Source organism: Niabella aurantiaca DSM 17617, assembly GCF_000374125.1.
Taxonomy (GTDB): domain Bacteria; phylum Bacteroidota; class Bacteroidia; order Chitinophagales; family Chitinophagaceae; genus Niabella; species Niabella aurantiaca.
In genome coordinates, this window is the sequence record NZ_KB893637.1 from 1 (window position 1) to 57,671 (window position 57,671).

51 protein-coding genes (1 of these 51 running past the window's edge) are annotated in these 57,671 nt (G+C 49.1%); 20 read left to right on the top strand and 31 right to left on the bottom strand.

Annotated features, from left to right (window positions below; all coding sequences use genetic code 11):
- Positions 1–224: ISAon1 family transposase N-terminal region protein (locus B160_RS29120; protein ID WP_018626772.1), on the bottom strand; the 224-nt coding region annotated here is incomplete at its 3' end.
- Between the two features lie 573 nt (positions 225–797).
- Between B160_RS29120 and B160_RS0113635 the strand changes: the two genes are divergently transcribed.
- Complete coding sequence (locus tag B160_RS0113635) at positions 798–1,172, top strand: hypothetical protein (RefSeq protein WP_157558057.1); 375 nt, start codon at positions 798–800, stop codon at positions 1,170–1,172.
- Positions 1,173–1,540: 368 nt separating this feature from the next.
- Here the strand turns inward: B160_RS0113635 and B160_RS0113645 are convergent, their stop codons facing one another.
- Entirely contained in the window at positions 1,541–3,265 is a 1,725-nt protein-coding gene (locus tag B160_RS0113645) for a hypothetical protein (protein WP_018628481.1), read from the bottom strand.
- Between the two features lie 48 nt (positions 3,266–3,313).
- Positions 3,314–4,666 (bottom strand): glycosyltransferase, encoded by a 1,353-nt coding sequence (locus B160_RS0113650; protein WP_018628482.1) that lies wholly within the window; start codon positions 4,664–4,666, stop codon positions 3,314–3,316.
- A gap of 87 nt (positions 4,667–4,753) precedes the next feature.
- Here B160_RS0113650 and B160_RS0113655 point away from each other — a divergent pair, with 87 nt between their 5' ends.
- Entirely contained in the window at positions 4,754–5,764 is a 1,011-nt protein-coding gene (locus B160_RS0113655) for an AraC family transcriptional regulator (protein WP_018628483.1), read from the top strand.
- 23 nt (positions 5,765–5,787) lie between these two features.
- Here B160_RS0113655 and dnaG read toward each other — a convergent pair whose 3' ends face one another.
- The 9 genes from dnaG to B160_RS0113700 all read right to left on the bottom strand — a co-directional run bounded on the left by dnaG (position 5,788) and on the right by B160_RS0113700 (position 13,823).
- Positions 5,788–7,812 (bottom strand): DNA primase, encoded by a 2,025-nt coding sequence (dnaG, locus tag B160_RS0113660; protein WP_018628484.1) that lies wholly within the window; start codon positions 7,810–7,812, stop codon positions 5,788–5,790.
- A 132-nt stretch (positions 7,813–7,944) separates the two neighbouring features.
- Positions 7,945–8,097: a hypothetical protein gene (locus tag B160_RS31975; RefSeq protein ID WP_018628485.1), complete on the bottom strand. Its 153-nt coding sequence runs from the start codon at positions 8,095–8,097 to the stop codon at positions 7,945–7,947.
- A 220-nt stretch (positions 8,098–8,317) separates the two neighbouring features.
- Complete coding sequence (locus B160_RS0113670; protein WP_018628486.1) at positions 8,318–9,106, bottom strand: PhzF family phenazine biosynthesis protein; 789 nt, start codon at positions 9,104–9,106, stop codon at positions 8,318–8,320.
- 344 nt (positions 9,107–9,450) lie between these two features.
- Positions 9,451–9,906, bottom strand: a complete 456-nt coding sequence (locus B160_RS0113675; protein WP_018628487.1) for a methyltransferase family protein — start codon at positions 9,904–9,906, stop codon at positions 9,451–9,453.
- Positions 9,907–9,944: 38 nt separating this feature from the next.
- The gene (locus tag B160_RS0113680) at positions 9,945–10,538 is read right to left on the bottom strand and encodes a DUF3885 domain-containing protein (protein ID WP_018628488.1); all 594 of its coding nucleotides are present in this window, start codon (positions 10,536–10,538) and stop codon (positions 9,945–9,947) included.
- 44 nt (positions 10,539–10,582) lie between these two features.
- Positions 10,583–10,882 (bottom strand): type II toxin-antitoxin system RelE/ParE family toxin, encoded by a 300-nt coding sequence (locus B160_RS0113685; protein WP_018628489.1) that lies wholly within the window; start codon positions 10,880–10,882, stop codon positions 10,583–10,585.
- The gene (locus B160_RS0113690) at positions 10,875–11,123 is read right to left on the bottom strand and encodes a type II toxin-antitoxin system ParD family antitoxin (protein WP_018628490.1); all 249 of its coding nucleotides are present in this window, start codon (positions 11,121–11,123) and stop codon (positions 10,875–10,877) included. Before B160_RS0113690 ends, B160_RS0113685 begins: the two co-directional genes overlap by 8 nt.
- 221 nt (positions 11,124–11,344) lie before the next feature.
- Positions 11,345–12,016 carry a gluconate 2-dehydrogenase subunit 3 family protein gene (locus B160_RS0113695; protein WP_018628491.1) on the bottom strand — a complete coding sequence of 224 codons (672 nt, stop codon included), beginning with the start codon at positions 12,014–12,016 and terminating at the stop codon, positions 11,345–11,347.
- A gap of 67 nt (positions 12,017–12,083) precedes the next feature.
- Positions 12,084–13,823: a GMC oxidoreductase gene (locus B160_RS0113700; RefSeq protein ID WP_018628492.1), complete on the bottom strand. Its 1,740-nt coding sequence runs from the start codon at positions 13,821–13,823 to the stop codon at positions 12,084–12,086.
- Between the two features lie 158 nt (positions 13,824–13,981).
- On the opposite strand from B160_RS0113700, the gene B160_RS0113705 reads away from it, so the two are divergent.
- The 3 genes from B160_RS0113705 (at position 13,982) to B160_RS0113715 (ending at position 17,666) form a co-directional block, all read left to right on the top strand.
- Complete coding sequence (locus B160_RS0113705) at positions 13,982–14,611, top strand: DUF4230 domain-containing protein (protein WP_018628493.1); 630 nt, start codon at positions 13,982–13,984, stop codon at positions 14,609–14,611.
- A gap of 105 nt (positions 14,612–14,716) precedes the next feature.
- Positions 14,717–16,165: a Gfo/Idh/MocA family protein gene (locus B160_RS0113710; protein ID WP_018628494.1), complete on the top strand. Its 1,449-nt coding sequence runs from the start codon at positions 14,717–14,719 to the stop codon at positions 16,163–16,165.
- 55 nt (positions 16,166–16,220) lie between these two features.
- Positions 16,221–17,666 (top strand): Gfo/Idh/MocA family protein, encoded by a 1,446-nt coding sequence (locus B160_RS0113715; protein WP_018628495.1) that lies wholly within the window; start codon positions 16,221–16,223, stop codon positions 17,664–17,666.
- A gap of 152 nt (positions 17,667–17,818) precedes the next feature.
- On the opposite strand, the gene B160_RS0113725 is transcribed toward B160_RS0113715, so the two are convergent.
- The 6 genes from B160_RS0113725 to B160_RS0113760 all read right to left on the bottom strand — a co-directional run bounded on the left by B160_RS0113725 (position 17,819) and on the right by B160_RS0113760 (position 23,369).
- The gene (locus tag B160_RS0113725; protein ID WP_018628497.1) at positions 17,819–18,670 is read right to left on the bottom strand and encodes a type 1 glutamine amidotransferase; all 852 of its coding nucleotides are present in this window, start codon (positions 18,668–18,670) and stop codon (positions 17,819–17,821) included.
- 79 nt (positions 18,671–18,749) lie between these two features.
- A complete protein-coding gene (locus B160_RS0113730) occupies positions 18,750–19,355 on the bottom strand; it encodes a hypothetical protein (protein ID WP_018628498.1) in 606 nt (201 codons plus the stop codon).
- Positions 19,352–20,275 carry a hypothetical protein gene (locus tag B160_RS0113735; RefSeq protein WP_018628499.1) on the bottom strand — a complete coding sequence of 308 codons (924 nt, stop codon included), beginning with the start codon at positions 20,273–20,275 and terminating at the stop codon, positions 19,352–19,354. The genes B160_RS0113730 and B160_RS0113735 overlap by 4 nt, the downstream gene beginning before the upstream one ends.
- Positions 20,276–20,626: 351 nt before the next feature.
- Entirely contained in the window at positions 20,627–21,148 is a 522-nt protein-coding gene (locus B160_RS0113745) for a DUF4251 domain-containing protein (protein ID WP_018628501.1), read from the bottom strand.
- A 332-nt stretch (positions 21,149–21,480) separates the two neighbouring features.
- A complete protein-coding gene (locus B160_RS0113755; RefSeq protein ID WP_018628503.1) occupies positions 21,481–22,314 on the bottom strand; it encodes a TerC family protein in 834 nt (277 codons plus the stop codon).
- 14 nt (positions 22,315–22,328) lie between these two features.
- Positions 22,329–23,369, bottom strand: coding sequence for a quinone-dependent dihydroorotate dehydrogenase (locus B160_RS0113760; protein WP_018628504.1), 1,041 nt, complete (start codon positions 23,367–23,369; stop codon positions 22,329–22,331).
- 260 nt (positions 23,370–23,629) lie between these two features.
- On the opposite strand from B160_RS0113760, the gene B160_RS31680 reads away from it, so the two are divergent.
- Positions 23,630–23,806, top strand: a complete 177-nt coding sequence (locus B160_RS31680; protein WP_018628505.1) for a hypothetical protein — start codon at positions 23,630–23,632, stop codon at positions 23,804–23,806.
- Positions 23,807–23,986: 180 nt separating this feature from the next.
- Here the strand turns inward: B160_RS31680 and ung are convergent, their stop codons facing one another.
- A complete protein-coding gene (ung, locus tag B160_RS0113770) occupies positions 23,987–24,661 on the bottom strand; it encodes a uracil-DNA glycosylase (protein ID WP_018628507.1) in 675 nt (224 codons plus the stop codon).
- A 194-nt stretch (positions 24,662–24,855) separates the two neighbouring features.
- Between ung and B160_RS0113775 the strand changes: the two genes are divergently transcribed.
- The 5 genes from B160_RS0113775 (at position 24,856) to B160_RS0113795 (ending at position 28,786) form a co-directional block, all read left to right on the top strand.
- Complete coding sequence (locus B160_RS0113775; RefSeq protein ID WP_018628508.1) at positions 24,856–25,044, top strand: hypothetical protein; 189 nt, start codon at positions 24,856–24,858, stop codon at positions 25,042–25,044.
- Positions 25,045–25,116: 72 nt separating this feature from the next.
- The gene (locus tag B160_RS0113780; RefSeq protein ID WP_018628509.1) at positions 25,117–26,031 is read left to right on the top strand and encodes a DnaJ C-terminal domain-containing protein; all 915 of its coding nucleotides are present in this window, start codon (positions 25,117–25,119) and stop codon (positions 26,029–26,031) included.
- Complete coding sequence (locus B160_RS0113785) at positions 26,028–26,315, top strand: chaperone modulator CbpM (protein ID WP_018628510.1); 288 nt, start codon at positions 26,028–26,030, stop codon at positions 26,313–26,315. The genes B160_RS0113780 and B160_RS0113785 overlap by 4 nt, the downstream gene beginning before the upstream one ends.
- Before the next feature lie 51 nt (positions 26,316–26,366).
- Positions 26,367–26,858 (top strand): hypothetical protein, encoded by a 492-nt coding sequence (locus B160_RS0113790; protein WP_018628511.1) that lies wholly within the window; start codon positions 26,367–26,369, stop codon positions 26,856–26,858.
- Between the two features lie 74 nt (positions 26,859–26,932).
- Entirely contained in the window at positions 26,933–28,786 is a 1,854-nt protein-coding gene (locus B160_RS0113795; protein ID WP_018628512.1) for a M1 family metallopeptidase, read from the top strand.
- Positions 28,787–28,864: 78 nt separating this feature from the next.
- Here B160_RS0113795 and B160_RS0113800 read toward each other — a convergent pair whose 3' ends face one another.
- Positions 28,865–30,448, bottom strand: a complete 1,584-nt coding sequence (locus tag B160_RS0113800; RefSeq protein ID WP_018628513.1) for a M20/M25/M40 family metallo-hydrolase — start codon at positions 30,446–30,448, stop codon at positions 28,865–28,867.
- Positions 30,449–30,924: 476 nt separating this feature from the next.
- On the opposite strand from B160_RS0113800, the gene B160_RS29125 reads away from it, so the two are divergent.
- Positions 30,925–31,695 (top strand): FkbM family methyltransferase, encoded by a 771-nt coding sequence (locus B160_RS29125; protein WP_018628515.1) that lies wholly within the window; start codon positions 30,925–30,927, stop codon positions 31,693–31,695.
- A 262-nt stretch (positions 31,696–31,957) separates the two neighbouring features.
- Here B160_RS29125 and rsmG read toward each other — a convergent pair whose 3' ends face one another.
- Positions 31,958–32,608, bottom strand: coding sequence for a 16S rRNA (guanine(527)-N(7))-methyltransferase RsmG (rsmG, locus tag B160_RS0113815; protein WP_018628516.1), 651 nt, complete (start codon positions 32,606–32,608; stop codon positions 31,958–31,960).
- A 469-nt stretch (positions 32,609–33,077) separates the two neighbouring features.
- On the opposite strand from rsmG, the gene dnaB reads away from it, so the two are divergent.
- From dnaB to B160_RS0113835, 4 genes are all read left to right on the top strand, one after another.
- Positions 33,078–34,658 carry a replicative DNA helicase gene (gene dnaB / locus B160_RS0113820; RefSeq protein WP_018628517.1) on the top strand — a complete coding sequence of 527 codons (1,581 nt, stop codon included), beginning with the start codon at positions 33,078–33,080 and terminating at the stop codon, positions 34,656–34,658.
- Between the two features lie 65 nt (positions 34,659–34,723).
- Entirely contained in the window at positions 34,724–35,434 is a 711-nt protein-coding gene (locus tag B160_RS0113825; RefSeq protein ID WP_018628518.1) for an RsmE family RNA methyltransferase, read from the top strand.
- A gap of 52 nt (positions 35,435–35,486) precedes the next feature.
- On the top strand, positions 35,487–36,395 hold the full coding sequence (locus B160_RS0113830) for a phosphotransferase (RefSeq protein ID WP_018628519.1): 909 nt from the start codon (positions 35,487–35,489) through the stop codon (positions 36,393–36,395).
- Positions 36,396–36,480: 85 nt separating this feature from the next.
- Positions 36,481–36,963, top strand: coding sequence for an anthrone oxygenase family protein (locus B160_RS0113835; RefSeq protein ID WP_018628520.1), 483 nt, complete (start codon positions 36,481–36,483; stop codon positions 36,961–36,963).
- 40 nt (positions 36,964–37,003) lie between these two features.
- Here B160_RS0113835 and B160_RS0113840 read toward each other — a convergent pair whose 3' ends face one another.
- Positions 37,004–37,501: a deoxycytidylate deaminase gene (locus B160_RS0113840; RefSeq protein WP_018628521.1), complete on the bottom strand. Its 498-nt coding sequence runs from the start codon at positions 37,499–37,501 to the stop codon at positions 37,004–37,006.
- 284 nt (positions 37,502–37,785) lie between these two features.
- Here B160_RS0113840 and nagA point away from each other — a divergent pair, with 284 nt between their 5' ends.
- Positions 37,786–38,898 (top strand): N-acetylglucosamine-6-phosphate deacetylase, encoded by a 1,113-nt coding sequence (gene nagA, locus B160_RS0113845; protein WP_018628522.1) that lies wholly within the window; start codon positions 37,786–37,788, stop codon positions 38,896–38,898.
- Between the two features lie 195 nt (positions 38,899–39,093).
- Positions 39,094–41,034 (top strand): 1-deoxy-D-xylulose-5-phosphate synthase, encoded by a 1,941-nt coding sequence (gene dxs, locus B160_RS0113850; RefSeq protein WP_026309756.1) that lies wholly within the window; start codon positions 39,094–39,096, stop codon positions 41,032–41,034.
- A 229-nt stretch (positions 41,035–41,263) separates the two neighbouring features.
- Here dxs and B160_RS0113855 read toward each other — a convergent pair whose 3' ends face one another.
- Positions 41,264–46,195, bottom strand: a complete 4,932-nt coding sequence (locus B160_RS0113855) for a translocation/assembly module TamB domain-containing protein (protein WP_018628524.1) — start codon at positions 46,193–46,195, stop codon at positions 41,264–41,266.
- Positions 46,196–46,378: 183 nt separating this feature from the next.
- On the opposite strand from B160_RS0113855, the gene B160_RS0113860 reads away from it, so the two are divergent.
- Entirely contained in the window at positions 46,379–49,189 is a 2,811-nt protein-coding gene (locus B160_RS0113860; protein ID WP_018628525.1) for a TolB family protein, read from the top strand.
- Positions 49,190–49,372: 183 nt separating this feature from the next.
- Here the strand turns inward: B160_RS0113860 and B160_RS29130 are convergent, their stop codons facing one another.
- Positions 49,373–49,531, bottom strand: coding sequence for a hypothetical protein (locus B160_RS29130; protein WP_018628526.1), 159 nt, complete (start codon positions 49,529–49,531; stop codon positions 49,373–49,375).
- 31 nt (positions 49,532–49,562) lie between these two features.
- Complete coding sequence (locus B160_RS0113870; protein ID WP_018628527.1) at positions 49,563–50,690, bottom strand: 5-(carboxyamino)imidazole ribonucleotide synthase; 1,128 nt, start codon at positions 50,688–50,690, stop codon at positions 49,563–49,565.
- A 151-nt stretch (positions 50,691–50,841) separates the two neighbouring features.
- Between B160_RS0113870 and B160_RS0113875 the strand changes: the two genes are divergently transcribed.
- A complete protein-coding gene (locus B160_RS0113875) occupies positions 50,842–51,276 on the top strand; it encodes a carboxymuconolactone decarboxylase family protein (RefSeq protein WP_026309757.1) in 435 nt (144 codons plus the stop codon).
- 97 nt (positions 51,277–51,373) lie between these two features.
- Here B160_RS0113875 and B160_RS0113885 read toward each other — a convergent pair whose 3' ends face one another.
- The 6 genes from B160_RS0113885 to leuD form a co-directional block, all read right to left on the bottom strand.
- A complete protein-coding gene (locus tag B160_RS0113885; RefSeq protein ID WP_018628529.1) occupies positions 51,374–52,033 on the bottom strand; it encodes a hypothetical protein in 660 nt (219 codons plus the stop codon).
- 298 nt (positions 52,034–52,331) lie between these two features.
- Complete coding sequence (leuB, locus tag B160_RS0113890) at positions 52,332–53,402, bottom strand: 3-isopropylmalate dehydrogenase (RefSeq protein WP_018628530.1); 1,071 nt, start codon at positions 53,400–53,402, stop codon at positions 52,332–52,334.
- Between the two features lie 262 nt (positions 53,403–53,664).
- On the bottom strand, positions 53,665–54,900 hold the full coding sequence (locus tag B160_RS0113895; RefSeq protein WP_018628531.1) for a hypothetical protein: 1,236 nt from the start codon (positions 54,898–54,900) through the stop codon (positions 53,665–53,667).
- A gap of 244 nt (positions 54,901–55,144) precedes the next feature.
- On the bottom strand, positions 55,145–56,659 hold the full coding sequence (locus tag B160_RS0113900; protein ID WP_211218078.1) for an alpha-isopropylmalate synthase regulatory domain-containing protein: 1,515 nt from the start codon (positions 56,657–56,659) through the stop codon (positions 55,145–55,147).
- A 13-nt stretch (positions 56,660–56,672) separates the two neighbouring features.
- Positions 56,673–57,371 (bottom strand): SDR family NAD(P)-dependent oxidoreductase, encoded by a 699-nt coding sequence (locus B160_RS0113905; RefSeq protein WP_018628533.1) that lies wholly within the window; start codon positions 57,369–57,371, stop codon positions 56,673–56,675.
- Between the two features lie 21 nt (positions 57,372–57,392).
- Positions 57,393–57,671: the final stretch of a 3-isopropylmalate dehydratase small subunit gene (gene leuD / locus B160_RS0113910; protein WP_018628534.1), read on the bottom strand. It continues 318 nt past the right edge of the window; the window shows 279 of its 597 coding nt (coding positions 319–597); its start codon lies beyond the right edge, outside the window; the stop codon is at positions 57,393–57,395.

Sequence of the window (57,671 nt, forward strand, 5' to 3'; positions counted from 1 at the left end):
TGATCCCGTATCGGGAAATCCTGTACACGTACCTCCGGTAAAAATCCTTTGGAATGATAGCGTTGTCCTTTGAACTCTTCTGGAAGCTCGTTGCGCTCTTCTAAAAACAACACCAACCCTTCCTTGTCTTTTAATACCCGAACTAAATCGAAATATTCCAGCGTACCTGCCGGCAAAAAATACCCCGCTAATGCCTTAAATGTCTCTGATTGATCTTCACTCATACCCCAGCAAAAAAATCACTTTTTTACTATTCCCCCAACTTTTTCACTTGATCCCAAAAAAGGAGCAAGCATGATCCTTCGTTCAAAAAAATAAATTAAATATAAAACTAATTTATTGTATATTTGGAATATCAAGATGTAACTGTGTAAAAGTGAGAGCAATGGCCGGTCAAAGGGTCTCTTTCATATTGTTCCCAGCGTAGATGTGTTTGCCGTTCACCGTGCTCTGATAAGAGCATAAAATAACTATTTCAGCCCGGCAGCTGATTTTGGATTTGCGTGCCGGTAAAGATTTTTTTGTTAATATAGAAAATAAAGACCGGGTTATTCTTAGCCGGGTCTCTCTTAAGCCTAAGATACTGATTTTAGTCCAAAAGCGACTACATGCCTTGTCATTATTTTTAGTGACAGGTTCATGGGGCATATTCGCAGATCAGAAATTAAAAAGTCCCGAATGGCGATGGTTTCCGGATCGTAGCGCTCTGTTACATCCGATAGCGTATATAACATACAAAATACTGCAAAAACAGGGCAGCGCGCTTTTAGGCCTACCAGCAGGCCCGGCTAAACGGCATGAGCGTGGGAGCCGCGTGGAAAAGTTTTGGAAATCCCAGTTTTGACTCCTCCCGGTTTGAGGCTTTATATCAGGTGGAAAATGACTGCCGGAATTTTTCCGGGGCGATGGCCGGCGGGCTGGCAATAGCGCCTTTGCTTATTGCTGCAACCCCCGCTATTGTTTCGGGTGCTGGTTTTATAGGCAACATCACCTTAAATGCGGTAAGAACCTATGGGCCACAAATACTAAATCATTTTGCCAGAACTTGGAAGTTGAGGGCACCGGTGGCAGGAATAGACTTAGCAAATCAATTAGTGTATGCAATTCCTCAAAGTCAAGCGAATGGTGATGGTGTTGGCAGGGACTATGTTGAAAAAGTGGCTGGGGCATAAATTCTTCGCTGAGAGCGGATCTACCGATGGTTCTATAAGGGATGCCTCCGAACAATATTGCCACTATAACACAGCTGATTTGAGATCATTATGGATTCAACAAAGTATCGATATTGAAAAAATTGTTTCGGGATTTCCGTTTCCACTACCAATCGGGAAGTAGCGATTGTGGCCCTGCCTGCGCGCCCTTGCCCGGGCCGGCTTTTTCTCAACGTACAGGCAGCAGGCCGCAGCAATTCGGCCCGGCCTGCTCCGCCGGTTTTGCAAAGCGATGGTATCAAAAGCCATTTTTATAGTGCTAGCAATGCCGGCTTTTGATACCACCTCTTTTTTGTTACCTGTATCTTAAGTCTGCATTTTATATAGGCTCAATCAGATTTCGGATGGGCTTCATCCCAACGCAGGTTTATGGTGAACAGCGATGGATTGTAGTCCGGAGCGTCCCAATAAAGACCTGCTGCCGGGCCGCCCGTACGCACCGGCATTTGTCCGGCTTTGATCGGTGCCTTGCTGCCGGATCCGGAGAAACGAAGCGGGATGGTGACTTCATGGAACCCTTCAATCTGCACATACTCCGGTACCTGATCCAGGGTGCTGCCGCTGACACAGCTTGCAAACCGGCGGTGGCTCATCAGCACGTCTTCCGCTAAAAGCCGGATCTTTATGTCGAAGCCACCCGGCTGGTTGATGACTTCTCCTCTTAGTCCGTCGCTGCCGGGATCCGTGTCTTTTTTGCGGTCAATAATTAAATTATGAATGGCGTCCCAGGCAACGGTATAGTCGCCGCAGGCATCCATGGTTACATGACTGGTAAAGCTTCCCGAGGGCATCTCGATAATGCCTTTACAATAGGTGTGCAGATCGGTTTTGTGGACCATTGGTACCTGTCCCAGTCTGAAAAAACCATCCGCATCCCCTCTTAAATGCAATACGAGGTTCACTTTTTTGGTGAGCGCACCATCGGGGCTTTGCTTTTGATCATAGAACAGATCAACCACCCACTCGTTGAGCAGTTTACCCGCGCTCTTGTTTTCGGATGTTACCACTACCATGCCGGAAGATGACGGCCCTACGGTAGGGATGTCGCAGGCGATCATGCCGGGTGTCCAAAGGGCAACGGCAACTTCACCGTTGTTGATCGTTACATGGCGCTTGCCTTTTCCCGGGTCTTCACCAAAGCTGCCATAGATCCAGAGGCGGCTTTCGTAGTCAAGTCCGCCTGTGTGCTTTTCCGTTTCATCCACCTGCATATAATCAATATGAAATTCGGTGCGGATGGTAATATTGGATACCAGCAGGAACTGTCCTTTTCGTTTCATCTTCACTGCTACGCTCACCGCTTCGGGGTTTATGCGGGGCACCGAGTTGGGCGCCTGGTAGTGAGCCTTATTACCCTGACCTTCGAGCGAACCCTCACCGGCATAGTTCCAGTCGCCGAGAAATTCACCGCCGGGCTGGTAGGGCTGCATTACGGGGCTGGGGTTGGGCTGGGGAAGATCCGGAAGCTCATCAGGGGTCGTAGCCAATACACGGAGCCCGAGCTGGGCCCCGGGATCCACAAGGGCTTCTTCGGGATCGATATAGAAATAAGGAAAAAAACCCCAGTCGCTGAAGTGAGTTGTAGTGGTTGTAAGGGTGTGGTTCGCTTTATCCGGCACGGGTTCCGCAGCACGGAACCATTTGCCGCCCTCATCCTGGTAGGCGATGCCGAGCAGTTCGGGCACCGTATTCCGGATGCTGCTTTCATCGTACCGGAAGCGGATGGTCACCGGCTTCTGGAACAGGATCTCGTGCGGAGTCAACCGGTAAGCCTTGCCGTAACCGGCGGGCAGCTGGTTGACCACCGGCTGTACCGTGATCTGCTGGTTACCCGCGAGGGCGCCGGCAGGTATGGTGATTGCAATGTTCCCGTCGGCACTGGTAACCGTGCCTCCGGATGTGCCGATGGTTTTGCTGACAGCGGGCCCGTCAGGAGCACCGGGTGCGGTAACCAGCTGGGTTGGCGCAGGTGCGGGGGAAATGGATTCGGGTTTGGAGCAGGCGGCAGCAAGGATGACCAGGAAGATGGTGATCCAGCGATTCATCTTTTTCATATAATCTTTGTTTGAAAATCTTGGAGTTTTTTGAATGAATGCTTTTCGCTATGGTTTCTGAAGGACGGGTAAAGCGTTGACGAATTTTTCACAAAGGGCCAACGGGTCGTACTCCGAAAATTCCTTCGAAAGCCGTTCCACGCTTTTCCGGTAAAGGGGGTTGCTCAGGATCTCGTTCACAGCTGTTTTTATTTTTTCCGGTTTGGGATGTTCCGTGCGCATATTGATGCCTGTTTTAAAATATCCCACCCGGGCACATATTTCGTTTTTCCCTTCGTGTATGCCGGCCACTACCATTGGCAGCTTATTGCTTATGCTTTGCATCACACCGCCGTAACCACCGTTTGAAATGAATACATCGGCAAAAGGCATGATCTGGCTGAACGGAATAAAGTCTTCAATAACAACATTGGCAAATGCTTTATACCGCTGGCGCAGTTTATGGGTATGCCATCCGGCCGTTGTTACCACCACCAGGTGGCGGCTGTTTTTAAAGGCTTCAATTGCGGGCACGATCAGCTTGCGCACATCTCCTTCAAAGGTTCCCTGCGTTACCAGCAGCACTTTTGCATACTGATGCAGTTTGTCTTCAAAATGGAATGGGGCAGGGGCATCACTATGGGAGGGCAGTAAAGGGCCTATAAAATGGATATGCCGGCTCATATGCGCGCGTTGGTATTCAAACCCCGGGGTACAGCTTTGTAAAAACAGTGTTGCCTTATCGATCTGCAGATCAAACAGGTTTTTGCCATTGGTCAGCATGCCTGCACGGCGGTATTGTTCGTTGATCAGCGCGTGGGGCTTTTTAAACAATACTTTATTGGTAAGAAAACGCAAAAACGAATGCACGGCTTTTCCTGCCAGGGTTTTGGCCGGTGTAAGTCCCATGATGGGCGGGGGTAGCTGTTTCGAAGAGGCACATAAAGGGAGGATGCCGATGGCTACTGCATGCTTGTTTAGTTTTTCTTTTACGAACGACATACCGGTAAAAGCGCTGTCGCAGATCAGCACGTCGAAATCGAAACTTTTATTGATGTCCTTTATGTCTTCATAAAATTCTGTTCCGCGTTCGATAAAATACGTGCAGATATCAAAGATGACTTTCTTTACATGATTCCGGATCGTTTTCCTTTCGGGAAATACTTCGTCAATGTTGTGAACGGTTACCTCTTTTGCCTTGTTAAAAAGATAGAAGGGAATGCCCAGCTGTTCGATACGGGGTGCATAGCTGGCGCCGGTGTACCAGCGGACATCATGCCCTGCTTTTTTGAGCCGAACGGCTAATCCCGTTAGAGGGTTGAAATGCCCGTCGGCAGGGATGTTGGCAAATAAGATTTTCTTTTTTTCACCGCCGTGTAAGGGAGCAGCGGCATTGGTTGTGTTTGCTGTTTTTGTGTACATGTTGTTTGATTATTTTAATTGCAAAACAACTGTGATAAGTATGGTGCAAAAAGTGTAATTTGTGCCTTAAAAGGGTCATTTTACGCCATGGGACTACAAGCAACTGCGATCCGGGACATGCTTTATGCCGCTGCTACATATGGCGAAGCTTATGATACATTGAGGGAAATGGCTGGCTTTACACAGGAAGAGATCAGCGACTCCGGCCAGACGGTTGAATGGCAAAAGGCGGCAAAGCTATACGATTTACTTGCAGACATTACAAATAATGAGCAGATCGGTTTATTCATGGGGGGCGATGTGCCGGTATCGATGACGGGCATGGTGGGTTTTATGATGCAGGCCAGTAAGAACCTGGATGAAGCCATACGGGTCTATTGCAAATACGGGCATATGGTGTGCCCGATGATCGCCTATGAGTATAAAATAAAAGGGAAGCTTGCGATCATTGAACTGCATCAGAATGCGCTCTGGAAAACGACCTATCCCCGCAATGCAAGGATCGCGATCGATTTTGTGCTGGCATCGACCATCAACTTCATAAAAGTGCTTTCCGGCAAAAATATCTACCCACAGGCCGTAGAAGTGGAATATGCCAAAAACGCTGTTACTACTTATTATGATGTGTTGCAATGCCAGGTGCTGTTCAATGCCCCCTTGCATCGCATGATCTTTCTGGCCGGGGATGTACAAACCCCCGTGCTTACCAGCGATGCTTCCCTATTTGAAATGTTCAACACCATCCTGGGCCAGAAAAAATCACTTGCCATACAATCCAGCTGCCGGGATGCCGTAAAGCATTTGCTGCTGATGCAGCACAAGGGGCAGATCCCCACGATCGATGATGCAGCGGCGGGTCTTGATATGACGGTGCGTACCCTGCAACGCAAACTGACCGAAGAGCAGACCAGCTTCAGGGAAATAGCCGGCGAGGTAAAAAAAGAGCTGGCGCTGCACTTAATGAAGAACGGTACCGGTACGATCACCGAAGTGGCGGGGGTATTGGGCTATAACGACCTGCCTGCGTTCCGGCGTGCCTTTAAAACCTGGACCAAAACAACTCCCAAAGAAATAAAAAAACAGCTGATCAATGAATAGGCACCTGACCGCTAAGGGCGCTGCTATTGCAGGATCACCGTTCCTAAAATATTGGTGATCTCCCGCTCCATATCCTTTAATGACTTGTGGATGAAATGGAGTTCCTTGAATTTATGGTCATTTAATGCGCCGGACATATCGTTCTGGTTCTGAAGCAGCATCCGGCGGATCTTTTTGAGCTTAAGGTACTGGATGGCCGATTCCACCTTTTGATTGGTGCGGTCCTCGGAGATCAGTTTGTATTTATTCAGATCGTTCTCATTCCCTTTGCTGATCACGCGCGAAAAGGCTTCAAAGTTTTGTTTGAACAGGTCTTTCTGATAGCCGGTATTGGAACTGAAATCGGCGGCCCACCGTTCGCTTTCCTCATAGGGGTGGTTCAAAAGCGATACCGCAAAGGCGCTGAGCTTTTTGTCTTCGTTGTAAATAAAATATTTATCGCTCAGTTGCTCCGGGTTGTTACGCAGCAGTTGCTTTATTGAGGCTATGAGCAGGATTACTTCCGGATCTTCGATCTCCAGCTCGTCGATCTCATCAAACACATGCTGTGCGATCAGGGACTGCTCATCCCATTGCCGGTTCCCGAATTCCAGTAAGATGCGGGCCAGTTCTTTTTCCTGCAGCTGGTCTTTGAACAGCAGGTCAAAAGTGGCGTCGTCATAGCTGGTGATCTCGGCATCCTGCGCCTGCTGCTCCTTCTGCGCATTGCTGGCGGCCTTCCGCTCCATGGCGGTCACTTTATCGCGAATGTATTTGTTTACCAGTGCATGCAGACCGGCTTCATCGATCTGTAAAATGGCGGCAGATTCTTTGATATAGTCCTGCTGTTTGGTAAAATCCTCGGCCTTGTTGATGCGGCTGATCGACTCGGCGATCTTGTTGACCAGCTCGGACTTTTTTACCGGGTCGTCGCCAATGGTGCTCAGGGAAGATTCGAGCTGGAACAGGATAAAGTCTTTCTTGTTCTTTTTAATAAAGTCCGTAAAGGCGCCGGCACCTACTTTGTTTACATAGCTGTCCGGGTCTTCTTTGTCCGGGATCAGGACCAGCTTTACGTTCAGGCTTTCCTCCAGGGCCAGGTCCAGGCCGCGCAATGCTGCTTTTACACCGGCAGCATCCCCATCATAAATGATGGTTAGGTTATTGGTATATTTTTTGATCAGCCGGAGCTGGTCTACTGTCAGGGAGGTACCCCCGGAGGCCACCACGTTTTCGATCCCTGCCTGGTGCAGGGAAACGACGTCCGTATATCCTTCTACCAGGAGGCATTCATCTGCTTTCTCAATAGCGGTCCTGGCAAAATAAGAGCCGTAGAGGATCTTGCTTTTTACGTAAAGCTCATTTTCCGGTGTATTGATGTATTTGGGCGCTTTGTCGGTTGTTTTTAAGATGCGGGCGCCAAACCCGAGCACTTTACCGCTGTGGTTATGAATTGGAAAGATCACCCGCCCGCGGTAATTATCCAGCAGAGCGCCGTTGCGCTCCACTACAAGCCCTGTTTTTAGCAGGAGCTCTTTATTGTATTGTTTGGCCAGGGCTTCCTTTGCAAAGGCGTCCCGTTCCGCCGGGGCATAGCCGAGCCTGAATTTTTCAACGATCCCTTCCCGGAATCCCCGTTCCTTAAAATAGCTGAGCCCGATGGCCCGGCCTTCTTCAGATTGCATGAGCGCCTCGGAAAAATACTGTTCTGCAAAACTATTGATGATGAAAAGACTGTCGGCCGTCTGGTATTGCTCCCGCTGTTCGGCGCTGGCAAAGGTCTCTTCCACCTCGATGCCATACTTGTTGGCCAGCCATTTGAGGGATTCCACATAGCTGTATTTTTCATGCTCCATAATGAAGCTGATGGTGTTGCCGCTTTTGCCGCATCCGAAACATTTGTAGATCTCTTTGGAGGGCGATACGGTAAAGGAGGGGGTCTTCTCGTTGTGGAAGGGGCAGAGGCCCAGGTAGTTGGCGCCTCTTTTTTTTAGCTTTACGAACTCGCCCACCACATCCAGGATGTCGATCCGGGATAAAATCTCCTGTATGGTATTCTGGGAAATCACGGGCCGAAATTACGATATTTGAACTCGTAAATAGAATTCGTTAACCGGAGTGAGGTCTTTATTGCCCGGAGAGGCTATTGGGCTGCATAATAGATGGATGCGTGTCTTTGGTCGGATAGTTGGAAAGCTTTATTATTCTGGTTTTATTTTCACTATTTTATTATCACGTAAAACAACGAGCTTACTGTTTTTGGCTTTCTTGAATTCAATTAGTTTCTTATAGACTTTTTCAAGCCCTTTTAGGATCCTGCTTTTTTCTTCAATTTGAATCTCAATTGTTGTCATAATAATCTTTTAAAAGGTCGAATTTCTTTTGGTTTGCAATGTTCACGGGCCGAAATTACAAGGAATGGCCGCAAAAAAAGCTAAATCACACGCGCCCGGTAAGTTTGTTTTGCAGACCGGTCTGATATCGTACCTGTTTTCTTCCGGGTCTCCCGCTGATTAAGAGGGCTTTCTGTTTTATTTGCAGACCATTTTTCTGCAGATCTGTACGCCGGCCGGGTTACGCTAAACAGATCTCCCCGGTAAGGTACAATTTTCCCTCTCCGCTGATCTCCACGCGGTCGCCTAAATAGCGGCAGTATAAAACGCCCCGGCGCTGAGACATCTGCAGGGCAGAAAGCGCTGTTTTTCCGAGCTGTTTTGACCAGTAAGGGGTAAGGCTGGTATGGGCAGAGCCGGTGACCGGGTCTTCGGGAACTCCGGACTGCGGCGCAAAAAAGCGGGATACGAAATCCACCGCGTTGCCCGGGGCAGTAACAATGATGCCCCGCGCTTCGATTGCCGCGATGGAAGGGAACACCGGTACCAGGTCCTTTATTTCATCTTCCTGGTCAAACACCAGCATATAGTCTGTTTTGCCCCTAAAAGCCAAACGGGGCTGTATGTTGAAACAAGCGGTCAGCTCATCAGACAGCGCTACCGGCGTCAGGTGGTCGGCAGGGAAATTGAGCGTCAGCAGCGCTCCATTCTGCGTTACGGTCAGTGCCCCGCTCCGGGGAGCATGGAACCGGATGCTACCGGCTGTATGCCCTTCGTGATGGAGCAGTACAAATGCTGCCGCCAGGGTAGCATGACCGCAAAGATCTACCTCAACGGTGGGGGTAAACCAGCGGATCTCGTAATGATCTGCCTGCGGCACATAAAAAGCGGTTTCGGCCAGGTTGTTCTCCATGGCTATTTTTTGCAAAAGATCATCCGGCAGCCAGCGTTCAAGCGGGCAAACGGCGGCGGGGTTCCCTGAAAATACTTCGCTGGTAAAAGCGTCTACCTGGTATATGCGTTGTCTCATTTGTTGAATTGATAAAAACAGCATTTTGATGCTCCTTATAAGCGCCATCCGGCGCGTTGTTATCGGGGCTGACTAAAAAGGTAAATGAAGGCTCTGAGAATCGCATAAAAGACTATCAGTTTCCATCGCCTACCCGAATAAATTCATCATTCGATGACCTTTTTGGTCAGCCCCGAGGCCGTAATTTCATAAGTGCCATGGGCACGGCTCATGATGCCCCGGGCCTACGGCTCTCTGTTGTTCTTTTGGACTTATAAGCGGGTTGAAACCCGTTCTTGCCGGATCTTTCGAGGCCATGCCTCTTTTATTAAAATGATCATTGAACCCCGCTCCACCGGATGTGATCACAGCCACCTGCGTACTTTTTTCTTATAATCCAGGTAGGATGCGCCAAACCAGGACTCCATCCACTTTTCTTCGCGCAGGATGAATTGAACCTGCAGGATCCAGATCAATACCGGGATCATGATCAGCGGTGAAAGCGTACCTAACCATATACCGGTCCCGGTGAGCATGGTAACGAGCCCAAGGTACATCGGATTTCTTGTAAAACGAAAAGCCCCTTTTGTAACCAGCACCGTTGCCTTTGCCCCCGGGCGGAGCGCTGTGCCCAGTTTACGGAAAAGCAAACCGTTGCGGGCGGCGAGCAACAGCCCGGGGAGGATCAATAAAATCCCTGCATACCGCCAGGGGAATTCCAGCCAGCGCATCACCGGGAGGTATTGATGGAGCAGGAGCATCAGGATAACCGCAAACAGGAGGTAAACCGGGGGTGGAATGCGGGGAATGGAATGGTTCATCGTTGATTGTTGAATTGCTTGTTAAAAACGGCCCTAACTTAAAAACCATCACTTCTTGGAGATAGCCACAATTTGTATTTTTCCTTATAATGATCTCTCGTTTTAGTGTCGTTTAATATGATGTCCATACCGCCGTCATAAGGTGCGATGATGTATTTATTTTCGAGTGAAACAAAAAAGGCTCTAAGGTAGTACTGAGCGATGTCTTTGAGAAGTTTGTCAAATCGTTTAGGGATCCATACTTGTTGACAAAATTTCGCAATAAATAATTGTCCTTTGTCGTGCTCGTCAGGCCAAAGTTTATGTAGGTCTATCGGGTTTAAAGAGACAAGTGAACAGTCTTCTAATGAATATTCTGATTCTAATATATCATAAGGCTCCTGTCCCTCAAAAAAATATTCGCCTATGACTACTAAGATTGTTGTTTTATAACCTAAAAGGTCATTGATGATTTTGTTTTGTCTTGAGAGCAAAATTTCCCATTCTTCCTGTGTCTCCGGATATCTTTTTGATTCTGGCAAGCTATGAATTCTTAACCATCTTTCCGGAAAGTCGTATTTAAAACAATGAGATATAGGAATGGTGCCCGGGTAATTAGTTTTCCAGAATATGTCAAATTGTTCCTTCGTCATTAGGGGCTCTTTAAAATTATTGCCAACGTCCGGGGGACAGTTTTTTATTCATCAAGTCTGTTTTTCAAATCCATCCGTTCGTGCAAAATTCTGATGATTTCAATTTCTTGTCTGGTTATGACTTGATAAAATATTATGTGTTTGCCAGCCCTCAGCCCGAGTAAGTTGCCGTCGATTCCCCCGTATTTTTTCCCAAGTTCCGGGTTTTCTGCAATTTGCATACAAGCAAATTCTAAAGTTGAATAATAAGTGTCTGCCTGCTTTTCTGACCATTTTTCAAAAGTATAGTTCCAAATATCATTCAGGTCATCAATGGCGTCCTGTCTTAAAATAACTTTAGCCATTTTTTCTTTTTTCCGCTTTCAGATGTTTTAGGTTTTCCTTGAAGTCAAAATTTTCAACTCGTGGACTCTCCAATCCTTTCTGAATTGCAGTTCTCAAAGCGATTACTTTGGTTTCTTCATCTTCTAAGAGACGAAGTCCTGCACGAATAACCTCGCTTACATTTTTATATCGTCCTGCCGATACCTGGCTACTTACGAACTGGTCAAAATAATTCCCAAGTGATATTGATGTATTTTTCATTTTTCAAACTTTTATCAAAGTTACCAAAAATTGGTAAGTATGTAAATTGTTCAGTCAGAATTTTAAAGTTTGATTTCCGGATTTAGTTTTTTGAGTTTAATTCCTTGTTTTTTAATAGGATATTGATAGCTAATTCTTTCTCAAAAAAAAGCGCATTTTGTATTTTCAACGCTAAATCAGCAGATGAAACAATACAAAATGCGCCGCTTATGTTACAAACGTCAGCTGAAGCTGACGCATTCTTTTAATTCCTTTTCGGTATAGGCCAGGCCATACTGCTTCAATACATCATCCGGCACACCGTTCCATTGGTTGGGCTTATTGCCCGCATAACCAATATCTTTTACTCCGATCTCGGAGGTATAGAAGCCGGTGGCGGTAAGGTTGCGCATCAGTGTAAAGAAAGAAACGCCCTGTGCCAGCTCCGGTTTACCCTTTGCCCTTTCCGGGTAGGCAATAAGGTCTACGATCCCGATCTGCTGCTGTGGGGTACAGTCTTTAAATGCCTTTTCATATTTCTTCAGGCATTGCAGGTCCAGCCAGCGCAAACCGCCTCTTAGCGGTGTTTGCAGCCTGGGCTGATCCTTTACAGTGAACGCAATAAAATCCGGAACCTTTGCATCGCTGGCGCTGCCGCTTACTTCGTCTTTGGGGATGATGATGTCTGCAAGCACCGTAATGGTGGCCATTTCATGCGCGTTGAAGAAGTCCGGCATTTTTTCTACTTCGTCCTCGTATATTTTTTCGTCCTCATAACGGTGGAGGCCCGTCTTTTTATCGGGTGGCGGGGTAGTGGTCTCGCTTTTTTTGTCGGCCGGGTTACAGCCGATGACCAGGGTTCCGGTAGCCAGTGCCCCGGCAGCTATATATTTTAAGGAATCTCTTCTTTTCATGTCTGATGTTTAATGTTTGTCAGATGATAGATATCAGGCAATGGGCCACGAGTCTAACGTCGACCATCTATAAATTTTGCTTTTTCATTTCATCAATAATGTACTCGCTGGCGCGCATGCTCAGCGCAAGGATCGTCCAGGTAATATTCTTATTGGCCTGTGAGGTAAACTGGCTTCCATCCACGCAGAACAGGTTTTTACAATCATGCGCCTGGCTCCATTTGTTCAGCGCCGATGTTTTGGCATCATCCCCCATACGCGCAGTTCCGGCTTCATGAATGATGTACCCGGGCTTATCGATACCGTAATTGTTTTCCGGTCCGTCATCGCCCCAGGTGATCACAGCACCCATATTGTGCATGATCTCCTTAAAGGTTTCTTTCATGTGTTTGGCCTGTTTGACCTCATAATCGCTCAGCTTTACATTGAATTTTAAAACAGGGATCCCGTATTTATCCACCACATTGGGGTCGATTTCACAGCGGTTGTGCTCAAAGGCAACGGCTTCTCCGCGCCCGGCCATACCTACGGTAGCGCCATAAAAGAAGCGCTGGTCTTCTTTGAACGATTTTCCGTAACCGCCGGCTTCTTTTTGTTTGCCGTTTACGGGGTATTTGCCGTTGAACGATTCAATGCCCATTCCAAATCCATAGGCCGGCTGACCAAAGCCGCCCCAGTATTCGATATGATACCCGCGCGGGAAGCCGAGTTTTTTATCATCGCCCCACCAGGGTGAGTACACGTGCATGCCGCCTACGCCGTCCTCATTGTATCGTTTTCTGCCAAAGAGTTCGGGGATATAACCGCCCATGGCGGCGCCGGTACTGTCCTGCAGGTATTTGCCCACTACATTGCTGCTGTTAGCCAGGCCATTGGGATGGCGCTGCGATTTTGAGTTCAGTAAAAGCCTTGCCGTTTCGCAGGCACTGGCGGCCAGGATCACCACACGCCCCTCTACCTGGTATTCCAGCAGGTCTTCTTTATTGATATAGGATATGCCCGTTGCAACGCCTTCGGAATTGGTCAATACCTCGCGTGCCATAGCATTGGCAATGACTTCCAGTTTGCCGGTTTTCAATGCCGGGTAGATCAGCACATTTGATGAGGAAAAGTCTGCCTTGGCCATGCTGCAGTTCCGGCCGCACTGTGCGCAAAAGAAACAGGCTCCCCGGTCGTCGTTTAATTTTTTTGTAAGAATGGATAACCGCGAGGGGATGACCGGAACACCCGATTTCTGTGCGCCCTTTTTTATAAAGAGCTCGTGAAGACGGGGCTTGGGCGGTGGCAGGAAAATGCCGTCCGGCTCATTGGGAATGTTTTCCACGCTCCCGAAGATGCCGATCAGCTGATCTACCTTATCATAATAGGGTTTGATATCATCGTAGCTGATGGGCCAGTCTGCACCAACACCATCATGGCTGTAGCCTTTAAAATCCCTCGGGCCAAAACGCAGGGAGATACGCCCCCAGTGATTGGTCCGGCCTCCCAGCATGCGCGCCCGGAACCATTCCCATTCAGTACCTCCTTCCCTTGTGTAGGGCTCTCCTTCGATCTCCCATCCGCCATAGCAGGCATCAAAATCTCCAAAAGGGCGGTACTTGGTTGACCGGCCTCTACGTTTGGACTCCCAGGGGTTTTTTAGCTGGAAGATTTCCTTTTGAGGATCATACATCGGACCCGCTTCCAGCATACATACGCTGAGCCCGGCTTTTGAAAGCGTATATGCGGCCATGCCACCGCCGGCGCCCGAACCAACGATCACTACATCGTATTTTTTGCCCTGTTTCTTTATTTGCAATTCTTTCATTTGAGATGGCCTGTTTTGAATTTTAAAATGGTGACCCAAGATAAATGAAATATTTTATAATTTTTCGCCCTATTTTTTAAGTCTTGCAGGAGTAACCGGTTTTCGCTGATTTTCTGTTAATTTTAACGGGAATTTGAATACGAATCAATAATATACTTATGCAAAAAAGCTGTTTGCCGCTTGTGGTGGCGCTTTGCGTAGTGGCGATCGGAGTGCTGGCCTATTTCCTTGGAAAAAAGAATGGTACAAAAACGGTGGACCACATGGCGCTGAATGTGGCATTTGTGCAGGAGATAGCAGAGCTGTCGTCGCTGGAAGTACAGGGTACGGCCAGCATCAAGACCACCAATATTACCAATGACGGCAGTATTACCGACGCATTAAAGAAAATGTTCATGGAGCACACCATGAATGTCTCCATCCCTTATATTGCCAAGTATGGCGTGGATCTGAGCACCCAGCAGCTGACCATTGAGGAAAAGAACAAACAGGTGTATGTGGTCATTCCCCCGCCGCAGCTGCTCAGCTATGAATTGCGGCTGGACCGGGCGGATGCGCTCACAAAACGGGGATTGCTGGTGAATACGGATGAAGCTGCCTATCGCGTTGTGGAGAAGAAGCTGTACACCGAAACACGCAAACAGATGGAAACCTATCCCGCTTATATGGAGCAGGCAAAAGAAAAGATCCGGAAGGTGCTGGAGCGTTATTATGCCCCCATGAAGTACCGGGTAACGGTGGTTTTTAAGGATGAAATAAAAAGTAAAGTAAACCGCCCCTTATATTAAATAATTTCAAAAAAAGAAGAAAAACTACCAACTGTTTATATCCCGTTTAAATGAAATTTATTACTTTGATCGTCTTTTAAAACCAAATTTAAATTTTTCGCCATTATGAAACCAAAAAATCCATATTCCAGAAGGAAGTTTATCCGGAATTCGGCGCTTGCCGGCAGCGCTTTTTTTATTGTGCCCCGGCATGTGTTGGGCAAGGGTTATGTAGCGCCCAGCGATAAACTGAATATTGCAGGAATTGGTGCCGGTGGAAAAGGTGAAAGTGACCTGGCAAACTTTGCAAAGAGCCCGAATGTGAACATAGTGGCGCTTTGTGATGTGGATGACCGCCAGGCAGTGAACTCAAGAAAAAATTTTCCCAAGGCCAATTATTATAAAGATTTCCGGGAGATGCTGCAAAAGGAAGCAAAAAATATTGACGCCTGCAGCATCAGCACGCCCGATCATACACACGCGGTGGCCACCCTGGCCGCGATGCAGCTGGGGAAGCATGTTTACACACAAAAACCCCTTACACACGATATCTATGAGGCCCGCATCCTGGCACAGGCTGCAAAAAAATATAAAGTTGTGACCCAAATGGGGAACCAGGGCGGGTCCGGCGATGGCGTGCGGCGGATGAAAGAATTGTACAATGCCGGTCTGATCGGGGACATCGTGGAGGCGCAGGCCTGGACCAACCGGCCCATCTGGCCGCAGGGCGTGCCCAAGCCTTCGGGGAACCATCCCGTTCCCGGTGAGCTGAATTGGGACCTGTGGCTGGGTACCGCGCCCAAAGAGGATTACAATCCCGCGTATGTGCCTTTTAACTGGAGGGGCTTCTGGGCTTATGGTACCGGGGCGCTGGGAGATATGGCCTGTCATATCATGGACCCCATTTACCGGATCCTGCCCATCGATTATCCCACATCGGCGGAGTGCAGCATTGCCAACCAGTGGACCGGCATGAACCAGGAAGCCAATAATGTGGACAGCTGCCCGGTTGCGTCGATCATTCACCTGGAATACCCGCGAAAAGATAAAAAAGGAACCCTTAAGGTATCCTGGTACGATGGGGGATTGCTTCCCAAACGCCCGGATGAATTGAAGCCCGAGGAATCATTTGGTAACTGGGATGGGGGTGTACTGTTTATCGGAACCAAAGGAAAGCTGCTGGCCGACTGCTACGGAGCCAACCCGAGATTGCTGCCGCTGTCAAAGAACGAAAGCGCCAGGGCGGTGAAGCAGACCATTGCGCGGGTGCCGGGTGGAACAGACGGGCACTACCTGCAATGGGTAAATGCCTGTATTGCCGGCTATGGCAAGGGAGTGACCAGCTCTCCGTTTGAATATGCGGGACCATTTACCGAAAGCATCCTGATGGGGAACCTTGCCATCAGAAGCGCGCTGTATATGGATCCGAGCATATCCGGCTGGGGTAAAAGCAAATTTACAGGGCGTAAAAAACTCCTGTGGGATGCAGAGAATATGAAGATCACCAACTTTGATGAGGCCAACCGGTTCGTAAAAAGGACCTATAGGGAAGGCTGGGGAAGCCTGAACCTGTAACGGGATCTTATCGTTATTTTATTTTTATCATGTTCAAATAATTCTTGAAGCAATTATGGACCAAAAGAATCGAAACTCGAGAAGGAAGTTTATCCGGAATTCTGCGCTGGCCGGCAGTGCTTTTTTTATTGTGCCGAGACATGTACTGGGCAGGGGCTTTGTGGCTCCCAGCGATAAGCTGGTGGTAGCGGGCGTGGGTGTTGGCGGAAAAGGTGCGGGCGATATCAGCATGTTTCACAAAAGCGGCAATGCCGAGATCGCATTTCTTTGCGACGTTGATGATCGCCAGGCGGCGGGCAGCCGGAAACGGTTTCCGAATGCAAAGTATTACCATGACTGGAGAGAACTGCTGGATAAAGAGAGCAAGCACTTTGATGCGGTGAGCGTGAGCACGCCGGATCATACCCATGCTATTGTTGCTTTTCATGCCATGCAACTCAACAAGCACGTATATGTGCAGAAGCCATTGTCGCATGATATATGGGAATCCCGTATGCTGGGCGATGCTGCAAAACGGTATAAAGTGGTTACCCAAATGGGGGACCAGGGTTCGTCCAACGACGGGGTCCGGGACCTGCGGGAGTGGTATGAAGCCGGCCTGATCGGCGAAATTGAATCGGTTCATTGCTGGACCAACCGGCCGGTATGGCCACAGGGAATTGTATGGCCTTCAGAAAAACCGCCCGTGCCCGAAGGGCTTAACTGGGACCTGTGGCTGGGTACGGCTCCTTACCGTGAATATGAAGGCAATGTGGTTCCTTTTAACTGGCGGGGCTGGTGGGACTATGGTACCGGCGCCTTAGGCGATATGGCCTGTCATATCGTTGGGCCTGTATTTAAAGTACTGGGCCTGGGCTTTCCCACAGAAGTGACCTGCAGTTTGTCTACTCCGTATGTTAAAAACTGGACGCAGGTATATGCACCGGACAGTCCTCCGGTTTCTTCTTCCATTCATTTTAAATACAAAGGAAAAAACGGTAAGGACATTAAGCTGCATTGGATGGACGGTGGTATTCAGCCGGAGCGGCCGGACGAACTGGGACCGAATGATATTATGGGAGGCAAAGGTGATGTAGGCAATGGGGCGCTCTTTGTTGGAACCAAGGGAAAGATGATGTGTGGCGTGTATGGCCAGGATCCAACCTTGCTGCCCGTTTCAAAAATGAGTGGAGTGAATGTGGCCCGGAAATATGCACGTATTCCCGGCGGTGCAGAGGGGCATTATAAACAATGGGTGGATGCCTGTATTGCCGGCTACGAAAAAGGAAGCAAAATGGTGGACTCTCCGTTTAACGGGTATGCAGTTCCGCTTACTGAAAGCATCCTGATGGGGAACCTGGCCATCCGTAGTTTTAATTATAAAGACGATAAGGGCAAATTCCCCGGTCGCGGTATTACTCTGCAATGGGATGGCGGCAAGATGAAGGTGACCAACTTTGAACCGGCAAATCAGTATGTGAAGCGTACCTATCGCGAAGGCTGGCCGGACCTCAAATTCTGACGGGGCATTTAAAAGAATCAGATCAAACAAACAAGAGGGTATCTCAAAAGCCAGGGATGCCCTCTTTTTTTGCGGTTGCCTGCGGTTCTCGTTTTTTCCGGGTCCCTTCCAGGAGACCCGGAAAAGAAAAAGGGATCAAATATCAGCAGGGGCTATGAAGAAATCAGGTTTACCGAAACGATATGGCTGTAGGCTTCGTTTAAGAAATTGGGGATTAAATGCTTATTGGTCCATAGGATCTTATCCGGGTCCTTGAGCTGATCGATCATGCTGGTGAGTTTTTCCTGCCCGTGGTTGTCAATGACGGTCTTCCGTTTGTCTTCCGATTGAAAATGCCTGAGCATTCCTTCTGCATCAGCCTCAGGATGGAACTGCGTACCGAACATATAAGGGTTGAATGAAATGCCCATCACAGCCCTCTCATAGGGCACATGCGGGCGCTCCTTTTCGATACAGGTGATGTATGCTCCCATATCGTTCAAAATATCCAGGTTGGGCTGTATGAGCTGAAAATCCCTGCTGTCGACCGCATAGAAAGGATCGCTTAAATTTTCAAATACCGGGTTCGATCCGGCTTCCGGCAGCATATGTACCGGGAAAACGCCAAAAGAAGTGGATTTCCGTTTACAGATCAGGCCGGCATTGAAATACCTGCTGGCCAGCTGAAAAGAGTGACAGATAAAAAAGACGAACTTTTTCTGTTCATTGTCCGGATTCTCATTCCACCGGAGCAATTCGTTCAGCCATTTGTTCCAGTGAATGTCCCAGTCGTCAAAACGGGTGCTCAACGGATCTCCCGGGCCGCCACTGGAAATATAAATATCGTACGACATATCCGGCAGTTCGTTTTTAACGCGAACATCAAATACGTCATAGGTCAGGTCAACCTGTTTTTCGTCTGCCCACCGGTGCACGATCTCTCTAATGCAGCGCATGCCCTGGTTGGGCTGCCCTTCATTCAGGTCCAGTATGGCAAAACGAACACATTCTTTTTCCATCAACATCCTGCAAAAATAGCGATTGGAGCCTTAATGGTCGTTAATCCCCGTCAAGAATTACTAACAGGGGTGTATATTTTAACGTTTAACGGTATTGCTTGGTGATCGCATAACCGATCTTGCCATTCACTCTTTTCAACACATTTCCATTGATTTGCCGGCGTCTTTTCCGGTCGGAACGGTCAAGAAAAATGCCCTTGCTGTTAAAGGGCTGCGGTGTTTCAAAAAATACCAGCGTACAATAACTTTCTCCTTTTAGTGTATTGTTGAGGGCTTTATTCCGCACCGACATCTGTACCAGTTTCCGCGCCCGCAGCCCTTCGTAGTAGTCTACGTTGGCGATCCAGGTACATTGGATCGCCTGCATCTCTTCCACCAGGGCTTTAACGCCCCGGACATCATAGTGATGTGCCTGCAGACTGTCTGCAAAGGCCGGCTCGTTGAGGTTGAAATGATAGATGTATTTGATGCTGTCCTCGTTGAATTCAAAGGAAATATTGGTAAAGGTCTTTTCCTCAAAGAGAACGGAAAAGGGGTGCTGCGCATATAACCGGCTGAAATCAGCCTTGATCGCCAGCAGCTTTTGTTCATTCCGGGCATAAAAATTCCGCGTAAAGTTCCGGGGATAAGAGCAGCTGCAAAGAATACTGGCCAGCGCTATTACGGACGATATAAAAGTTCTGTTTTTCATTTTGAAATCCTCGGGGTCCAGACACTGACCCCGTAAATAATGTTTTTTAAAAATTCGGGCGACAGTTGCTGCACGGTCCTCGCTCCATAGTCCCAGTATTCAAACTCAATATTGCCATCGGTACGTTTCCGGATATTGGTCAGTAATACATAGTGGGTGGGCGTGCTGATCATCGATTGTTTGTGCGACTTCCGGTAAAGCTTTTTGTTGTTCAGGTAAAGGAATACCAATCCCTTTTGCATATGGGCCGCCAGGTATCCGGGCAGGTCTTTTATCGAGGGGCGGAAAAGATCGGCTCCCCTGGCTTTTACGTTCCCGTTAAACAGACGCCGGAGCATCCGGTTAAACTTTGCAAAGTTCGTGGAAGCCCAAAAAGTATTTTCATCGCCTTTCTGAAAGCGCCGGTTGAAAACATTAAGATACCCTTTAAAATGGTCTGCCAGGGTCAGGAACCACATCTGGCCCGCGGGGTTGATGTCCAGGGAACCTTTATAACGCAGAAGACCGGCTTCCATCCTGACGGGTTTGCTGGGCTTAAGCTGGTTCTTTCCGATGTTGGCCTGCCCGTTCCTGTACAGCTCCACCATGAACCGCGCAAAGCCCAGCGGATCATAAGTGAGCGGTATATAGGTAAGCGCCGAATATGCGCAGAAATTGGTGGTTTTCCCTTCATAAAATGCAAAGGGCTCTATGGTAAAGGTTTTCAGGTTGTGCAGTAACAGGGCAGGAGGTACATTGGGCCACCACTTGCTCTGCTGCAGGTCTTTTATGCTGTTTAAATACCGCAATGCCTGCTCAGGGGTACTCTTCCTGGCAGTATCTGCAGGCAGCACCGCCCGGCCGGTAAATGGCTGGAAAACCAGGAATGCAATAAAAAGAATGATTTTTACAGTCTTTATTTTCGAGGTTGCGATCATCATGGTCCCGAAAATAATGATTTTTGCATTGCCACAGAGATTCTGTGCTGAGGCACAGAATCTTCGCGCTTCCGGCAGTGGGCTAACCGCAGCGTGTACCAACTGCTACAAGGCGTTGTGGCAGGATTTTTTTGATAAATCTTAACATTTTTTTCCGCATCCCTTTTGGTTGATCCAACTGCGAAGCGGGAAACCATGGCCCGCGCCCCGGTCAGTGAGGGCACTGACCAGGCAATAAATTTATAAAGATCATTTTGATGCCGGTTCATTATGAGCGGTTCCCTGCAAGTTAGTTAATCACGAGGCAGACCCCGTTGACGGATCGCAGGAGGAAAGGCTTCGCAAAACCGCTGATTATTTGTTGGCTTCTATATCACCGTTGAATGAAATAGGGGTCTTATTTAAACTGAGCACACGCAGGGATGCAAAACCAGAGGGGGAGATGGTAAGAAAAAGCGACTGTACCTCATTGTTATCTTTTGGAGTGATCTCTATTTCATAGTTGTTCTTCCGGTCTCTTTTTTTATAGTCAAATTTGGTAGACGTGAATTTGATCCCTCCTTTGGTAGGGTCTACGGGAGCCGTATAGGACCGGCCAAAAAAGGGCAGATAAGCGATCACGGAATCGGGTGTAACCCTCAGGTCATAGTGTGAAGTGAGTTGGTAGAGATTGCTGGCATTGGGAAACAGGAACCGGGGATTAAAACGGCTGTCCTCAGTTGGAAAAACGCTGTTGGCAATAAATGTATAATTCTGGTCGGTGACCGCCGCCAAGATGGCTTCAGACTGGCCGGTGGTTTGTTTTTGTGAAGCGCATGCGGTAAAAATAGCGACTGCTGATAATAAGATCAGCAATGAATGATGTATCGGTTTCATAAAAAACTGTTTTATTCATGATGCGATCTGAGGGTAATTTACACAATTTTTGGGGAATGAAAATGCGTATGGGGCCTTTTTGTTCCGCTGTCGGGATGCCGGGGCATCTTGTTTCCTGGGAAAACGCAGGATCATAAGGGTTTGTTTTTCAGCGCTGCAGGATGCATTCAATTGATGACTGACAGTCTTCAGCGTTCAGCGAAAGATGCCGGATACGCCGCCGCGTTCATTGCTTACCGCAAGGTCCTGCGGTTTATTGCCCGGCGTTCTTCGCATGTTCTTTGCCGTTGCGGGAACGCAGGACCACCGCAAGCTATAGACCGGGGGCTGTATCAGGATTGTTTGCCTGTACCGTCCTTCTGCTCCCCGTCCCTGGGTAGTACCGGGCTGTTTAGCTGCACCACATGCTGCTGCTGCTTTTTACGCATAAACAGGTTCAGCAGCTCTACAATGAACGAAAAAGCCATTGCAAAATAAATGTAGTTCTTTAAATGCAGCTCATGTGCCATATCGGCATTCCAGCCTTCTACGATCAGGCTTACGCCGATCATTACCAGGAAAGACAAGGCCAGCATTTTTATGGTAGGGTGATTTTGTATAAAATCGGAGATCTTTGCGCTGAATGTAAACATAACGATCATGGCCACGATGACCGCCGCGATCATGATCTCAATATGTTTGGCCGTACCGCCTGCGGTAATGACACTGTCGAAGGAAAAGACCGCATCAATAACCAGTATCTGGCCGATGGCCTGCCCAAAGCTGAGCTGTTTTTTATTTTGTGCCGCGGCCGAAGGATCTTCTCCTTCGAGTTTGTGGTGGATCTCTTTTACGGATTTGTATATAAGAAAAAGCCCCCCGGCCAGCATTACCAGGCTGGCCAGGTCAAATCCTTTGCCAAACCAGGATTCGGGAATAATATGCTTACCCTTTTGTGCCAGCAGCCAGCTCAGTGCCATCAGCAGCAAACAGCGGGATAAAATGCCGGTGACCATCCACACACGCCGGGCTTTTTTCCGGGAGTCCTTGTGCAGGCGGTTGAGGATGATGCTGACAAAAATAACATTGTCGATACCCAGGACGATCTCCAGGATGGAAAGGATCAGGAAACTGATCAGGGAATCGACGGTGAATAGTTCAGCAGTTGAAATAAATAAAAGCGCCATAATGATTTTTTGGTTTATAGATGATTGCAGATATGCTTCACAATGGTAGGACCTTCATAGATAAAGCCGGTCCAGATCTGTATGAGGGAAGCGCCTGCTTCCAGTTTTTCTTTTGCGTCCGCGGCGGTAAAGATCCCTCCGGATGCGATAATGGGGATGGCCCCGTCGGTTTGCTCTGTAATGTATTTTACAATGGCCGTGCTTTTTTGCTGTACAGGTCTGCCGCTCAGCCCCCCGGCGCCGATCGCCTCGATCTCGCTGAGGGGGGTGCTCAGGTTACTGCGGTCAATGGTGGTATTGGTAGCTACCAGGCCATCGAGCTGGATCTCCAATGCCAGCGAGATCACATCATCGACCTGCTCGCGGGTGAGGTCCGGCGCTATTTTCAGCAGGATGGGCTTTGCAAATGCCTTGCCATTGTTGATCATTGCCAGGTTCAGCAAGATTTTCCGGAGCGCATCCTTGTCCTGTAATGCACGCAGCCCCGGGGTATTCGGACTGCTCACATTGACTACAAAATAGTCCACGAACGGATGCAGTCTTGTAAAGCAGGCCGCATAGTCCTGCCAGGCATTTTCATTCGGTGTGATCTTGTTTTTCCCGATATTGCCCCCGATGATCAACGGGTATTTTTCCTGGCTGCCGGCTTTTTTTGTACGCCATTCTTCCAGCCGCCGGGCAACGATATCAACGCCGTCGTTGTTGAATCCCATCCGGTTGATCAACGCTTTATCTGCAGGCAGGCGGAACAGCCGGGGCTGCTCATTACCCTCCTGTGGCAGCGGCGTAACCGTACCGATCTCCACAAATCCGAAGCCCAGTGCCTCCAGTTCATTGAGGAAGAGGGCATTTTTGTCAAAACCGGCACCCAGGCCCACCGGGTTTTTAAGTGTCAGGTTCAAAAAGCGGGTCTCTTTTACCGGGGCATCAGTAAAAGACCGGACGATCGATTTGCCCAGTTTGTTCTTTGTCAACAACTGCAAATGGTGCATGGCCATATAATGGACACGTTCCGGCGGAAATGTGAAATAAAATTTTCGTAAAAGGCGGTACATAAAGTGCAAATATAGCCCAGAATTGAAGATTTGAAATTTGGGAATTTGAAAATTTGAAAATGAGAAGCCGGTATCAGGCGTGGGGCCGGATCGGACCGGGACAGTTCCTGTGGTTCGCGCTTAACGTTCAACGTGCTGTTCTTCGCTCAGCCGGCTGTTTAAAAACGATTCGACATAATCGGTATAGCCATTAAAATGTACCGGTCTTTTATTGCATCTCTTATGGCTTCACTGTATCCGCCATTTGTAAAAAATCGGGGTTGAACGGTCATTTGGCAAAAGAGGTATCGCCCCGGAAGATCCGGCAAGAACGGGTTTTAACCGCTTATAAAATTACAAAAAGCAGAAGAGAACGATCGGTCCGGTGCATGATGGACCGTGCCCATGGCAGTCATGGAATGACCGCCTCGGGGCTGACCAAAAAGGTCATCGAATGATGAATTTATTCGGGTAGGTGATGGAGACTGATAGTCTTTTATGCGATTCTCAGAGCCTTCATTTACCTTTTTAGTCAGCCCCGATAACGACGCGCCAATGGCCCTTATAAGGGTAATCAGCATTTTATTAATGTGAAAGATGCCTGGGGTTTAAAAGCGGATCTGATCTGGAATCCAAACCTATTCAACCTTCCAGTCAACAGGATCGATGCCATTTGCTGCCAGGTATTCATTGGTCTTTGAAAAAGGCCGGCTTCCAAAAAAGCCATTGTGAGCGGAAAGCGGGGAGGGGTGGGCCGACCGGAGGATCAGGTGTTTTGAAGCATCGATGAGCGAAGCTTTTTCCTGTGCGAATTTGCCCCATAAAATAAATACGACATGCTCTTTATCCTGCGATACCTTCCGGATCACGGCATCCGTAAATGTGGCCCAGCCTATTTTTGAATGGCTCATGGGCTCGCCTGCTCTTACGGTTAACGATGCATTGAGCATAAAAACACCCTGTTGCGCCCACCGGGTCAGATCTCCGCTTTTGGCGGGAGGAACACCAAGATCTGCCTGCAGCTCTTTGTAAATATTTACCAGCGAAGGAGGAAGCGGCACTCCTTTCTGAACAGAGAAGCACAGACCATGCGCCTGACCGGCCCCATGATACGGGTCCTGACCAAGGAGCAGGACCTTTACCTGATCGAACGGCGTTGTGTTGAAGGCATTAAAGATATTCTTTCCGGCAGGATAGATGATCTTTCCCGCCTGCTTTTCGGTTTTAAGATGTTGTGCCAGCGATTCAAAATAGGGTTTTTGAAATTCATCCTGCAATTCTTTTTTCCAGGAGTCCTCAATTGCTACTTCCATTATCGTAATTTGAGTAAAAATAATAACTATGCAGAGAAACGCAAATATTTATTGAAAATCAGTATCATACTGGTTTGTAGCTTCCTAGATATATAGAATATATCCCCATTATTAACAAATAAATAATTTAACATTTCCCGGGGGAAGGGTTATGCGATTTTGGCTACTTTTATTGCCTCGCTAAACCACTTCAAATGAACCCTTACGTTTTATTTCCTGTAGTTTGGATTGTTGCTAACAGCATTTATTCCATTATCATGTATGCCTTTTTAAAGGACCGCCTGTTTAAGGAAAAATACCTTACGATCCTGAAAGTTTCACTTGTAAGTCTCTGGATCATTTCCTTGCTGGCCATTGCCGTGGCCTATGTACTGTTCTTATAAAGTTTCTCCGCAGACAAGATGTTTATTGGATTTTTTCCATTTATGTTTTAACTTGAAACATATTTTGAGTAAATGGATTATATCGACTATTATAAAATCCTGGGAGTTACAAAGGACGCGTCGGCGGATGATATCAGGAAAGCCTATCGTAAGCTGGCGCGCAAACACCACCCCGATCTGAATCCTGATGATAAAGAAGCCGTAAAATTATTTCAGCAGATCAATGAGGCGCACGAAGTGCTGAGCGACCCGGAAAAAAGAAAAAAATATGATCAATACGGGGCCGACTGGAAGCATGCCGACAAGTTTGAGCAGACCCGGCGGCAGCAGGCTTCCGGCGGAAGGGCAAACCCGTTTGAGGAAGCCGGCCAGTACACGTACAGCTCCGGCGATGCGGAAGATTTCTCCGATTTCTTTTCTTCTCTTTTCGGTAACCGCGGCGAAGGTGGGCGGTCTGGTGTACGGTTTAAAGGGCAGGACTACCGGGCTTCAGTACAGCTGAACCTGACGGATGCCTACAAGACGCATCAGCAGACCTTTACCGTGAACGGCAGGAACATACGCATTACGGTGCCTGCAGGAATTGAGAACGGGCAGGAAATAAAGATTGCCGGTTATGGTGCACCCGGGGCAAACGGAGGCCCCAGCGGAGACCTGTATATTACCTTTGCCATTCAGAATGATACTGCCTTTACCCGTAAAGGGAATGACCTGTACACCCAGGTACCCCTCGATTTATACAAAGCGGTTTTGGGCGGAGAGCAAACCATTGACACCATGGAAGGAAAGGTAAAGCTGACCATTAAGCCGGAAACACAAAATGAAACAAAAGTGCGTCTGAAAGGGAAGGGGTTCCCGGTATATAAAAAAGAAGGGACTTTTGGGGATCTGTATATTACCTATCAGGTGCAGCTGCCAAAGAACTTATCTCCGAAAGCAAAAGAACTGTTTAACGAACTGGCAAAGGAGGCAGAAAAACAATCATGACAGAGAACAGCAATAACATATCCGTAGAACAATGCTGTGCTTATTACAGCATTGAGGTTGCCTTTATTCAATCGCTGAACGATCATGGGCTGATTGAGCTGGTCCGGCAGGATGAACATTATTTTATCGGGTTTGAGCAATTGACCAACCTCGAAAAATACATGCATATGCACTACGATCTTGATATCAATATGGAGGGACTGGAAACCATAGCCCACTTGCTGAACAGGGTACATGCGCTGCAAACGGAGATCCGCTTGCTTCGGAATGAACTGGGGCACTAAGGAATCCTGCAGCTGACGATAAAGTTACTTTGCAGATGAATAAATATATCATTGAATAATTCCGTTTACAGGAAACGGCGGACCGCCGCACGGAGAGGGGCAGTGCTGAAGTGTTGCCTGCTGTTTTGTTTTATTGCAGGAATGCGATACGCCAATGCGCAGGATACCGCCGTTCCCAGTGGCATTGCAGAGCAGTTTTACATGCAATATCCATATGCCACAGACCTGAAATATGCCGCGGAAGGAAACCAGATCATCGTGGATTTCCTGATGAAAAATGAAAAATACGAAGCCTTTTATAAAAAAAATGAATGGACCTACACCGTCATGGATTTTAGTTATGACCGGCTCCCGGATAAGATCAAGGAAGGTTTCAAAAGGTCGCGTCTGGGGGAAGCTGTTGTTGCAGATGTGGCTGTGGTCTATATCCCCAGCGGGTTTGAAACCTACCGCTTTCAGCTGAAAGACACCGGTACAACCAAAAAATACCACTATTTCAGCGAGTCCGGAAAGATGCTTCATGCGCCTCCTTACCAGGACTGACCGGTCATTTATCGTTTTCAGCGCCCTTTCTTTCTGTTTTTTTGTTATTTTTCGCGGAATTTAAAATTTGAATCATGCGCATCTTAAAAGGGATTTTGTTTTTATTGTTCATCGGTTCCGTAGTTTCAGCGGATGCACAAAAAGGCTATTGGCAGCAGCGGGTAAAATATCGTATGGATATTGATATGAATGTGCAAACCAACCGGTTTACAGGAAAACAGCAGCTGGAATACTGGAATCGCTCGCCGGATACGCTGGACCGGGTGTACTATCATTTGTTCTGGAATGCATTTCAGCCGGGAAGCATGATGGATGAGCGGAGCAAAAGGCAGGGAACGATCCTTGTAGGAGACAAGCCTGATTGGGATCGCCGCGTTAAGGACCGGATCAGCGGGCTGAAACCGGACGAGATCGGCTATCAGAAAATACATGCGCTTAAAATGAACGGGGTGCCTCAGAAATATGTGGTGCAGGGTACCATCCTGATCGTGCACCTTACCCAGCCGGTACTCCCGGGGCAGAAAGTGGTTTTTGACATGGATTTTGAAGCCCAGGTGCCTTTACAGATCAGGAGAAGCGGACGCGACAATCCGGATACCAAAGTGCGCTACTCCATGAGCCAGTGGTATCCGAAGATCAGTGTTTACGACAAAGAAGGCTGGCATCCCACTCCTTACGTGGGCCGCGAGTTTTACGGGAATTTTGGCGATTTTGAAGTGAATATCACCATTGATAAAAACTATATACTGGGCGGTACCGGATACATTACCAATGCCAATCAGATCGGCTATGGCTATGAGGCAGAAGGAGTAAAGGTTGCCCGGCCTGCCGGCGACCGGCTTACCTGGAAGTTTGTGGCGCCCGAGGTGCATGACTTTGTATGGGCAGCGGACCCGGAGTTCATTCATAAAACAAAAAAAGTGCGGAGCGATCTTACGCTGCACCTGCTTTATAAAGTGGCAAAATCCAAACCGGAGAGATGGGAAAAGATCCTGTCTGATGCTGAACGGGCGCTGCCCTATATAGAGCGGACCTTTGGCCGGTATCCGTATAAACAATATTCCTTTATTACCGGCGGCGATGGCGGGATGGAGTATCCCATGGCCACCCTGCTGGCTTCGCCCGGGGCCTGGCTGCATGAATGGATGCATGAGTGGTTTTACGGCCGGCTGGCCACGAACGAAACCCTGTACCCGTGGATGGACGAGGGCGGAGCCGATTATGCAGATACCCGCGTTTCCGGCTGGCTGCACCAGCAGGGCGTGCCGGGTTATGAACGGCCGGACTCTACCTATATTTATTACCTCAATACCGTAAAGAGTGGTAAAGAAGAAGCGCTGAGCACGCCCGCCGATCATTTCAATACCAATTATGCCTATGGACAGGGCAGTTATATCAAAGGCGCATTGTTCCTGGTGCAGCTGGGCTATATACTGGGGGATTCGGTGCGGGACAAGGTATTGTTGAACTACTACGATCAATGGAAGTTCAAACACCCGGACCCGGATGATTTTATCCGCGTGGCCGAGCGGACAAGTGGTGCCGAGCTGGACTGGTATAAGAACTATTGGATCTACAGTACAAAAACCATTGATTATGCTATCGACAGCCTTTGGGAGGAGGGGGGCAGGACAAAGATCCGCTTACGCAATGATGGACTGATGCCAATGCCCATAGACTTTTTGATTACTTTTAAGGATGGCTCAAAGGAAATGCACAATGTTCCCCTGGACCTGATGTATCATGCGAAGCCGGCAGAGCGCACAGCGATGCAATGGAAGGTATATGAACCCTGGCCCTGGACCAATAAGTACTATACCGTCGAAACAACACACCGTTTAACGGAAATTGCTACGGGGGAAATTGATCCCGGAAAACGGATGGCTGACATTAACCGCAGGAATAACCGGATCGAATTAAAATACTAAGCGGCAAGGCCGTACGGAAGCCGCGTTAAAGAACTACAGGCAATATTCTTTAACGCGGTCTTTTAATGCCTGCACGTTTTATTTTTTATGTTCAACACCGCCCCGGCGCTCGGGCTCTTTCATCTCCGGCCAGGCAGCTTGTTTTCCGTTGGTCACCGGTAGCACCCGTTTTTCGCGATTGGCAAACAGGGGGTCTTCAGAAGCCATGTATGCCAATACGGCGGTGAGGATGACATTGTTTTTGACTTCGTCAAAGACGATCTTGTCATAAGTATCCCGGTTGGTATGCCAGGTATATCCGCCGTATCCCCAGCTGAGCGAACTCAATACAAAAGCAGGAACACCCGCCGCTACAAAAGAAGCATGGTCCGACCCGCCGCCGCCCGGCATACCGGGAAAGCTGGTTTCGATGCCCGCGGTTATTTTCCGCGGAGCAGCGGCCAGCCACCGGCCCAGGTAATCATACGCATTTACAAAGCCCTGGCCACTGATGGTTGCGATGCGCCCGGTACCATTGTCCTGGTTAAATACTGCCTGGGTATGCTGCACGATCCCGGGGTTATCTTTTACAAAAGCCCGGGAGCCGTTTAACCCCTGTTCTTCGCTTCCCCAAAGGCAGATGAGTATGGTGCGTTTATTATGGGGATATAATTTTTTCAATACCCGAATGGTCTCCATCATGGTAAGGGTGCCGGTACCATTGTCTGTGGCGCCCTGGGCTCCGTCCCATGAATCAAAATGCGCGGAAAGGATGACATATTCATCCGGCTTTTCTTTTCCTTCGATCCGGCCGACGACATTGAATGTTTTTGCCATGCCCAGCTCTTTTGATTGTACATCGATCCGGATGCGGGGCGATTGCCCGTTTACCGCCATGCGGTACAGCATGCCATAGTCTTCTACCGAGATATCAATAGTGGGTATCTGTTGGGTGCGCGCGCCAAAAATGCGGTTGGCCCCCATGATGCCCGTCCAGTTGGAAATAGCAATTGCTGCCGCCCCGGCTTTTTCCAACGCCCCCGGCAGCGTACCGACGGTATATCCGGTATGATCAATAAGCTTGCGGAATGCTTCAGCGTCTGCTGCTCGTTCCTGCATCATCTTTTCATAAAGTTCGGGTGTTGCAAATTCTTTGATCTGGTAATCCGGTCTTCCGGAGCGCTGGTATTGCGACATGAGGACCACTTTCCCTTTTATCGTTTTTAGCCAGGCGGCAAAGGCCGCGGGATCTTTTACAAAGGGCAGCACCATCACATTGCCCTGCACCGGTTTTTTGGTTGCCGGGCTCCAGGCCAGTTGTGTGGCGTCAAGGCTCTTGATGCGGGGCGCAATCATTTCGACCCGGGATAGACCCCGTTGCCATCCGCGCCATTCGCCGAATGGTTCTTCGCTGGCTGGCACGCCCCAGCTTTTCAGTTTGGTAATGGCCCAGTTCCCTGCCTGTTGCATCTCCGGGGTACCTACCAACCGGGGTCCGATGCCGTCCAGCAACTCGCTTGCCAGCTTTTCCAGTTGCGAGTGATGACTGACCTCTGCAACAATTTCTTCTACTATGGGCAATAGTTTTTCGCTGTTGGCGGAACCTGCAGACTGGGCAAAGGACGACAGGTACGGACCGCAAAGGATCCCAATAACAAAAATTAATCTTAAAGAATTCCTCATGACGTTAAACGGATGGTTGATTGATGCCAATATAGGCACTTTCGTGCGGAATGCAAAAGGAAGTGCGTGTACACTGTACAGAATGTGGGATGCATTTGCCGCCTGAAACCTTTCCGCCGCCGGGTCAGGCAAGGGAGAGGGGTAAGCCGCAGAGGCGCAGATTTAGGACGGGGGTGATTTATTTACGCTGCGATCCGGCAAATGAATGCTTGAATACAGCGGGATGATATTATCCGGATGGCCGCAGATGCGCAGATGAGGTGGATGGCGTGGTAAATCCGGTCAGCAGCAATCGGATGCCCGGATGCAACGGGTCATACCGGCCGGCAACGGGCTGCAGGTCTGCCCTGAAGGGGCCTGTTTGTTATGATACTGAATTTCAGGGTTTCCATCTGCGGATCTGTAGCTATAAAATTTTATGCATCCGCCCCGGGTCCACCCATGGGTAAACCATAAATGCGCTATTTTTACACCCCATGAAGCGCAAGTATATCCCGCAGGTTGTGACGACGGCCGCCAAGAATTTGGCCTACCGGTTTTATCATTTTACAGAGAAGGTATTGCAACCTCCGTTTGATAAATACGATTTTGAAACCATGGACGTGATCAAAAGAGTGCTGCGGGAAAACAGCAACTGCATTGATATCGGCGCGCATAAAGGGGAGATCCTGAAAGCCATTCTGAAAGGGGCACCGGAGGGAAGCCATATGGCGTTTGAACCCATTCCCTATTTGTTTCAGCAGTTGCAGCGGAAATACGGCGGACGCGTACGCCTTTTTAATACCGCCCTTTCCAGCGAAGCCGGCGAAGCAGATTTTACCGTTTTTAAAGACCGGCCGGCTGTAAGCGGGTTAAAGGAACGGAGCTTTGAGGATGCCCGTTACGATACGGAAAAGATCCGCGTGCGGCTGGAACGCCTGGAAGACCTGGTACCCGGCAACCTGCCCATTCACCTGATCAAAATTGATGTGGAGGGTGCCGAGCTGGAGGTATTAAAAGGAGCCCGGCGCATTCTTGAGCAATATAAGCCGGTGGTCTTGTTTGAGTTTGGAAAGGGGGGCAGCGACCTGTATGGGGCCACTCCGGAGCTGATGTTTGATTTTTTTGATGCGTTGGGTTATACGCTTACCCTGCAGCGATATTTTCTGAAAGGCTACCAGGGACTGAACCGGCATGAATTCATCGGTCAGTTTGAAAAAGGGTATAATTATTTTTTTATGGCCTATGATGCAGGAAGGGAGATGTGAAATGAGATGTGTACAGCGGGGAAGGAACCATATATTAATTTGGAAATTTGAGCATATGGAAATGTGAAAATGAGCTGCAGGATTGTGTTCCAGGCAAAATTTGAGAGGTCGTTCTGCCACGGTGAAGCTCCTCGTCATTGATTCCTCGTTCTCCACTTAATAACGGGCAAAAGATATGGGCAGTAGGTTTTACGGCAATGAAAAGAACTCCCGTATCCGGAAAAGAAAAGCTCTGCATCTCCGGGACAATAGAACGCGCCAGTTATTTCGGTACATATACCAGGTACTTTTCTTCAAAGAATGGTTCGGGAAAAAGATCGTTGATGGCCATTATATGCGGCCGGGTACCGCTTTCAAAGATCTCCTCTGTAAGATCGCCGCCCTTCAGGCAGATCAGCCCCGGGGCATGGTCGCCTTTTTCGATGAGCCTTGTGGTATGTTTGGCCGGGTCTTTCCGGATCAGCGGTTTGCTCCATTGCCAGAGGTCCTTTAACGGGGCCACTGCTCTGGATACGACGAAATCGAATTTTTTATCCTTTACATCCTCGATCCGGCAATGCCGGGTCTGCAGGTTTTTTAAACCGATGGCCTCGCTTACCGCATCCACGACCTTTAATTTTTTGCCGATGCTATCCACCAGCAGGAAGGTGACCCCGGGGAAGAAGATCGCCAGGGGAACTCCCGGGAAGCCGCCGCCTGCGCCCAGATCCACTACCTGTGTGCCGGGTTGAAAGTTAAAGACCGCCGCTATGCTGAGCGAGTGCAGCACATGCTTTTCATAAAGGCCGTCGATATCCTTCCGGCTGATCACATTTATTTTTTCGTTCCAGTCTTTGTACAGCCCCTCCAAAGCTTTGAATTGCTCCAGTTGTACGGGTGTAAAATCGTCAAAGTAGCGCTGCAGGACGTCCATGCTGCAAAGAAAGCGATTTTTGAAAACCCGGGAATATGGAAATTTGAGAATTTGAAAATGAGGGCTCCGTTGCAATTACATATTTTTCCCTCCGGGCCGGGCTCTGTTTCTATTTCGTAAAACGGGAATGTGGTTGGTCCACGGATCATAACAACGGGTCTGACGTCAGACTTTAAACGTGAAACAAAACAGGGTTCAGGAAGAATGAAACCGGATTTAACGTGAAACTTTAAGCGTGAAACCAAAAAAGGTTTGTGTATAACCTTGTTAATAATTGGTCCAGAAATAAAGATTTTTTTCTACCCGTTTTAGGGTCTAAATTCGCTTCCTGATTTCAAAGGGACCGTAGCCTGGTCTCCCCTAAAATTGATAAATTTAAGGTTCGAAAATGATCCAAGGAATCATTGGCTGGTGCTGATGATATCGGGATTTTTGTCTTAAAGGGCAGAAAAACAGTTGTTTTAATATAATGGATTTAAAGGATATAAATAAAGACAGGAAGCAGAAGCGCAGAACGGCGGTAGATCTGGGAACGATGGTATATGGCAAAGTACCTCCCCAGGCCCGGGAGTTGGAAGAGGCCATCCTGGGGGCCATCATGCTGGAGAAGAATGCTTTTGATGCTGTTATCGAAGTATTAAAACCCGATTGTTTTTATGTGGATGCTAACCAGCGTATTTTCCGGGCCATGCAGTCGCTGGCCAATAAAAGCCAGCCCATCGATATCCTTACGGTGGTGGAAGAGCTAAAGGTAAGAGAAGAGCTGGAAATGGTAGGCGGTGCTTACTACGTTACCCGGCTGACCAATACCGTGGTGTCTGCCGCCAACATCGAATCGCATGCGCGGATCGTATTGCAAAAATTCATCCAGCGGGAGCTGATCCGGATCAGCGGTGAGATCATCAACGATGCATTTGAGGACAGTACGGATGTTTTTGAGCTGCTGGACGATGCCGAATCCAAATTATTTGAAATTACCAATTCCCACCTCCGCAGCACCATACAGCCGATCGATTCAGTATTGGTGCAGACCATCCAGCGGATCGAGGACCTGCGGCACCGCAATGAGGACATTACCGGTGTGCCCAGCGGGTTTAAGATGCTGGATAAGGTCACCTACGGCTGGCAGAATACGGACCTCATCATTCTGGCTGCCCGCCCTGCGGTGGGTAAAACAGCATTTGCGCTCAACCTGGCGCGCAATGCGGTCATGAATAAAGTCAGGGAACACCCTACACCGGTAGCGTTCTTTTCGCTGGAGATGAGCGCCGCTCAGCTCGTGCAGCGGGTACTGTCGGCGGAAAGCGAGATCATGCTGGAAAAGATCGCCCGCGGTAAGATGGAAGATCACGAAATGAAACAACTTTATACAAAGGGGATCCAGCGCCTTTCGCAGGCCCCGTTGTTTATTGATGATACACCGGCCCTGAATATTTTTGAGCTGCGGGCCAAATGCCGTAAATTAAAGAACAAGCACAACATCGGGATGATCATTATTGATTACCTGCAGCTGATGAGCGGCAGCGGGGATTCAAGAGGCAACCGGGAGCAGGAGATCAGTACCATCAGCCGAAACCTGAAAGGGCTGGCCAAGGAGCTGAGCGTGCCCATTATCGCACTCTCCCAGCTAAGCCGGGAAGTGGAAAAGCGTGGCGCAAAAGATGGGAGCAAAGTGCCACAGCTGAGCGATCTTCGCGAATCCGGAGCCATCGAGCAGGATGCGGATATGGTCATGTTCCTGTACCGGCCGGACTATTATGATATGAACACCAATGCCGAAGGCGAGGACCAGCGCGGTCTTACCGAGGTAAAGATCGCCAAGCACCGGAACGGTTCGCTCGAAACCATTAAACTGAAGGCTTTATTGCATATTCAAAAATTCATCAGCTGGGAAGAGGATCCCTATAACATCATGGCCGCTCCGGGCAGCAGCTGGAAGAGGATCGACGAAGAAGAAGGAGGCGGCGGTGCCAAGCTGTTCCAGGTAGAAAGCAAGATGAACAAGATGAAAGATGACGAGTTTGACGACCTGGAAGATGCACCGTTTTAATTTGTTTAAGGTATTCCCGGTGGCCCGGACAGGTTAAACTTTAAACATCAAACTAAACTCCCGTTTTGCAACTCCCGTTTTTTTATATCAGCGAATATACGCCCGGTGAAAAAAACATCGTGCTGGATGAAAATAATTCCCGTCATGTGGTACAGGTGCTGCGGATGCAAACCGGGGAAGCGCTGCACCTGACAGACGGAAAAGGACACCTGCTTACGGCCGGGATCGCCAACCCACATAAAAAACACTGTGAAGTTTCCATTACGAACACCGTTTTTTTGGAGCCTTGCCATCCACGGGTCACCATTGCCATTTCTTTATTGAAGAATGCCAGCCGTTTTGAATGGTTCCTGGAAAAAGCAACCGAGATCGGTGTGGCGGCCATTGTTCCCCTGGTCAGCGAACGCACGGAAAAGGACCGTGCTAAAACAGAGCGGTTGCAGCAGATACTGATCAGCGCTTTATTGCAAAGCCGGCAGGTTTGGCTGCCACAGATGCCGGAACCGGTAAAGTATGCCGATTTTATAAAAGCTCCGGAGTACCTTTCGATATCCCAAAAGTTTATTGCCCACTGCCTGGAAGATGAAAAGCATTCACTAAAAGACCGGCCGACAGATGAAGACAGCATCCTGCTCATCGGACCGGAGGGCGATTTTACAACAGAAGAGATCGGTACCGCATTGGCAAACGGATATCAGCCGGTGACCCTTGGTGCCACCCGGCTGCGTACGGAAACCGCAGGGGTGGTGGCCGCGGCGCTGCTTTGTGTACAATAAAGATGGTATATTCTCCGATACGGTGAAAACAATATAATACAATACCTGTCATATGACAGAAATAAATCTTCCCCCGCCATACCTGCAGGAACTTGTTGAAGCAGCGCTTCGGAAGAAAGCGATTGCCTGGACCATTCCGGATTGTGGTCTTTCGGCAGCACACCGGTTTTCCGTAACGCTGGAAGATCAACGTAAAGTATTTGTAAAAGCGGCAACGGACCCTCTTACAGCAGATTGGCTGCGCCGGGAGTTACTGGTATTATCTGCAGGTCTGGAGGTATTGATGCCCCGGCTGATTGGCTGGATCGAAGTGCCCGGTATTTATCCGGTGCTGTTGACTGAAGATCTGAGCGATGCCTATTGGCCCGCCGGTCACAAAGGGGTGCATTGGCGGCCGGGCGATGTGGAACAGGTTTTTGCCGGACTCCGGATATTGGGTGGGCTGCCGGCAGTACCGGGTCTTCCGCCACTGCCACACAAACAGCCGCTGTTTTGGCCGGATATAGCAACCGACCCCCGTCCGCTCCTGGCATTGGGCATTTGTTCGGAACGCTGGTTCCTTGCGTCGGTAGATGCGCTGACAGCAGCAGAAAGTCTCGCGGATGAATCGGGCAGCCATTTTGTCCATGGTGATGTGCGCAGCGATAATATATGCTTTGTTGGGCAGAAGGTGGTATTTGTAGACTGGAGTCATGCGGCACGGGGGAGTTCCCGTACGGACCTGGCCAGGCTGTTGCCCGCACTGTGCCTGGAAGGCGGGCCTGACCCGGCGGCAGTAATACCCGATGGCGGAAGCGCCGCTGCGGCGGCTTGTGCCGTACATCTTAGCCGGATGCGCTACGAAGCGATGCCAGCCTGGCTAAAGACTGTTTTTGCAAAGCTGGTGGCCATCGAGCTGAAATGGGCCGCAGATTGCCTGGGACTGGAGCAGCCCGACGGGGTTTCCTGGCAAGCCTTTTGATGGTAGTAGAACCGGCGTGAAAGCGGATGAGGCTTGGTGCCGGATATGCGAAGACAGTATGATCGTTAACCAAATCTGTTAAATAATGATACTGGATAAAATATGTTTTTTTATTGCGCTGCTGCTGGTGGCGCTTATGGCAGGGCTGTTCTTTTCCTTTAGCATTGCAGTAACGCGGGGACTGGGAAAGCTGGATGATAAAAGCTATTTACGGGCGATGCAAAAGATCAATAAAGCGATCCTGAACCCGGTGTTCCTGCTGTGTTTCGCTGGCACCCCGTTTTTTCTTGCCGGAGCCACGATCCTCCTTTTTTTTATGGACTATGCAGGGTTTATGTGGATGCTGCTTATTTCGCTGGTTTATATCGGTGGGGTATTTCTGGTTACCATGCTTTGCAATGTTCCCCTGAACAACTATCTTGATAAGCAGGACGTGGACCAGCTGGATCCGGAAGCGGCCAAAGCGGTCCGTTCCCGTTTTGAATCTGCCTGGAACCGGTACAATCATATCCGTACGCTGTTTTCGATACTGGCCTGCGGGATGATGATCGGTATTGCGATCGTTTAGATCCGGAATTTACGTATGCACAGCTTGCTGGTCTTACGGATCACACTCTTTTTTCATTAAAGGATAGGGTTACTTCATGGACACCCGGCGTCATTTTCCGGAGCTGAACACCCGCCGTCTGCAACATACGCCTGGCCGCGATAAAGTGCTCCCTGCCGGCATATTTGTCAGACAGGTAGATGACCTCACCGATGCCGGACTGGATGATGGCCTTGCTGCATTCATTGCAGGGGAACAGTGCTGTATAGATCTTGCAGCCGCTCAGGTTCATACCGATATTATTCAGGATGGCATTGAGCTCTGCATGACAAACATAGGGATACTTGGTCTCGAGAAAAGCGCCCTCGTTTTGCCAGGGAAAATCATCATCGCTGATGCCGGTGGGCAAACCGTTATAGCCTACGCCTACAATTTTATTTTGCTGGTTCACAATACAGGCGCCCACCTGGGTAGAGGGGTCCTTGCTGCGCTTCCCGGAAAGCAGGGCCACGCCCATGAAGTATTCGTCCCAGGAAATATAGTCGGTTCTTTTTGACATGATGCTTTCGATTCCTGTAAATATACAGGAGATGCTGCGAATATGCGAAAAGCACCCCCGGGGGAATTTAAAATATCAAATGTGAAATATTAAATGTAAAATTGAATATGCTGCTATCATTCGGAAATTGCTCCTCTGGTTAAAATCGATATACGAACAATCTGAAAATTTGAAAATGTAGGAATGTGAGAATGACAATTATAAAACAGATCTGACGTTAAACTTTAAACGGCTCCGGTCGCCTGCGGAATACGACTATATTTGCAAACATAAACCGAATCATCATGAAGGCGATCCACAACGGCATTATTTATACTGGCGATGAGGTGTTGAGCGGTCATTGCATCCTGGTGGATGGCGGCACGATCGTTGCCGTTCAAAAGGAGATCCCTGAAACGGCCGAACGCGTCGATCTGAGCGGCCGCCATATTTCTGCGGGATTTACAGATATCCAGTTGAATGGGGGAACCGACCGCTATTTTTCCAGGGACCCGGACCAGGAAACGCTGGAAGATATGTATGCCGCCAGCAACGGCTATGCTACCCCGTATTTTCTTACAACGCTGATCTCTTCACCGCAGGAAACCATAGGGAACGCCATTGAAGCGATCCGCTGCTTTAATAAAGCACGGCCCGGAACGCTGGGCATGCACCTGGAAGGTCCTTTTATGAACCCGGAAAAAAAAGGTGCCCATGACATCCGGGTCATCCGGAAGCCTACGGATCATGAGCTGGATGAGATCATTGAGCTGGGGCAGGGCGTGATACAGGTGATGACCATTGCTCCTGAATGCTTTACCGATGCACAGCTGGAACGCCTGTTGAAAACAGATATCGTGCTATCGGCAGGGCATTCCATGATGACCTATGAACAGGCGCAGCGCTATTTTTCAATGGGTATCCGGCTGACCACCCACCTGTACAATGCCATGACGCAAATGGGACACCGGGAGTGCGGTATGGTAGGCGCCATTTTTGACAATGATGCCGTTTATGCTCCAATCATACTGGACGGCGGACATTGTGCTTATGCGGCTGCCCGGATCGCTCACCGTCAGAAAAAAGAAAAGCTCTTCCTGATCAGCGATGCATCCTTCCTGGGCCGCCGGAAAAAACGATTCGACTGGGAGGGGCTGAATATTGAAATGACCGGCGGATATTACCGCGACAAGGCGGGAAACCTGGCCGGCGCCGCGATCTCGATGCCCGAGGCAATGAAGAATGCCATGGATTTCGTAGGCGTTTCCTTACAGGAGGCGGTAGCAATGGCCACCAGCAGGCCGGCCCGGGCCATCCGGATGGAAGACCGGATCGGGTTTGTAAAAAAAGGCTACCCGGCTGTTTTTTCAGTATTTGATAGTACGCTGACCGCCTGCGAAACGCTGGATCTGTCCTGAATATTGAAATAGCGGCATTTGCCAAAGGGCAACGAAGCGCCGGATCTTGGTGTACTGGCTGCACTATTACGGAACAGCAGGTTATCCAACGGTATCAACAGCAGCATTGCCGAAGCTCCGTGTTTCTGAACTTCTGTGGTATTCACTCCAGATAAAGGGAATATTTATGTACTTTTGCAGCATAATCGGATGCGAATGGCTATAACTCCAGGACCTCTTTTGCAGCAAGTGAATGCACCTGCGGATCTGAAAAAGATACCGGAAGATAAACTCCACGAATTTTGTGATGAGCTCAGACAGTATATTATTGACGTGGTGAGTATACATGGCGGGCATTTTGCTGCCAGCCTGGGCGTAATAGAATTGACCACCGCCCTGCATTATGTGTACAATACCCCGGAGGACCTGCTGGTATGGGATGTGGGTCACCAGGCTTATGGGCATAAGATCATTACCGGGCGCAGGAGCCGCTTTGAAACCAACCGGAAATACAACGGGTTGAGCGGGTTCCCCAAGATTTCGGAAAGCGAATACGATACTTTTGGTGTAGGGCATTCCTCCACCTCTATTTCAGCGGCCCTGGGAATGGCCATCGCCGCAAAATACAAGGGTGAGCCTGACCGCAAAGTGGTAGCGGTGATCGGCGACGGATCGATGACCGCGGGCATGGCATTTGAAGCGATGAACCACGCCGGGGTCTCCAATACGGATATGCTGATCATCCTGAACGATAATGGCATTGGCATTGATCCCAATGTGGGGGCACTGAAGGAATATCTTACGGACATCACCACTTCTCCCAAATACAATAAGTTTAAAGATGATGTCTGGAATGCGCTGAATAAACTTCCGGTAGGCAAAAATATTTCCAAAAGCATCGCACATAAACTGGCAGAAGGGCTAAAGGGAATGCTCAACAGCAATTCCAATCTTTTTGAGTCGCTGAAGCTGCGTTATTTTGGCCCCATTGACGGTCACAATATTACCAAGCTGGTCGATACCTTAAAGGACCTGAAGCAAATAGGGGGACCAAAGATCTTGCATGTGATCACTACAAAAGGAAAGGGGTATGCACTGGCAGAAAAGGACCAGACCAAGTGGCATGCACCGGGGCTGTTTGATAAAGTGACCGGGGAGATCATCAAGAAAACCTTTGATACTCCACAGCCTCCAAAATACCAGGATGTATTTGGGAAGACCATTATTGAACTGGCGGAAAAAAATGAGAAGATATTTGGAATTACCCCGGCCATGCCGTCGGGCAGTTCTTTAAAATACATGATGGAGCAAATGCCGCACCGGGCCCTGGATGTAGGCATCTGTGAACAGCATGCGGTTACACTGAGCGCGGGCATGGCTACCCAGGGATTACGCGTGTTTTGCAATGTTTATTCCTCTTTTATGCAACGGGCCTATGATCAGGCAGTGCATGATGTAGCCATCCAGAACCTGCCGGTGATCTTTTGCCTGGACCGCGCCGGCCTGGTAGGAGATGATGGCCCCACACACCATGGCTGCTATGATATTGCCTATTTCCGCTGTATTCCAAATATGATCGTGAGCGCGCCTATGAATGAGGCCGAATTACGGAATCTGATGTACACGGCGCAGCTGGACAAAACAGACCACCCCTTCGTGATCCGCTATCCGCGTGGGGAAGGCGTGCTGCCGGAGTGGAGAACCCCAATGGAAGAGGTTACTATCGGAAAAGGAAGGCGGCTGAAGGAAGGAAAAGATATCGCCATCCTGAGTTTTGGGCACCCGGGGAATTTTGCCGCTGCAGCGATCCGTGCCTTGCATCAGGACGGTATTACGCCGGGTCATTATGACCTGCGTTTTGCAAAACCGCTGGATGAAGCGCTCCTGCATGAAGCCTGCCGGAACTATCCGAAACTGATCACCGTGGAAGACGGAACCGTGATCGGAGGTGTCGGGGCCGCCGTACTGGAATTTATGGCCAGGCATGGCTACAAGAATGAAGTGCGGATCCTGGGCATCCCGGACCGCATTGTGGAGCATGGTACGCCTAAGGAGCTGTACCGGGAATGTGGTTATGATGCAGAGGGCATTGCCGCGGCGGTAAGGGAAATGATGAGCGTGAAAGTGGCGGTGACAACGGCAACGTTTGGTGCTTAAGGCTTCCGGTTCAACGCCCGCTGACCAGCGGGTTTAGAGTTTAAGATTAGATTAGGATCTGCCACCTGATGAACTTTCCCTGGTTTACGTTTAGTGCAGGGGCAAGGCCGGATTATGTTTCAGAGATATCCGGTCGGTGAGGACGCTGACCATGGCGCAGGCCATGATTTGTATCCTCACGACCATTAAGAGGATACACATTTTAATAAAATTGACACCAGGGTTATTGTCAATCTACCTTTTCCCTGGGGGATGCCTGAAGCGGTTCTTTCTTTTGTTCCGGGATCATGGGTTCCACACGTTTTTGAAGGGAGGAATCCGGCGCTGCCGGTTTGCTGCTGCTATCCGGCCGGGTAGTGCTTTGCAGCAATATGTCGCGCTGCGCCTGTTTGCGCATATTGCGGAAGATCTCGCCGAGGGTGTCAAACTCTTTCCGGAAAGAAATTCCACCCCCTGTCCGTTTAAGCTTGGCGGCGCCGGTGCTGTTGGTGGTCAGGTAATCCAGGTTTTCCCGGTAAAAAAAGTTCAGCCGGATGCTGCCGCTCTGGTTCAGCATCCAGGCTGCAGTAACATCAGGAAGGAACTGAACACTCTGCTGGATGGAAGAGGCCAGGGGCACTTCCATAGAGCTGCCCAGGGAGATCACGAACCGGTCCTTGAACAGCGGCACCAGTATGGCCCCGTTTACATTGGCCTGGTTGATGTCGAAATTGCTGCTGGGTGCAGCGAGAATGTTCCGGTTGTACACAGAGCCGTTAAAGACCACGCTTACATCTGCCCCCAGGATCTTTGTGAGTTCGTTGTTCAGCTTTTTGTTGATCTCATTAAAGAAAAGCCCCGACAAGCTGGAAATGGTATTGTAGGTGAACTCATTTACGGTGCTTCCGAAATTGGAACCCGTTTCCGGCGGGGCAAAGCTATTGAAAACGATGAGATAGGTAACCTGACGGGTCACTTCGTTCTCATTGCTTTCGATCTGCTGCAATGCATTGGTGACGTTAAAATCATTCCGGTATTTACTGCTGGGATCAAGCTCCAGGCGGAATTTAAAATCGGGCTTTGAGAGCAGGCCGGTAAGCATTGCGGTAACATATACGTTCTCCCGCGTATTGGCATAAGCCTGGTCAATGTTGATCTTGGCAAGCGGAGCAAAGCTTACCCGCTCTGCTTTGTACTGTGCCTCCAGGTTCAGGTTGGCCCTGAGCGGGTCTCCTGTCCAGGAAATATAGTTTTCACCGCCTTTCTTGATTTCAAATGGTTTTTTAAAGAAAGACTGGAAGGTATAGTTGTAACTGCCCTCGCTGATGTCGAACCGCCCGTGAATGCTCAATGGTTCCGTGGTTCCGGAGTGAATGTTCAGGGTGCCGGATCCCCGCCCCTTGATCTCATCCCCGGTAAGATCGTCCATTACAAATTTCATTTCTACCCGGGGGTTGGCGGTCACGTCAAGATCATAGGTGATCTTACTGCTCTTATCCCGGTAGATGCTGTCATCCATGGCCTCCCCGTACTTGCGTTCCACCAGCCAGTCCGGCATCTGGCCTGCTTTGGAGCTGGAAGATGCGATGGTAAAGCTGCTTTCATCCCGGTAGGAGGCAATGGCGTCGATCTTCATATAGGCATTTTCTTCGGGGCCCACCAGCGAAAATGAACCCGTTGCCCGTACCTTACCGTAGAAGGTCTTATTGTCGTTGTACGTGGTGTTGAGCACCTGTACCGGACGGTTGTTGGCTGCACCGCGGGTTCCGGGTTTCCGGGTGGATACGTTCACGTCAAAAAACATATTTTTAAAACCATTATGGGTGATGCTGCCCTGGAGATACACCGGGTTGTTGGTGATGGTGTCCCGCAATACAATGCCATCCAGGTTGATCTCTCCTTCCTTTAATTCGATCTCGTTATCTTCCACCGCATAATAGCACTGGGTAAAGTTTACACGCAGTCCGGCCTTGTGCAGCCTTCCTTTGCCCACGATGTTGAGGTGGTCAAAAGGACCTTTCAGATCAAATTTTCCGGTAACCTCTCCCTGCATGTCCGAAAAAAGAAAGCCCAGGAACCGGTTGATATATTTGATATCGAAGCTGGAGGCATTCAGGGAAATGATGTTGTTGGCCTGACTCTCCTGGTCCTTTAAAAAGAGATTGATGTTAAACGCCAGGTCTTTTTGCTGGGGGTTCATTGTTTTTCCGTTTGCCGTCAGCTCCTTCGTGGCCAGGTCAAAGACCATCCGGGCGGCAACATTGCCGATGGAATCATTGTCGAACCGGATGGCGTTTCCCCTGAGATTGTTGGAAACGATCCGCATATTCTTCCCGGGATTTTCCAATAGGAAATCACCGGAGATCATGCCTTCCAGCCGGTTATCCGGTACAATGTATTTGGAGAGGTCGCCCAGGTTCAGGTCCTTTAGGGTAACCGCGATGTCGTTCCAGCTGCCCACGTCCGACGGCAATGTCCGGATGCGGATCTCCTGGGCGTTTTCCCGCAGCACCAGTTGCCCGTGCGCAGGCACGTTCTGCCGGAACTCCAGCTCACCCCGGTTCTCGATGGTCCAGGTCTTACCGTTCAGTACGAAAGAGGAGGGGGCAAATTCGATCTTGACACCGTTGCTGTAGGTGCGCACAACGGTATTCAGCCGGGCCTGGTCCAGACCTGCAGTGCCGCCGGAGTAAAGCATTACCCGTGATACGTCGTTTTTGGCAGAAATATTGAACAGGGCCAGCGGAACGTTCAGGCTGTCGCCCATCAGGATATTCGTGGTCCTTCCGGTAAGCGAAAGACTGTCGTAATTACCTCTTCCCGTTACGGAAACGTCGTTGAATTTAAACCGGTCATAGCTGAAAAAAGGTACTTCGGCATCCAGCATGAGGCTGTTGGTAAAGGTATTGATGCTCCCGGTAATGGAAGTGTTATTGAATCCGCCCAGGCTGCTGTCGATGATGGGGGCAAAGCTGTCGAAGTTTTGTGTTTTTATTTCAAAGGAGAAGGCCTGTTCCTTTACCTCCCGCGAAGGCGGCTTGATATAGGCCGGGTAATAGCGGTTCAGGAAAACGATCACCGAATTGGGCAGGTCGCGGATATTGTAGGTACCGAACACATTTATGGAAAATTCATTGGAGGCGATATGAAGCCGTTTTTTGTCGCCTTCAAGGGAGGAATGGATGGCCAGTGAGTCGAACGACAACGGCGAATCATTCCGCACCAGCACGGCATCGGTGATGGTGGCGTGACCCAGGAAATCGTCTATGGATTTGCCGGTAAACTGGGCGTTGATCTTGCCGGTGAGGGCGATATGCTCCTTCAGAAGGTTCAGGGCATTGAAACGGATCTTCCGGATGTCGGAAACAAAATTAAATGCAGGGGTTTCTTTGCTGAAATCCACCAGGCCGTTCAGATCGAAGTCGGCATTCGGATCGTTGATCTTAAGTTTGCCGTCGAATACCCTGTTGTTGACCTCTCCATCGGCCGTAATATTCGTATATCGGTATTTATTAAAATCGACATAATTGACGTTGGCCGTCAGCGCCACACTTCCGCTGGCAGGATCAAAGCCGGCTCCCTTCAGTTTGGCCTTAAAGCTTACATAGCCCAGGTCCTGGTTTTTTAACAGCGGGCCCAGGTTGAAGTTGTCTGTCGAAACGCTGCCGGAGTAAACCGGATTGCCGCCCTTCGGGATCTTCATGTTCACATCCGTTTTCACCGTTCCCAAACCCGTACGCAATGTTCCAAAGGTTACAAAGTCGCGGATAAAGCCGGTATAGCTTCCTACAAAGTTCAAATATTGTAAACGGGAGAGGTCCGGCACCGTTATTTTTTTTAAGGCGGGAGCAAAAGCCAGGGCATCGGCATAGGTGGTACGAAAATCGTTGGCTTTTATATCTATAAAGGTTTCATTGATGTCCGGGAGCCCGCTCAACGAAGCGCCTCCGGCAAAGTAGGTGTTATTTCCGGCCTGGATCTCCAGCTTGTGGCCGGTCAGTGAGGCTACCGGTCCTTTGATCTCCCCGCTTAAAATGATCTTTTTTTTCCAGGTACGCATGGCGGGTGCAAAAAAGGCAATATCGTCGCTGTTGATATTGGCCTTTTTAAAGCGGCCTTCCATATGAACATCGGAGATGAAGTTGTTCATGCTGGAAAAGCTGGCAAATTTCATACTGAAATAATCGGTCAGCCGGCTGTCATTTGTCTGGAGGTCGAGCTCGTTAAATGTAATTTCCTTTGGGGTAACCCGTGCGTCCGCTGCCAGCTTTTTTACTTCGATGCCGCTTCTTTCCCGGGTGGTCAATGCGATCCGGGTGGTAATGGTATCCATCCACCAGCGTACTTTTTTAAGGTCGATATCAATTTTCGAAAACTCGATGTGCCTTCCGTCAAAGGTACCGGGGTCCGGGGCGATGGAATCATTGTCTGTTTTGAACGTTCCGTTATTGATCGCAATATTTCCCGCCTTGATCTCCCATCGGCCGCTGTTCCATTCGAGCTCTTCGGCTCCTTTTGCTTTGGGCGCGGCGGGCTTTTTGGCGGAGGCCTCGCTGTCTTTTGTTTCTGGTTTATTGCCTTTATAAGAGTGCAGGGCTACATAAGGTTTGTTAACGATCAGCGCATTGATGTCGATGAGCTTTTTATCAAAGTCGATATGTTTGGGATCTACATGAAGCGAAGTAAGGGAAAATGTCAGATCCTCGCCGGTCCAGGCATCCCGTTTTTTCAGCAGGATGTTTCGCAGATCCACTTCCCGGAAAGCGATATTGATCGTACCTTTCTCTTTGGTGGTTTTTTTGCTTGCCGGCGTGCTGAAATATTCCAGCAGGAACTGGTGGCGCCAAACAGAATCGGTCCGCTGCAGCTGGATGTAAGCGTCGGTCAGCCCGATGTACTTTAATTCGATGTTCTTTTTAAGAAAGAACCAGTCCGTAATGTTAACGGTGATCTCTCCTGCGCTGAGGATGGTGTCCTTTTTGCGGTCCTCGACCAGCACACCCTGCAGGTGCATTTTGTTAAAAAGGGAAAAATCCACGTGCCGGATATCGATCCGGGTCTGAAGGTCTTTGGATAATCGTTTTGTTACTTTGCCGATCAGCCAGTTCTGAACGCCGGGTGTTTGCAAGGCCAGCCACAGGATAACTACAAGGCCTAAAAGGGTCCCTGTAACAATGAGCAATATCTTTTTTAATTTCTTCAGTAAATTACGCGCTTAAAATATTTGTAAAAGTACTTTATTCGTTGAGTACGTGCAAATTTGCAAACGATCTCTCCGTAATTTTATCATTTTAGTTACATTGATCCGGAAGCATTGATTGACGCTTGAAATGACTGAGCCTGAAAGTATATTTAAAAATAGGATATGCGTAAACTGTTGTATGTGATCGTTCTTTTTCTGACGGTGAAGAATGCCGGGGCCCAGCAATTTGGAGGAATCCCGCCTTCCGTACGCTGGCGCCAGATATTTACAGATACGGTCCGGGTGATCTATCCCCCGGGGCTGGACGCAACCGCCAGCCGTGTTGCAGCAATTGTTCACCGGCTGGCCGCCGGAAACCAGCATCCGCTGGGGCAGCGGGTAAAGAAGATCGATATCGTGCTGCAGAATCAGCCGGTAACTTCCAACGGCTATGTCAGCCTGGGGCCATTCCGGAGTGAGTTTTACCTGACGCCGCCTCCGGATAACTTTGACCAGGGCAGCCTTCACTGGCCCGATCAGCTGGCCCTGCACGAATACCGCCATGTAGAGCAGTACAACAATTTTGACCGGGGGCTCAGCCGGGTTATGAAAACGCTCTTCGGCCAGGAGGGGTATGCGCTGGCTATGAACGCTGCCGTGCCGAACTGGTTTTTTGAAGGGGACGCGGTTTACCAGGAAACCAGCCTGTCTGTCCATGGCCGGGGGCGCATCCCTTCTTTCCTGAAGGCATTTCCCGCTCTGTGGAAGGATGAAAAGCAGTACAGCTGGATGAAGCTGAGAAATGGCTCACTGAAGGACTATGTGCCCAATCATTACGACCTGGGGTACCTGCTGGTGAACTACGGTTATGAGCGGTACGGGAAGGATTTCTGGGGAAAGGTGACTTCCGAGGCGGCGGCCTATAGAGGCCTTTTTTATCCGATGCAGAAAGCCGTTAAAAGACATACGGGACTTTCTTATAAAGGTTTTGTTGCTGCTGCTTTTAATTTTTATAAAAGCAGCTATGGACTGCCACGGGCATCTGCCTTTACAGATACGGCGGTGCATGCGGTGACCCCTACAGATCACCGGACACTGACCAGTTATTTTTACCCTCAGCAGGCGGGCGTGGATTCCCTGGTGTATTTAAAGTTGTCTAATAAGAAACGGCCGGCCTTTTACCTGCGTGATCAGCAGGGGGAGCATTTTTTGCGTTACCGGGACATCAGCGGTGAGGAGCAATTTAGTTATGCCGGTGGCCGGATCGTTTATGCGGCGGTAGAAACCGATCCCCGGTGGGCCCGGAAAACATACAGCGTGCTCCGGGTACTGGATATTGCTTCGGGGAAGCAGAAGCATCTTTCAAAAAGGACCCGCTATTTTTCCCCGGATATTTCGGCCGACGGGAAACGGATCGTGGCCACCGGGATCGATCTGAAGGGCAATGCCTCACTGGTGCTCCTCGATGCGGCGAACGGTACCGTCATCCGTACGTTTGCGGATAAAAAGATCGATTATTTCGCCAATCCTAAAATAAGGGATGATGGCCAGGTGATCACAGCCATCCGGCAAAAAGATGCGAAGACGTATATCGGACGGGTAGATCTGGAAGGGAAGCGGGTGGTACCATTAACGCCGCCTGCTTTTAAAACGGTAGGACAGATCAGCATTTCAGGCAACACCGTATATTTTATCGGATCCTCCGGCTTAAAAGATGAGATCTTTTCGGTTGATCTTGCCTCCGGTGTTTTGAAGAAACTGCAAAACGGGGAGGACTGCCGTTATTTTGTAAATGCCGGACCGGACCGGCTCCACTGGAGTCTTTTTACGGCCGATGGCTTTCAGCTGCGACAGCTCCGCAACCAGGATGCCACCTGGACGGAGCTGCACCCACAGGACTTTACTGAAGGCACTACCGGTATCGTCAGTGATCCGGCAGACCCGGCCAATAGCCCTCTGAACGAGGTGACGGCATTGCTGCCTTCAAAGAAGTATCCCCGGCTGACCCGGCCCTTTAATTTTCACAGCTGGCGGCCTAACTATGCAGACCCGGAATACAGCTTTACGATCTATGGAAACAATACGCTGAACACCACACGGACGCAACTGTATTATTTGTATAATGAAAACGATCATACACATGCCATTGGCGGGAATATTACGTATGCGGGCTGGTTTCCCTATATCGGCATCAGCACGCAATACCGGATGAACCGTTATCAGCAGGTGCAGAAAAAGCTGAAAGAGTGGAACCAATGGGATCATTTCCTGTCGCTGACCGTGCCGCTCAGCTGGAACCATGGGCAGCAGCTGCGCTTTTTAAATGTGGGCACCCATATCGGCTACCGCCAGGATATTGCCAAAGGCGCGAACAGGGCGGTATTTCCTTCTGCAGATTTTGGATACATGATGCATAGCCTGGGCTTTGGTACACAGGTACAACGGGTAGCACAGGATATTTACCCGCGCTGGGGCTTAAACGTAAATACCGAATATCGTTATGCGATCAATAAAGGGAGCAGCCGGCAGCTGTTTGTAAAAGGAACGGTATATCTGCCCGGGCTTTTTGCCACCCACAGCCTGGTGCTTTCCGCAGGCTACCAGGAAGCTTTTTCGAGGCGCCGGCTTTTTTCCGACCGGATCAATTATGCCCGGGGGTTTAATGGCATCGATTCTGCCCGTATCGGAACTGTAACGGCCAGTTATCATTTACCGCTTTGGTATCCGGACTGGGGCTTTGGGAATATCTTTTACCTGCAGCGGGTAAGGGCGGCCGCTTTTTATGATCATACGGTCGTCCGGGGAAAGCAGACCGGTTTTTACCGGGGGCTGCAAAGTACGGGGATCGAAATTTTCATGGATACCCAATGGTGGAATCAGCATCCGCTGAGCTTTGGTTTCCGGAGCGGGCGGCTGCTTACAAAAGACCTGGTTACGCCGGGCAGGAACTGGTTTTATGAGTTCATACTTCCGGTAAGCATCATACCGAGATAAGGTAAACCCCGAGGTCGTTTCATGCGGAAATGCAGTGGTTGTTTCGCGCGGCGACGCGAAGGGGCGGCGAAGCGGTGGATTTGCTGTTGAGGGTTAAGTCCAATGGCTGCGATCTTCTGTGTGCCCCTTAGCGGTTCCCTTGTGATCTCAGCGGTATTCACTTATCACACGAAGATGCGGAGGTTATTTCACGCCGGGCGGTGATCCTGCTGCCCGGATGCGCTGCAGGTTCTTAAAACCGGCGTAGGGATTGGGCGGGGCAATTGCCTTTTTTCCGGAAAGAGCGGAGGCGTTGTTATTGATAACCCCGTCTTTTGATTTCCTGCCGTAGATCCTAACCAATTGCAGATTTTTACACAAGGCGATCCCGGAATTATTCCCCGGCAATTACGGAAAGCCCGTGCTTGATCTTGTTGGCCTGGTGCATCAGGTCGGCTTTTTCGTTACTGATGATGGTGACATGCCCCATTTTTCGACCAGCCTTGGTTTGTTTTTTCCCGTAAAGATGAAAAAAGGCATTTTCTATTTTCAGCATTTCATCCAGTCCTTCATAAACAGCATCACCGGCGTAACCTTCCTTACCCAGGATGTTGAGCATTACCGAGGGCATGATGGCTTCTGTATTGCCCAGGGGGTAATGCAGCAGGATCCGCCATACCATATCAAACTGCGAGCTGTAATGCGCCTCGATGGTGTGATGGCCGCTGTTGTGCACACGCGGAGCCGTTTCATTGACCAGCACATCACCGCCGGGCGTAACAAACAGTTCTACCGCGAAGATACCCGGGGAGTTAAAATTCTTTACGGCAGACAGGGCAATGGCCTCGGCTTTCCAGTATGTTTTTTCTTCGAGGTCTGCGGGGCATAATTGAAAATCGAGCAGGTTCAGGGTTTTGTCAAAAACCATCTGAACGGCAGGGTAGATGGCAATTTCGCCGGACTGGCTGATGGCGATCATTATCGCAATTTCTTTGGTTACATCTACTTTTTTTTCCAGCACAGACATCGCATCAAAACCTTTTGCCACGTCTTGTTCGTCTTCAATGATCTGTACCCCGCGTCCATCGTAGCCGCCCTCGGCGATCTTGTGTACTGCCGGAAAAAAGTGAGCTTGTTCTGCAAGTTCCTGGATATTGTGCGTAAGTATATATTCCGAAGTGGGGATCTGGTGGTCCGTATAATATTTTTTCTGCGTGGCTTTATTGCAGATGGTACGCAGCACAGAAGGCCGCGGTATGATCTTGACGCCTTCCTGTTCCAGGGCCTCGAGGGCGTCAACGTTAACATTTTCGATTTCGATCGTAAGGGCGTCCAGCTTTTTTCCAAACTGGTACACAGCATCGTAATCCCGGATATCCCCTTTTACAAAATGGTGGCAGAGGTGCGCCGCCGGGCAGTTTTCATCGTTTTCCAGTATAAATGTTTTTACCGGATAATTCGCCGCTTCCTGCAGCAACATCCTTCCCAATTGACCACCGCCAAGAATACCTACCTTTTGCATGGCGCAAAGATATGAGATTTGAAAATTTGAAAATTTGAAAATGTGAGGATGTGGGGATGTGGTAATGGGAGAAGAGGCATTCGGCCGGAAGCCGGGATCCGCGCTAAGCTCAAATGAAAAATATCATTATTTTAGCGCAAAAATAGTTTTTATGCGTATCGATTATGCGGCAACAGCACCGGAAGGATATAAAACGCTACTGGCCATGTATGGCTATTTGAAAAAAACGGATCTTGCTACGGCTCTTTTGCATATAGTGTACCTGCGCGTTTCGCAGATCAATGGCTGTCCTTATTGTGTAGATCTGCACTGGAAAGACGCCATTGCTGAAGGAATGGAGCCGCGCAAACTGAACGGGGTCTCCAATTGGAAGCATATGCCTTTTTTTACAGCAGCAGAAAAAGCTGCATTGGCACTGGCCGAAGAGATCACGCTGCTGCCTGGTCAGGCAGTAAGCGAGGCTGTTTATGAAGAGGCCTGCCGGTACTTTGAAGAAAAAGAACTGGTTGACCTCAGTTTAGCCATTGCTCATATGAACATGCTGAACCGCGTAGCCATCACCTTTCATAAAGTGCCGGAATTATAAGCGGTCCCGTCTCACGGATAGGCGGCGTACAGCGGCGCCTGCTTTGCGCAGCAGCGCACCGCGGTCCTGCCGGAACCGAACCGTTCGTCCTGCAACCTTACAGCTTGTTGGTGCCCCGGTTTTCTTTATCCAGGCTTTGAATGTCTTTTAGCTGGTTGGCCGGTATAATGTTCACGTAATCCCAGAAAGCGGCCACGCAAACAATTTTCCATTGCCCGCTTTTCTTTTCCATTACCCTTACTTCCTTGCTATGGCGGAAATTGCCGTCCTTATTGCTGTTGTATTGATCCCAGGTTAAGTAGCAGGCGTCCTTGCCATAGAATTTAAATGTGATCCTTTTTCTTTCTACGATCGGGTTGCTGCCCGTTTGGGGCTCGGGGTTATCGTGGATATACTTTCCCACAGAATTATCGATGCCTTCCCAACCAACGCTTGCGTCAAAAGTGCCGTCCCTGTTGCTCCACGCCTGAAAAGCATAGTCTTCATGCGCATAAGTAGACTTCCATCCTTCATAATCACGGGCAAAAAAGGATTTTGTTTCTTTTTCGATCGTGGCCATGATGGAATCCTTGTCTGCCTGCAGTGTTTGTTCATTATCCGCCTGTTCTTTTGCATTGGAGGAGCACCTTATAAAAAGGGTCAATACCATACAGAAGAGAACGGGTACGGCGCTCAGGAGCATGTAATGGCATACGTCTTGTACCGAAATGAGCTTTCCAAATTTTTTTTTGCTGGAGAATGTTTGATGCTGGAACATAACGACAAGTTTTATTTTGAAAAAAAATTCCTGTCCTCATCAGAATCCATTGCATAAAGCCGGTCTTAAAAAAGCAGCTTTCTTACTGTTAAATTAACTCAAAAAATCCTATTTCCCATGATCCGGGGCAAATTTATTTTCGGACGGCCCTGTTTGTTATACGCTGTATGCAGGCAGGGGCGGGTACCGTGATGCGATAGCTATGTAAGGCGGGAAAAGCGGCAAAAAAAAGGGGCCGAAGCCCGCTTTTTGATCTTAACTTTTGTATCGATAGCATTTTTATGCGTGTTGAGTGCGATCAGATCCGTTTCAGGATCTCTTCGCCGATGGCATCGGTGCCCAGTATTTTTTCTTTTGGTGTGGCTGCATCGGCAATGTCGCCTGTGCGGAAGCCGGCTTTCAGTACCTGGTCTACTGCCTGGATCACGTCCTCACTTTCCTGTTTCATGCCAAAAGAAATATCCAGCAGCAGGGCTGCCGACAAAACAGAGGCCATTGGGTTGGCAACGCCTTTGCCGGTGATATCGTGGGCCGATCCGTGTATGGGCTCATAAACGCCGGTGCCGTCTCCAACAGAAGCGGAGGCCAGCATACCCATGGACCCGGCGATCTGGGAAGCTTCATCCGTGAGGATATCGCCAAACAGGTTGGCTGTAACCACTACGTCGAAACGCTTGGGATCTTTGATCAGCAGCATGGCAGTGGCATCTACGAACTGGTGTTCTACTTCCACTTCCGGATATTCTTTCGCAACCTGCTGTACTACTTCGCGCCAGAGGCGGCTGGTTTCAATTACGTTGGCTTTATCAACCGAGCACAATTTTTTTCCGCGGGTCATGGCGGCTTCAAATGCTTTCCGCGCAATGCGCTCTACCTCAAAGCGGCTGTACTGGGCAACGTCGAAGGCGGTATCGCCATTATCTTTACGGCCTTTTTCCCCAAAGTAAATGTCTCCCGTCAGCTCCCGGAAAAACAGGATGTCGGCACCTTTTAAGATCTCGGGTTTGATGCTGGAAGCACTCAGGAGCTCATCAAAGAGTTTGATGGGCCGCAGGTTGGCGTATAATCCCAGCTCTTTCCGCATTTTTAACAGTCCCTGTTCCGGCCGGACCTTTGCAGAAGGATCATTGTCGTACTTGGGATGGCCTACCGCTCCAAACAGCACGGCATCGGATTTCCTCATTTTTTCCAGGCTTTCATCCGGCAGCGGAACACCGGTTGCTTCGATGGCCGCATGACCGATCAGGGCCTCGTCATAAGAAAATTCATGTCCGTATTTTTCGGCGATCCTGTCCAGTACTTTCTTACCTACGGTAGTCACTTCCTGCCCGATCCCATCCCCGGGAACAATAAGAATATTTTTTTTCATCTGTTTTTTTATTTGATTTTAGCCATAAGGCCCGTTTTGTTAGAAGTTTTTTAAAAAACCGCCTGGGCAGGCCTCTAAGATACTGGATGCCCGGTTATTTTCTGAAAAATTGAAGCTGATTTTTGTCAGGAAGGTGATTTTGGTTGCATTCTAGCCCTTAATGCGCCGCACTTCCCTGATTGCTTTTACTACCGGGTGTTTTTCGAAATGCGCGGGTGCTGTAAATCTTAAACAGTTTTCTGCAGGCCCGGTGAATGGATCATTAATAGACCCTCTTTTTTGAACTTCCCTTAATGCCAATGCCAACCGTGATCCTGTGTACCGCACCTGAATAGTCCACAAAATTATTTTTCAGCGGGGTGGCTATGTAACCATAGCTGAAGCGCAGGAAGGTTGTCTGCATCATTCCGGGGGAATTAGTGAAATAGGAGGCCGCGGCTGCAGTTTTCAGCTTCAGGTCTGCAAACACCCCGAGAACCCCGCTGATGGTGGTTTTGATGCCTGTTCCTTTATACTCCGGATGCGTATTGACGTTGTAGTTTCCATCAAGACCAAATATGCCAATGCCTGCATATGGCGCTATGGCGGCGACCCGGTTGCTGACCAGATACCTGCCCGCTGCCAGGTGAACATCCCCGGATGTGGCTTTTGATCCTCCGGGCCAGATGGCGCTGCCTACGGGCATATCTTTTTTGCTCTTGTTAAAACCACAGATAAGGTCCAGCTGATAGATCCACTTCCGGTCGAAGAAATCGATGGAGAGACCGGCCAATGTAGGATGCGTGTAATAATCCCGCAGGTTGCCGGTAAAAAGGAATTTGCCGGAATGAAGCGAAATGGCATAACCGTTATCTGCCGGCGCATACCGGACCCGGATATACTGCCGGGTAAATGTGTTATAGCTGCCGGAAGGGTATCGGTTGAGCAAGGCATCGGCACCGTCGTTTAATGATTGCTGTTCGTTGTTTGCAGGACCGTAGGCGGTACTGACAAGATACTGCAGGAAGAGGGCGAGAAAATCTTTCTCCTCGTTCGTATGGCTGGTGCGGCGGATCCCGGCAACCAGGCTGTCGGTGTCCTGACGGGTCTGTTCTGCCAGCCGGATGGCCAGGTAATCTGCTTTGGGTGGTATGGGAGTGGTTTTTCGGGAATCAGCGGTTACAGCTATTTCGCCCGGCAGGGCGCCGTTGCCGGGAACAGCTTCTTTTACAAAAGACAGGACGTCTTCATATTCATGTGTCCAGTAGGAAAGGAGCAACAGCTCCTGCGGATACAGTGTGAGGTAATGCTCATCCTGCATTCCGGTCAGGTAATCCTTGACCACCTTGACATGGCGCAGGTCCTTTTCAATGAACTTGTCGAGCAATACGGTTCTTGCTTTGGCAATGGCCTCTGATCTTGTACCATTATACAGTTCGTTGATCAGGACGCTGTCTTTCTGGGCCCGGCAAGAAAAACTGTAAAGCATGGAGGCAATGGCGAGTATCGCGTATTTCATCAGTATCGTTTTGTAAAAGATGTATTTCTTATGAAAATACATAAATGTTCCGAAGATCAGGGCCGGTTGGCGGGTTAGGCGGATGAATGTTTCTGAATTCCGCCCTCTGAAAATAAAACGGCGTTACGGACTATTGGGTTGCGCATCCCGGAAGGGCCCGGGTATTTTACAACGCGTGTTGTGCAAACAAGTACGGCCGCTTCTAAGGGCTTCGTGCATCAAAGACAACCTGCTGAAGCCCGGTTTATATGAGGTTGAGCATTTTCTGTGTTGCCTTGATCGCAGCAACGGTCTGATCGCTGTCCAGTCCCGAGGTAATGAACTCCCGCCCGTTGTGGTTCCAGGTGATGATGGTTTCGCAGAGGGCGTCGGATTTTCCTCCCGGGGGGATCCGGACAATATAGTCGGTCAGTTTTGCCAGTGGCAGCTTTTTTTGCACATAAATCTTCCGGAGGGCATTCATAAATGCATCATATTGCCCGTCGCCCTGTGCGTTTTCTTCAAAGACCCCGTCCTCAAATTTAATGCGGACCGTGGTGGACGGGCGCATATTCTTGGAGTGGGTCAGCACATAGTTCTCCACATATACTTTTTCGGTAGCGGGGTTGCTGTCGAGTACATCCGAGATGATAAAAGGGAGATCATCCTGGGTAACAGTTTCTTTTTTATCGCCGAGCTCAATGATCCGTTGGGTCACTTTTTTCAGGTCCTCGTCCGACAACTGTATGCCCAGCTGCTGCAGGTTGTTTTCGATGTTGGCCTTGCCGGAAGTTTTGCCTAGGGCGTATTTCCGTTTCCGTCCAAAGCGTTCGGGCATCAGGTCATTGTAATAGAGATTCTTTTTCTTATCGCCGTCTGCATGAATGCCGGCGGTTTGAGTAAATACGTTTTCGCCCACTACCGGTTTGTTGGGAGATACGCGGAAGCCGGAAAAGGCCTCAACCAGTTTGCTGATCTTGTAAAGCGCTTTTTCATTAACGGATGTCTTTACGTCTTTCTGAAAATCGTTCAGTACTGCCACAATACTGGACAACGGTGTATTTCCGGCCCGTTCACCCATACCGTTGATGGTGAGGTGCAGCCCGTTGGCGCCGGCTTTTACGGCCTCCAGTGCATTGGCCACGCCCAGGTCATAATCGTTGTGTCCATGAAAATCAAAGTGCAGCTGCGGATAGCGCTCCCTGATCTCTGCGATATAGGTATAGGTTTCGGACGGGATCAGGATGCCCAGCGTATCGGGCAGCAGCACCCTTTTGATGGGTTGCTTCGCAATAAAATCGAGGTACCGGAATACGTATTCCTTGGAATTGCGCATCCCGTTGCTCCAGTCTTCCAGGTACACATTGCAGTCGATACCTTTTTTCTGCGCCTTTTTTATTACTGCGGCGATATCCTTAAAATGTTCGTCGGGGGTTTTTTTGAGCTGGTGGGTGAGGTGATTCATTGAGCCCTTGGTCAGGATATTCATCACTTTTGCTCCTGCTTTTTCCACCCAGCTGATGGACGTATCGCCATCCACAAAGGTCAGCACTTCTATTTTATGCAGGTGTCCGTTTTCCTTTGCCCAGTCGGTGATGCGTTTTACGGCCAGGAACTCGCCTTCAGAAACGCGCGCGGACGCAATTTCAATGCGGTCTACTTTTACTTCTGTTAAAAGCAGCTGGGCAATGGTTAATTTTTCCGTTGCTGAAAAGGATACGCCGCTGGTCTGCTCACCATCCCGCAGGGTGGTATCCATTATTTCGATTTGTCTACGCATAATTTAAATAAACTTACCATTCAATCAGTTCATTTGATAATTGAGAAATACCTAATTCTTCTTTGAACGTTGCTTCTTCATATTGCCTTATTATTTCAGCGGCAACCAGGGATGGCTCCAGATCTGCATCAACCTGTGCAATTCCGGTTTTCATTTTCCCGGGATTAAGACTAATAAACTGTATTCTGTTTTCAAATTCATTTCGTAAGCAATTTGTTAGCATGTTTTGCGATGCCTTGGCTATCCTGTAGGCATAACTAACCTCCAAATGCCGAAACGTTTTTCTGGATTGTTCTTTGATAGAGCCCAACCTGCTATTAATATTTATAACAATAGGTTTTTGTGCAGCTAACAAATTTTTTAAAACGGCCTGAACAACTCTCAGAGCGCCTAAACAATGAATATTAAATAAGTCCGAAAGTTCTTTTGTGTGGATATGCTCTAAGTGATTTGCAACTCCTCCGGTTCCGGCATTATTAATGATTAGATCAATGGGATGCGATTGAATTGCATCTTTCATGATTCTGATTGATTGTTCTTCTGTAAGATCTGCTTGTATGATCTTGTAATTGTTTAGTTTAGATCCTGTAAAATTAAAAGTAGACTCGTTCGGTCTTGTAACTCCAAAAACATAATAATCCCGTTCTGTAAATTGATGAAACAATTCATTGCCAAGCCCCTTGCTAACCCCAGTAATCAGAACCGATACCATAAGGCGAAATCTTAAAAGAGCCTAATACAAACTTTTATCTGCAAATGTGTTGATCTCCTGCTTCAGGGATTGTAAATAATCGATGTCGTCGAAGCCGTTCATCATGTTGTGCTTTTTGTAACCATTGATGTCGAAGCTTTCTTTGTCACCGGTTGCCAGGATGGTAATGGTCTGTTCGGGAAGGTTTACTTCGATCCCGGCTTTGGGATCTGCTTCGATCGCTTTGAATATTTTATCGAGAAATTCCTCGCTTACGGTTACCGGCAATAAACCGATGTTGAGCGAATTGCCTTTGAAGAT

Coding starts and splice junctions, on each gene's coding strand:
- B160_RS0113755 (WP_018628503.1), bottom strand. CDS start 22,314: ATGGCGCTTTTATTTATTTCAACTGCTGAACTATTCACCGTCGATTCC.
- rsmG (WP_018628516.1), bottom strand. CDS start 32,608: ATGGACGTCCTGCAGCGCTACTTTGACGATTTTACACCCGTACAACTG.
- dxs (WP_026309756.1), top strand. CDS start 39,094: ATGGCTATAACTCCAGGACCTCTTTTGCAGCAAGTGAATGCACCTGCG.
- B160_RS0113700 (WP_018628492.1), bottom strand. CDS start 13,823: ATGAAAGAATTGCAAATAAAGAAACAGGGCAAAAAATACGATGTAGTG.
- B160_RS0113695 (WP_018628491.1), bottom strand. CDS start 12,016: ATGAAAAGAAGAGATTCCTTAAAATATATAGCTGCCGGGGCACTGGCT.
- B160_RS0113710 (WP_018628494.1), top strand. CDS start 14,717: ATGAAACCAAAAAATCCATATTCCAGAAGGAAGTTTATCCGGAATTCG.
- B160_RS0113775 (WP_018628508.1), top strand. CDS start 24,856: ATGAACCCTTACGTTTTATTTCCTGTAGTTTGGATTGTTGCTAACAGC.
- B160_RS0113675 (WP_018628487.1), bottom strand. CDS start 9,906: ATGAACCATTCCATTCCCCGCATTCCACCCCCGGTTTACCTCCTGTTT.
- dnaB (WP_018628517.1), top strand. CDS start 33,078: ATGGATTTAAAGGATATAAATAAAGACAGGAAGCAGAAGCGCAGAACG.
- B160_RS0113655 (WP_018628483.1), top strand. CDS start 4,754: ATGGGACTACAAGCAACTGCGATCCGGGACATGCTTTATGCCGCTGCT.
- B160_RS0113680 (WP_018628488.1), bottom strand. CDS start 10,538: ATGACGAAGGAACAATTTGACATATTCTGGAAAACTAATTACCCGGGC.
- B160_RS0113685 (WP_018628489.1), bottom strand. CDS start 10,882: ATGGCTAAAGTTATTTTAAGACAGGACGCCATTGATGACCTGAATGAT.
- B160_RS0113905 (WP_018628533.1), bottom strand. CDS start 57,371: ATGGTATCGGTTCTGATTACTGGGGTTAGCAAGGGGCTTGGCAATGAA.
- B160_RS0113690 (WP_018628490.1), bottom strand. CDS start 11,123: ATGAAAAATACATCAATATCACTTGGGAATTATTTTGACCAGTTCGTA.
- B160_RS0113870 (WP_018628527.1), bottom strand. CDS start 50,690: ATGCAAAAGGTAGGTATTCTTGGCGGTGGTCAATTGGGAAGGATGTTG.
- B160_RS0113800 (WP_018628513.1), bottom strand. CDS start 30,448: ATGAGGAATTCTTTAAGATTAATTTTTGTTATTGGGATCCTTTGCGGT.
- B160_RS0113670 (WP_018628486.1), bottom strand. CDS start 9,106: ATGAGACAACGCATATACCAGGTAGACGCTTTTACCAGCGAAGTATTT.
- B160_RS0113745 (WP_018628501.1), bottom strand. CDS start 21,148: ATGAAACCGATACATCATTCATTGCTGATCTTATTATCAGCAGTCGCT.
- B160_RS0113735 (WP_018628499.1), bottom strand. CDS start 20,275: ATGATGATCGCAACCTCGAAAATAAAGACTGTAAAAATCATTCTTTTT.
- B160_RS0113650 (WP_018628482.1), bottom strand. CDS start 4,666: ATGTACACAAAAACAGCAAACACAACCAATGCCGCTGCTCCCTTACAC.
- B160_RS0113645 (WP_018628481.1), bottom strand. CDS start 3,265: ATGAAAAAGATGAATCGCTGGATCACCATCTTCCTGGTCATCCTTGCT.
- B160_RS0113760 (WP_018628504.1), bottom strand. CDS start 23,369: ATGTACCGCCTTTTACGAAAATTTTATTTCACATTTCCGCCGGAACGT.
- B160_RS0113725 (WP_018628497.1), bottom strand. CDS start 18,670: ATGTTGATGGAAAAAGAATGTGTTCGTTTTGCCATACTGGACCTGAAT.
- B160_RS0113795 (WP_018628512.1), top strand. CDS start 26,933: ATGCGCATCTTAAAAGGGATTTTGTTTTTATTGTTCATCGGTTCCGTA.
- B160_RS0113730 (WP_018628498.1), bottom strand. CDS start 19,355: ATGAAAAACAGAACTTTTATATCGTCCGTAATAGCGCTGGCCAGTATT.
- B160_RS0113635 (WP_157558057.1), top strand. CDS start 798: ATGAGCGTGGGAGCCGCGTGGAAAAGTTTTGGAAATCCCAGTTTTGAC.
- B160_RS0113840 (WP_018628521.1), bottom strand. CDS start 37,501: ATGTCAAAAAGAACCGACTATATTTCCTGGGACGAATACTTCATGGGC.
- B160_RS0113785 (WP_018628510.1), top strand. CDS start 26,028: ATGACAGAGAACAGCAATAACATATCCGTAGAACAATGCTGTGCTTAT.
- leuB (WP_018628530.1), bottom strand. CDS start 53,402: ATGAAAAAAAATATTCTTATTGTTCCCGGGGATGGGATCGGGCAGGAA.
- ung (WP_018628507.1), bottom strand. CDS start 24,661: ATGGAAGTAGCAATTGAGGACTCCTGGAAAAAAGAATTGCAGGATGAA.
- B160_RS0113705 (WP_018628493.1), top strand. CDS start 13,982: ATGCAAAAAAGCTGTTTGCCGCTTGTGGTGGCGCTTTGCGTAGTGGCG.
- B160_RS0113885 (WP_018628529.1), bottom strand. CDS start 52,033: ATGTTCCAGCATCAAACATTCTCCAGCAAAAAAAAATTTGGAAAGCTC.
- B160_RS0113715 (WP_018628495.1), top strand. CDS start 16,221: ATGGACCAAAAGAATCGAAACTCGAGAAGGAAGTTTATCCGGAATTCT.
- B160_RS0113875 (WP_026309757.1), top strand. CDS start 50,842: ATGCGTATCGATTATGCGGCAACAGCACCGGAAGGATATAAAACGCTA.
- nagA (WP_018628522.1), top strand. CDS start 37,786: ATGAAGGCGATCCACAACGGCATTATTTATACTGGCGATGAGGTGTTG.
- B160_RS29125 (WP_018628515.1), top strand. CDS start 30,925: ATGAAGCGCAAGTATATCCCGCAGGTTGTGACGACGGCCGCCAAGAAT.
- B160_RS31975 (WP_018628485.1), bottom strand. CDS start 8,097: ATGACAACAATTGAGATTCAAATTGAAGAAAAAAGCAGGATCCTAAAA.
- B160_RS0113895 (WP_018628531.1), bottom strand. CDS start 54,900: ATGAAATACGCGATACTCGCCATTGCCTCCATGCTTTACAGTTTTTCT.
- B160_RS0113780 (WP_018628509.1), top strand. CDS start 25,117: ATGGATTATATCGACTATTATAAAATCCTGGGAGTTACAAAGGACGCG.
- B160_RS0113835 (WP_018628520.1), top strand. CDS start 36,481: ATGATACTGGATAAAATATGTTTTTTTATTGCGCTGCTGCTGGTGGCG.
- B160_RS0113860 (WP_018628525.1), top strand. CDS start 46,379: ATGCGTAAACTGTTGTATGTGATCGTTCTTTTTCTGACGGTGAAGAAT.
- B160_RS0113830 (WP_018628519.1), top strand. CDS start 35,487: ATGACAGAAATAAATCTTCCCCCGCCATACCTGCAGGAACTTGTTGAA.
- B160_RS0113900 (WP_211218078.1), bottom strand. CDS start 56,659: ATGCGTAGACAAATCGAAATAATGGATACCACCCTGCGGGATGGTGAG.